This window comes from Burkholderia sp. MSMB1078WGS (assembly GCF_001528895.1).
Classification (GTDB): Bacteria; Pseudomonadota; Gammaproteobacteria; order Burkholderiales; family Burkholderiaceae; genus Burkholderia.
In genome coordinates this window covers 170589-226991 of record NZ_LPDI01000085.1, presented here as the reverse complement: position 1 = coordinate 226991, position 56403 = coordinate 170589, and the positions used below count along the sequence as shown (strand labels likewise).

Annotated in this window: 54 protein-coding genes (2 of these 54 running past the window's edge); 34 read left to right on the top strand and 20 right to left on the bottom strand. The window is 68.4% G+C overall.

Annotated features, from left to right (window positions below; translation table 11 throughout):
- Together WT24_RS21500 and WT24_RS21495 are read right to left on the bottom strand one after the other, a co-directional pair.
- Positions 1-47 carry the start of an OsmC family protein gene (locus WT24_RS21500; RefSeq protein WP_059501281.1) on the bottom strand. Its footprint begins 355 nt before the window's first position, so 47 of the gene's 402 nt are visible here — the first part of the coding sequence; it begins with the start codon at positions 45-47; its stop codon lies beyond the left edge, outside the window.
- Positions 48-143: 96 nt separating this feature from the next.
- On the bottom strand, positions 144-1067 hold the full coding sequence (locus tag WT24_RS21495; RefSeq protein ID WP_060035789.1) for a LysR family transcriptional regulator: 924 nt from the start codon (positions 1065-1067) through the stop codon (positions 144-146).
- 491 nt (positions 1068-1558) lie between these two features.
- Between WT24_RS21495 and WT24_RS21490 the strand changes: the two genes are divergently transcribed.
- The 6 genes from WT24_RS21490 (at position 1559) to WT24_RS21465 (ending at position 7599) form a co-directional block, all read left to right on the top strand.
- Entirely contained in the window at positions 1559-2620 is a 1062-nt protein-coding gene (locus WT24_RS21490) for a helix-turn-helix domain-containing protein (RefSeq protein WP_060035788.1), read from the top strand.
- On the top strand, positions 2569-3885 hold the full coding sequence (locus tag WT24_RS21485) for an Nramp family divalent metal transporter (protein ID WP_060035787.1): 1317 nt from the start codon (positions 2569-2571) through the stop codon (positions 3883-3885). The genes WT24_RS21490 and WT24_RS21485 overlap by 52 nt, the downstream gene beginning before the upstream one ends.
- Positions 3886-3965: 80 nt before the next feature.
- Positions 3966-4556 (top strand): phosphatase PAP2 family protein, encoded by a 591-nt coding sequence (locus WT24_RS21480; protein ID WP_059501274.1) that lies wholly within the window; start codon positions 3966-3968, stop codon positions 4554-4556.
- 491 nt (positions 4557-5047) lie between these two features.
- On the top strand, positions 5048-5836 hold the full coding sequence (locus WT24_RS21475) for an SDR family oxidoreductase (protein ID WP_060035786.1): 789 nt from the start codon (positions 5048-5050) through the stop codon (positions 5834-5836).
- 37 nt (positions 5837-5873) lie between these two features.
- Entirely contained in the window at positions 5874-6890 is a 1017-nt protein-coding gene (locus WT24_RS21470) for an NADP-dependent oxidoreductase (protein ID WP_060035813.1), read from the top strand.
- 196 nt (positions 6891-7086) lie between these two features.
- Complete coding sequence (locus WT24_RS21465) at positions 7087-7599, top strand: hypothetical protein (protein WP_060035785.1); 513 nt, start codon at positions 7087-7089, stop codon at positions 7597-7599.
- Positions 7600-7645: 46 nt separating this feature from the next.
- Here WT24_RS21465 and WT24_RS21460 read toward each other — a convergent pair whose 3' ends face one another.
- The 5 genes from WT24_RS21460 to WT24_RS21445 all read right to left on the bottom strand — a co-directional run bounded on the left by WT24_RS21460 (position 7646) and on the right by WT24_RS21445 (position 12126).
- Positions 7646-8698: an AI-2E family transporter gene (locus WT24_RS21460; protein WP_034205290.1), complete on the bottom strand. Its 1053-nt coding sequence runs from the start codon at positions 8696-8698 to the stop codon at positions 7646-7648.
- A 234-nt stretch (positions 8699-8932) separates the two neighbouring features.
- Positions 8933-9517 carry a YSC84-related protein gene (locus WT24_RS21455; protein ID WP_059501268.1) on the bottom strand — a complete coding sequence of 195 codons (585 nt, stop codon included), beginning with the start codon at positions 9515-9517 and terminating at the stop codon, positions 8933-8935.
- 65 nt (positions 9518-9582) lie between these two features.
- Entirely contained in the window at positions 9583-9969 is a 387-nt protein-coding gene (locus tag WT24_RS21450; RefSeq protein WP_059501266.1) for a YqjD family protein, read from the bottom strand.
- A gap of 5 nt (positions 9970-9974) precedes the next feature.
- Positions 9975-10280: a hypothetical protein gene (locus WT24_RS34540; RefSeq protein WP_156440270.1), complete on the bottom strand. Its 306-nt coding sequence runs from the start codon at positions 10278-10280 to the stop codon at positions 9975-9977.
- Positions 10255-12126, bottom strand: coding sequence for an ExeM/NucH family extracellular endonuclease (locus WT24_RS21445; RefSeq protein ID WP_060035784.1), 1872 nt, complete (start codon positions 12124-12126; stop codon positions 10255-10257). The genes WT24_RS34540 and WT24_RS21445 overlap by 26 nt, the downstream gene beginning before the upstream one ends.
- 207 nt (positions 12127-12333) lie before the next feature.
- On the opposite strand from WT24_RS21445, the gene WT24_RS21440 reads away from it, so the two are divergent.
- From WT24_RS21440 to WT24_RS21405, 8 genes are all read left to right on the top strand, one after another.
- Positions 12334-12687, top strand: a complete 354-nt coding sequence (locus tag WT24_RS21440; RefSeq protein ID WP_027782496.1) for a YciI family protein — start codon at positions 12334-12336, stop codon at positions 12685-12687.
- 125 nt (positions 12688-12812) lie between these two features.
- Complete coding sequence (locus tag WT24_RS21435) at positions 12813-13232, top strand: YciI family protein (protein ID WP_011548204.1); 420 nt, start codon at positions 12813-12815, stop codon at positions 13230-13232.
- Positions 13233-13258: 26 nt separating this feature from the next.
- Positions 13259-13675: a VOC family protein gene (locus tag WT24_RS21430; RefSeq protein WP_059501261.1), complete on the top strand. Its 417-nt coding sequence runs from the start codon at positions 13259-13261 to the stop codon at positions 13673-13675.
- Positions 13672-14940 carry an RNA polymerase sigma factor gene (locus WT24_RS21425; protein WP_060035783.1) on the top strand — a complete coding sequence of 423 codons (1269 nt, stop codon included), beginning with the start codon at positions 13672-13674 and terminating at the stop codon, positions 14938-14940. The genes WT24_RS21430 and WT24_RS21425 overlap by 4 nt, the downstream gene beginning before the upstream one ends.
- Positions 14941-15168: 228 nt before the next feature.
- Positions 15169-15591, top strand: coding sequence for a rubrerythrin family protein (locus WT24_RS21420; RefSeq protein WP_006497294.1), 423 nt, complete (start codon positions 15169-15171; stop codon positions 15589-15591).
- A gap of 111 nt (positions 15592-15702) precedes the next feature.
- Positions 15703-17040 (top strand): heterodisulfide reductase-related iron-sulfur binding cluster, encoded by a 1338-nt coding sequence (locus tag WT24_RS21415; RefSeq protein ID WP_060035782.1) that lies wholly within the window; start codon positions 15703-15705, stop codon positions 17038-17040.
- Positions 17041-17066: 26 nt separating this feature from the next.
- Positions 17067-17648, top strand: a complete 582-nt coding sequence (locus WT24_RS21410) for a DUF3501 family protein (protein ID WP_059501255.1) — start codon at positions 17067-17069, stop codon at positions 17646-17648.
- A 718-nt stretch (positions 17649-18366) separates the two neighbouring features.
- Positions 18367-19308: a transposase gene (locus WT24_RS21405; protein ID WP_060035781.1), complete on the top strand. Its 942-nt coding sequence runs from the start codon at positions 18367-18369 to the stop codon at positions 19306-19308.
- A gap of 141 nt (positions 19309-19449) precedes the next feature.
- On the opposite strand, the gene WT24_RS21400 is transcribed toward WT24_RS21405, so the two are convergent.
- Positions 19450-20985 carry a mannose-1-phosphate guanylyltransferase/mannose-6-phosphate isomerase gene (locus WT24_RS21400; protein ID WP_060035780.1) on the bottom strand — a complete coding sequence of 512 codons (1536 nt, stop codon included), beginning with the start codon at positions 20983-20985 and terminating at the stop codon, positions 19450-19452.
- Between the two features lie 431 nt (positions 20986-21416).
- Here WT24_RS21400 and WT24_RS21395 point away from each other — a divergent pair, with 431 nt between their 5' ends.
- From WT24_RS21395 to WT24_RS21350, 10 genes are all read left to right on the top strand, one after another.
- A complete protein-coding gene (locus WT24_RS21395; RefSeq protein ID WP_059793960.1) occupies positions 21417-22790 on the top strand; it encodes an undecaprenyl-phosphate glucose phosphotransferase in 1374 nt (457 codons plus the stop codon).
- 74 nt (positions 22791-22864) lie between these two features.
- The gene (locus WT24_RS21390) at positions 22865-24277 is read left to right on the top strand and encodes a UDP-glucose/GDP-mannose dehydrogenase family protein (protein WP_059501249.1); all 1413 of its coding nucleotides are present in this window, start codon (positions 22865-22867) and stop codon (positions 24275-24277) included.
- Between the two features lie 30 nt (positions 24278-24307).
- Positions 24308-24751 carry a low molecular weight protein-tyrosine-phosphatase gene (locus tag WT24_RS21385; RefSeq protein WP_059501246.1) on the top strand — a complete coding sequence of 148 codons (444 nt, stop codon included), beginning with the start codon at positions 24308-24310 and terminating at the stop codon, positions 24749-24751.
- Positions 24745-25923: a polysaccharide biosynthesis/export family protein gene (locus tag WT24_RS21380; protein ID WP_060035779.1), complete on the top strand. Its 1179-nt coding sequence runs from the start codon at positions 24745-24747 to the stop codon at positions 25921-25923. The genes WT24_RS21385 and WT24_RS21380 overlap by 7 nt, the downstream gene beginning before the upstream one ends.
- A gap of 50 nt (positions 25924-25973) precedes the next feature.
- A complete protein-coding gene (locus tag WT24_RS21375; protein WP_060035778.1) occupies positions 25974-28199 on the top strand; it encodes a polysaccharide biosynthesis tyrosine autokinase in 2226 nt (741 codons plus the stop codon).
- 62 nt (positions 28200-28261) lie between these two features.
- Positions 28262-29221 (top strand): glycosyltransferase family 2 protein, encoded by a 960-nt coding sequence (locus WT24_RS21370; RefSeq protein ID WP_059793847.1) that lies wholly within the window; start codon positions 28262-28264, stop codon positions 29219-29221.
- A 43-nt stretch (positions 29222-29264) separates the two neighbouring features.
- The gene (locus WT24_RS21365; RefSeq protein WP_059501240.1) at positions 29265-30410 is read left to right on the top strand and encodes a glycosyltransferase family 4 protein; all 1146 of its coding nucleotides are present in this window, start codon (positions 29265-29267) and stop codon (positions 30408-30410) included.
- Positions 30411-30420: 10 nt separating this feature from the next.
- Entirely contained in the window at positions 30421-31887 is a 1467-nt protein-coding gene (locus tag WT24_RS21360; RefSeq protein WP_059501239.1) for an O-antigen ligase, read from the top strand.
- A complete protein-coding gene (locus tag WT24_RS21355; protein WP_059793851.1) occupies positions 31884-33068 on the top strand; it encodes a glycosyltransferase family 4 protein in 1185 nt (394 codons plus the stop codon). The genes WT24_RS21360 and WT24_RS21355 overlap by 4 nt, the downstream gene beginning before the upstream one ends.
- Positions 33068-34234 carry a glycosyltransferase family 4 protein gene (locus tag WT24_RS21350; RefSeq protein WP_059501391.1) on the top strand — a complete coding sequence of 389 codons (1167 nt, stop codon included), beginning with the start codon at positions 33068-33070 and terminating at the stop codon, positions 34232-34234. The genes WT24_RS21355 and WT24_RS21350 overlap by 1 nt, the downstream gene beginning before the upstream one ends.
- Before the next feature lie 130 nt (positions 34235-34364).
- On the opposite strand, the gene WT24_RS21345 is transcribed toward WT24_RS21350, so the two are convergent.
- Complete coding sequence (locus tag WT24_RS21345) at positions 34365-35600, bottom strand: MFS transporter (protein WP_060035777.1); 1236 nt, start codon at positions 35598-35600, stop codon at positions 34365-34367.
- Positions 35601-35755: 155 nt separating this feature from the next.
- Here WT24_RS21345 and WT24_RS21340 point away from each other — a divergent pair, with 155 nt between their 5' ends.
- Entirely contained in the window at positions 35756-36226 is a 471-nt protein-coding gene (locus WT24_RS21340; RefSeq protein WP_060035776.1) for a helix-turn-helix domain-containing protein, read from the top strand.
- A 449-nt stretch (positions 36227-36675) separates the two neighbouring features.
- Here WT24_RS21340 and WT24_RS21335 read toward each other — a convergent pair whose 3' ends face one another.
- Both WT24_RS21335 and WT24_RS21330 read right to left on the bottom strand, forming a co-directional pair.
- On the bottom strand, positions 36676-37449 hold the full coding sequence (locus tag WT24_RS21335) for an AraC family transcriptional regulator (protein ID WP_060035775.1): 774 nt from the start codon (positions 37447-37449) through the stop codon (positions 36676-36678).
- Positions 37450-37475: 26 nt separating this feature from the next.
- Entirely contained in the window at positions 37476-37817 is a 342-nt protein-coding gene (locus WT24_RS21330; RefSeq protein ID WP_059501234.1) for an FKBP-type peptidyl-prolyl cis-trans isomerase, read from the bottom strand.
- A 581-nt stretch (positions 37818-38398) separates the two neighbouring features.
- Here WT24_RS21330 and WT24_RS21325 point away from each other — a divergent pair.
- The 3 genes from WT24_RS21325 (at position 38399) to WT24_RS33265 (ending at position 42243) form a co-directional block, all read left to right on the top strand.
- On the top strand, positions 38399-39316 hold the full coding sequence (locus WT24_RS21325) for a metal-dependent hydrolase (protein WP_060035774.1): 918 nt from the start codon (positions 38399-38401) through the stop codon (positions 39314-39316).
- Between the two features lie 464 nt (positions 39317-39780).
- Positions 39781-41253: a sigma-54 dependent transcriptional regulator gene (locus WT24_RS21320; RefSeq protein ID WP_060035812.1), complete on the top strand. Its 1473-nt coding sequence runs from the start codon at positions 39781-39783 to the stop codon at positions 41251-41253.
- Between the two features lie 741 nt (positions 41254-41994).
- Positions 41995-42243 carry a hypothetical protein gene (locus WT24_RS33265; RefSeq protein WP_080747670.1) on the top strand — a complete coding sequence of 83 codons (249 nt, stop codon included), beginning with the start codon at positions 41995-41997 and terminating at the stop codon, positions 42241-42243.
- A gap of 242 nt (positions 42244-42485) precedes the next feature.
- Here the strand turns inward: WT24_RS33265 and WT24_RS21315 are convergent, their stop codons facing one another.
- Entirely contained in the window at positions 42486-43268 is a 783-nt protein-coding gene (locus WT24_RS21315) for an ABC transporter substrate-binding protein (protein WP_059501389.1), read from the bottom strand.
- 235 nt (positions 43269-43503) lie between these two features.
- On the opposite strand from WT24_RS21315, the gene WT24_RS21310 reads away from it, so the two are divergent.
- Both WT24_RS21310 and WT24_RS21305 read left to right on the top strand, forming a co-directional pair.
- Positions 43504-43923, top strand: a complete 420-nt coding sequence (locus tag WT24_RS21310) for an MbcA/ParS/Xre antitoxin family protein (RefSeq protein ID WP_059501232.1) — start codon at positions 43504-43506, stop codon at positions 43921-43923.
- Positions 43920-44621, top strand: coding sequence for an RES family NAD+ phosphorylase (locus WT24_RS21305; protein ID WP_059501231.1), 702 nt, complete (start codon positions 43920-43922; stop codon positions 44619-44621). The genes WT24_RS21310 and WT24_RS21305 overlap by 4 nt, the downstream gene beginning before the upstream one ends.
- Positions 44622-44640: 19 nt before the next feature.
- On the opposite strand, the gene WT24_RS21300 is transcribed toward WT24_RS21305, so the two are convergent.
- Positions 44641-45372 carry a metallophosphoesterase gene (locus WT24_RS21300; protein WP_060035773.1) on the bottom strand — a complete coding sequence of 244 codons (732 nt, stop codon included), beginning with the start codon at positions 45370-45372 and terminating at the stop codon, positions 44641-44643.
- Positions 45373-45494: 122 nt separating this feature from the next.
- Here WT24_RS21300 and WT24_RS21295 point away from each other — a divergent pair, with 122 nt between their 5' ends.
- A complete protein-coding gene (locus tag WT24_RS21295) occupies positions 45495-46148 on the top strand; it encodes a DUF1345 domain-containing protein (protein WP_059501229.1) in 654 nt (217 codons plus the stop codon).
- 6 nt (positions 46149-46154) lie between these two features.
- On the opposite strand, the gene WT24_RS21290 is transcribed toward WT24_RS21295, so the two are convergent.
- The gene (locus WT24_RS21290) at positions 46155-46823 is read right to left on the bottom strand and encodes a glutathione S-transferase (protein ID WP_059501228.1); all 669 of its coding nucleotides are present in this window, start codon (positions 46821-46823) and stop codon (positions 46155-46157) included.
- A 98-nt stretch (positions 46824-46921) separates the two neighbouring features.
- Entirely contained in the window at positions 46922-47629 is a 708-nt protein-coding gene (locus WT24_RS21285; RefSeq protein ID WP_060035772.1) for a class I SAM-dependent methyltransferase, read from the bottom strand.
- 302 nt (positions 47630-47931) lie between these two features.
- Here WT24_RS21285 and WT24_RS21280 point away from each other — a divergent pair, with 302 nt between their 5' ends.
- Positions 47932-49584, top strand: coding sequence for a DUF3459 domain-containing protein (locus WT24_RS21280; RefSeq protein WP_060035811.1), 1653 nt, complete (start codon positions 47932-47934; stop codon positions 49582-49584).
- Between the two features lie 68 nt (positions 49585-49652).
- On the opposite strand, the gene WT24_RS21275 is transcribed toward WT24_RS21280, so the two are convergent.
- The 5 genes from WT24_RS21275 to WT24_RS21255 form a co-directional block, all read right to left on the bottom strand.
- Positions 49653-50237, bottom strand: coding sequence for a thiamine phosphate synthase (locus WT24_RS21275; protein ID WP_059501226.1), 585 nt, complete (start codon positions 50235-50237; stop codon positions 49653-49655).
- Positions 50238-50262: 25 nt separating this feature from the next.
- Entirely contained in the window at positions 50263-51606 is a 1344-nt protein-coding gene (locus WT24_RS21270; RefSeq protein WP_059501225.1) for a hemolysin family protein, read from the bottom strand.
- Positions 51607-51682: 76 nt separating this feature from the next.
- On the bottom strand, positions 51683-52462 hold the full coding sequence (locus tag WT24_RS21265; protein ID WP_060035771.1) for a sensor histidine kinase KdpD: 780 nt from the start codon (positions 52460-52462) through the stop codon (positions 51683-51685).
- A gap of 67 nt (positions 52463-52529) precedes the next feature.
- Positions 52530-53453, bottom strand: a complete 924-nt coding sequence (locus tag WT24_RS21260; RefSeq protein WP_060035810.1) for a DMT family transporter — start codon at positions 53451-53453, stop codon at positions 52530-52532.
- 42 nt (positions 53454-53495) lie between these two features.
- Complete coding sequence (locus WT24_RS21255; protein WP_059501223.1) at positions 53496-54353, bottom strand: LysR family transcriptional regulator; 858 nt, start codon at positions 54351-54353, stop codon at positions 53496-53498.
- Between the two features lie 113 nt (positions 54354-54466).
- On the opposite strand from WT24_RS21255, the gene WT24_RS21250 reads away from it, so the two are divergent.
- Positions 54467-54850 carry a tautomerase family protein gene (locus WT24_RS21250; RefSeq protein WP_034205254.1) on the top strand — a complete coding sequence of 128 codons (384 nt, stop codon included), beginning with the start codon at positions 54467-54469 and terminating at the stop codon, positions 54848-54850.
- 139 nt (positions 54851-54989) lie between these two features.
- A protein-coding gene (locus tag WT24_RS21245; protein WP_060035770.1) for a CHAD domain-containing protein crosses the window boundary here: on the top strand, positions 54990-56403 show its 5' portion. It continues 203 nt past the right edge of the window; the window shows 1414 of its 1617 coding nt (coding positions 1-1414); the start codon lies at positions 54990-54992; the stop codon falls past the right edge of the window.

Here is a 56403-nt window from a genome sequence, read left to right as displayed (position 1 = left end):
TCGGGCGCGTCGGCATCGAGGACGGCGGCGGCGTGGATGAGGGACATGGGAAGTCTCCGGTAGCGGATGAGGGGAGAGGGCGCCGTGTGGCGGCGCGCAGCCGCCAGCATACCGTCGCGGTCGCGCGCTTGCGTGCTGCGCCGCTACGTGTCGGCGCTGCCGGCGCTGCTGCGCACGAGCGCGGCGATGCGTTCGCGCACCCACCGATGCGCGCGGTCGGTGTCGCGCGACTCGTGCCAGTACGCGAGCAGCGGGAACGGCTTGAGCCGCAGCGGCAGCGGCCGCACGGCGATCGGCAGCAGCGCGGCCATGCGCCGCGCATAGGTGTGCGGCAGCGTGACGAGCAGATTGCCGGCCGCGGCGATCTGGCAGGCGGCGAAATAGTGCTGGCAGGTGAGCCGGATGTCGCGCAAGCGCCCGTCGTTGCCGAGCAGGACGTCGAGCGATTGCGGCGCGCCGAGCGACGACACGGCGATATGCTGCGCCGCGAAATAGTCGCCGCGTCGCAGCGGGTCGCGCGCCAGCGGATGATCGCGGCTCATCGCGACGACGAGCGAATCGTCGAGCAGGTGTTCGGTGGCGATGCGCGGGCCGGTCGGCACGCGGCGATCGACGACGAGATCGAGGTTGCCCGACGCCAGTTCGCGTTCGATGTCGGGCACCGCGATGCGGCGGCTGACGAGCCGCAAGCCCGGCGCTTCGTCGGCGAACGCGGCGACGATGCGCGGCAATGCGATGGATTCGAGCACGTCGCGAATGCCGACCGCGATGCTCAGGTCGAGCGTCGCGGGATCGAAGGCGGACGGATCGCGCGCGGTGCCTTGCAGGCCCTTCAGGTGCCGCTGCACGTCCGCGATGATCGACCGCGTGCGCTCGGTCGGCACGACGCGATTGCCCTGGCGCACGAACAGCGGATCGTCGAAATGCGCGCGCAGCCGGTTGAGCGCATGCGTGACGGCCGGTTGCGTCAGATGCAGCGCGCGGGCGGCCGCGCCAATGCCGCCATGCACGTAGACGGCGTCGAGCACGCGAAACAGGTTCAGGTCGAGACGGTGATCGGCGGGCACGGAGCGCGGGCGGCGTGGTGAAGGACGGATCGATTCTAAATCTAAAGGATGCGCAGACAACCGATGCGCGGGTCGGCATACGCGCCGATCGCACGCGTTCGATGCGTGTCGACGCCGTTCGCGCCGATACGCGAGCGCCCGCTCGACCGCTACGCAACGCCATCGAACACGCACGTCATGACGCATGACGGCCGCAATGGTCGGCCGCATCGCATACGCAATTCCATGCCGGCATACCGGCGGCGCACGGCAGCCTGTAGTAATCCGCCATCATGCTGTCCCCGTCGGCCATTTGGCGCCAAAGGCACTACCCGTTCGGCTAAGATGCCGTCGCTTCATATTTCGGGATAGCCGTCCTGTCGCACGCATTCAAACCAAATATAAGCCTGACAGTTCGACGGTATTAGAAGAAGTCGAACAAGTCGGGGGCTTGGCCAGTGAATGCAGCAGATCAGCGGTGGGTCGTTATCTATTTGAGTACGGGGTTTTCGTTGGCCCAGGCCGCGCGTCTCGGCGAAGCCTTCAACCTGGCGAATCGCCTGCATGGGTACGGCGCGGATTATCAGCTCAAGTACGTATCCGAAAGCGGGGGACTGTTGCAGTCGTCGTCCGGCGTGAGAATCGCGGCCGAGCCGCTCGGCGACGAACACAGCCGCCGTGCGCTCGCGTTCTTTCATCTTCATGGCGACCTGGTGGCCGTCAACTGGGACGACGCATTGCAACGGCGCCTGACCGACATTCGCCGGCATGCGCGCTGGATCGTCGACGCGATGGATCTGCCCGCGCTCGCCGCCACGCGGCGGTCGTCGTCGATCGACGTGCGGCCGGGCCGGGCGGGGCGCCGGGCCCCCACGACGATCGAATCGCGGGCCGGCGAAACCGACGTGTTTGCCGCCGCGCTCGACATGTTCCGCGCCGACCTCGGCGACAGCGCCGCGCAGGAGATCGCCAGCAACATGATGCGGCCGGTCGAGCAGCGCTATGTGCAGTCGATGTGGGCGTTCCGCGAACTCAGCGCGAGCCCGTCGATCCGGATGTCCGCGCAGCGGCTGCGCGCGCAGAGCGTGAACCGCGTCTCGATCGCGAACGCCGCGCAGGCGGCCGCGATGAGCGAGCGCAATTTCCTGCGGCGCTTCAAGAAGGAAATCGGCGTGACGCCGACCGAGTTCGTCCAGCACGTGCGGCTCGAACGTGCGTGCCACATGCTGATCCATACGACGCTGCCGGCCGACAAGGTCGCGCGGCGCACCGGGTTCGGCAGCGGCGAGCGGCTCGCGAAGCTGTTTCGCCAGCGCCTGTTGATGTCGCCGACCGAATTCCGCGTCGCCGGGCGGGAAAAAATCCTCGCGCACGGCGCGGCGTCGCCCGGTTCGGAAGACGGCCGCGCCGCCGCATGTTGCGACGGCGACGGGCTGGGTTGCGACGCGTGCGCGGCCGAGCGCGGGAAAACGGGCCGGATACCCGTAGAATCGTCGTGTCGCGATCTCGATTCCCGGTTTCCATGCCCTTCCTCCCCACTACCGCCACCGCCCCTTTCTGCCCGTCGGAAGTAAAGGGCAGCATCACGATCGACGCCGCCGCGCCGCGCTGGCGCAAGCTCAGGCGCTTTTTCGGCCCCGGCCTGCTGGTCGCGATCGGCTACATGGATCCCGGCAACTGGGCGACCGATATCCAGGCCGGCTCGCAGTTCGGCTATTCGTTGCTGTGGGTCGTCGCGTTCTCGAGCCTCGCGGCGATCTTCCTGCAGATGCTCGCGGCGCGGCTCGGCCTCGTCGCGGGCAAGGATCTCGCGCAAGCCAGCTACGACCGCTACGGGCGCTTCGGCCGCGTCGTGCAGTGGATCACCGCCGAAGTGTCGATCATCGCGTGCGACATCGCGGAAGTGCTCGGCTGCGCGCTCGCGTTCAAGCTGCTGCTCGGCGTGCCGCTCGCGTGGGGCGTCGTGCTGACCGCGCTCGACACGGTGATCGTGCTCGGCCTGCAGGGCAAGGGGTTCCGGCAGATCGAGGCGATCGTGCTCGGGTTGATCGCGACGATGGCGTTCTGCTTCGTCGCGCAGGTGGCGATCACGCCGCCCGACTGGCATGCGGTGGTCGGCGGGCTCGTGCCGGGCGATCCCGGCCACGACCGCAAGGACGCGATCGTGCTCGCGCTCGGCATCGTCGGCGCGACGATCATGCCGCACAACCTGTACCTGCATTCGTCGGTCGTGCAGACGCGGCACGTCGTCGGCGGCGCGCGCGGCGTGATCCGCGACACGCTCGCACTCGTGCGCATCGATACCTGCGTGTCGCTGTTCGTCGCGATGCTCGTCAATGCGGCGATCCTCGTCGTCGCGGGTGCGGCATTTCATGCGACCGGCCAGCACAACGTGACCGACATCGAGCAGGCGTACCGGCTGATCACGCCGATCGCGGGCGGCGCGGCCGCGCTGTTGTTCGGCATCGCGCTGCTCGCGTCGGGGCAGAGCTCGACGCTGACCGGCACGATCGCCGGCCAGGTCATCATGGACGGTTTCCTGCATACGAAGATTCCGTGCTACCAGCGCCGGCTGATCACGCGCGGGCTCGCGCTCGTGCCGGCGCTGATCGGCGTGCTGTGGCTCGGCGACGGCTCGGTCGGGCAACTGCTCGTATGGAGCCAGGTGCTGCTGAGCCTGCAGTTGCCGTTCGCGATGTGGCCGCTGATCCGCTCGGTCAGCGACCGCGGCACGATGGGCGAACATGCGATCGGCCGCGGGATGCAGGTGGCCGCATGGGCGCTGTTCGTCGTGATCACCGGCACGAACCTGCTGTTGCTTACCGGTGTCGCGGGCTGATACAGCCTGTCACAGGCTGACACAGGTGCGCTGCGCGCTTGCGGTAAACTGCGGCCTTTCGATCGTCCCCGAAGTCCGTTATGTGGAGTGAAATCAGCAACATCGGCGATGCCGCGCTGACCTTGCCGATCGCGCTGACCTGCGCGGCATGGCTCGCGCTGACCGACTGGCGCCTCGCCGCCCGCTGGGGTGTGCTGCTGGCCGCCGGCATGGGCGTCGTCGGCGCCACGAAAATCCTCTATGCCGGATGCGGCATCGAGCTGCCGCAATTCGACTTCCGCGTGATCAGCGGCCATACGATGCTGTCGACGTCCGTGTGGACGGTCGCGCTGTCGATGCTGTGGCAGGCGTTCCGGCCGGGCAAGGCGCCCGGTATCGCGGCCGGGCTGACCATCGGCGCGGTCACGGCCGTCGCGCGCGTGTTCGATCATTCGCACACCGTGCCGGAAGTCGTCGTCGGCTGGATGCTCGGCGCGCTGGTCGCGCTGGTGTTCCTGCGCGGCTACGACGGCGCGCGGCAGCGCGCGTTTTCGCCGCGCGTCGCGGCGGTTTGCCTGCTGCTCGTGTCGGGCATCGCGTACGGGCACCGTGCACCGTTCCAGCGGATGATCGACACGCACTCGCCGCAGCTCTGCGCGTTCGTGCGCGCGCCGTCGGGCGACGGATTCTGACGGTCGCCGATGGCGGGCGCTCCGGCGCCGCCTGCTTGACGCCTTCTTGCCGCCGGCGTTCGTCCGGCGTTTTCCGGCGGATTGCACGATGCCGCGCCGGATCGTCTTCCCGATTGCGTTCTCGTCCGTGCGGAACGCAACGCCCGTTCTCCCGATGATCGACTGCCGACGCAATCCATCCGAGCGGCTGCGCCGGGCTGTTCGCGCACGGGCGCCGGTACGTGCAAGTCATGAGCCATGCCTATGACCGGGTATAACGAATATTCATTTCATCGATCGGCAGCATTCGCGTACGCTGGCTGTCGTTTCATCGCAGGCAAGCTGCACGGCCGGTCCGGCGTGCGTCGCGGCCATCTCGATATACTCGCGGGAACCGTGCATTGCGTCGCCGTGTCGGCGCACCGGCGACCGGCACAGGTCGGCTGGACCATGCACGGAAACCCCGTCGCGGCAGCGTTCCGCGACGACGATTCACGACAGGAGGAGGTCACATGACAATCGTTGCTCCGCGCCTCGCCGGCAAGTGCGCATACATCACGGGCGCCGCGGGCGGCCTCGGCCGTGCGATCGCGCGCCGGATGGTCGAGCAGGGCGCGCGCGTGTTCCTGACCGACATCGCGGAAGCAGCGGTGCTCGATGCGTTCGCGCAGGAACTCAATGCGGGCCGTGCGGCGCCGGTCGCGTTCGCCGCAATCCAGGACGTGCGCGACGAAGCGCGCTGGCAGGCGCTGCTCGCGCAGGCGACCGATGCGATGGGCGGGCTGTCGGTGCTCGTCAACAACGCGGGCGTCGGCTCGATCGGCTCGCCCGCGCAAATCGAGCTGGACGAATGGCGGCGCGTGATGGCGATCAACGTCGAGAGCATCGTGCTCGGCTGCAAGCATGCACTGTCGTACCTGGCCGAGAGCCGTCCCGCGTCGATCATCAACATCTCGTCGGTCGCGGCGTTCAAGGTCGAGCCGGACTTCACCGCATACAACGCGTCGAAGGCGGCGGTCGCGTCGCTGACAAAGTCGGTCGCGATCGATTGCGCGCGCCGCGAGATCGACGTGCGCTGCAATTCGATTCACCCGGCGTTCATCCGCACAGGGATCGTCGAGCCACTGTTCCAGTCGCTCGGCGAACGCGACGCGACGCGCAAGCTCGCGCGCGGCATTCCGCTGCGCCGGCTCGGCGAGCCGGACGACGTCGCGCACGCGGCCGTGTATCTCGCATCCGACGAGAGCCGCTTCATGACGGCCGCCGAACTCGTGATCGACGGCGGCATGTGCGCGGTCTGACGCGCATCCCGAACCACGACGATTGGAGGAGAACATCATGTCGACACCCGTGAATCGCCAACTGCTGCTGAAGACGCGCCCGGAAGGGCGGGTCGGCCGTGAACACTTCTCGCTCGTCGAGATGCCGGTGCCGGCGCTCGCCGACGGCGAGGTGCTCGTGCGCGTGCTGTATCTGTCGATGGACCCGACCAACCGCGTGTGGATGAGCGACGTGCCGCAGTACCTGCCGCCCGTCGCGATCGGCGAGGTGATGCGCGCGCTCGGTATCGGCCGCGTGGTCGCGTCGCGCCATGCGGGGTTCGCGGAAGGCGAGCTCGTGCAGGGGCTCGTCGGCTGGCAGGACTATGCGGTCGTGCCGGCCGAGCAGGCCGCGCAGCTCGTGAAGCTGCCCGCGCAGTCCGGCCTGCCGCTGCCGACGCTGCTCGGCGCGTGCGGGATGAGCGGGCTGACCGCGTACTACGGGTTGACCGACATCGCGCCGGTGCAGCCGGGCGAAACGCTCGTCGTGTCGGCGGCGGCCGGCTCGGTCGGCTCGATCGCCGGGCAGATCGGCAAGATTCACGGCGCACGGGTGGTCGGCATCGCGGGCGGCGCGGACAAGTGCCGCTACCTGACCGAGACGCTCGGCTTCGACGCGGCCGTCGACTACAAGGCCGACGATTTCCGCCAGCAACTGAAGGCGGCGACGCCGGACGGCGTGCACGTGAACTTCGAGAACGTCGGCGGCGAGGTGATGCGCGCGGTGCTGTCGCGGATGGTGATCGGCGGGCGCGTCGCGTTGTGCGGCGTGATCTCGAACTACAACAGCGGCCGCGCGGCCGACGACGTCGGCGTGCTGATCTCGAAGCGGCTGACGATGCGCGGCTTCCTGATCCTCGATTACCGCAAGAGCCGCGAAGCCGTGCAGACGCTCGCGGGCTGGCTGCGCGACGGCCGGCTCAAGGCCGAGGAAACCGTGGCCGACGGTCTCGAAAATGCGCCCGACGTGCTGAACCGCCTGTTCGACGGCGACCATCGCGGCAAGCTCGTGCTGCGCGTCGATCCGGACGCGTGACGGGCGCGCGACACCGGTCGCATCGGGCTGCTGGGCCGTGTCGACTACGCTGAGTTCGATCAATCCGGCTGCAGTTTAGGACTTGTCCCATATATTGTCCGGGCCGCTCTCCTTACAGTGAATGCCAGCACACGGGCGGCGTGACCGACGCGTCACGCCGCCCGTTTTTCCGGTAACGCGGCAGAGGAGAGGGAACATGCGCAACAACGCGAAGCGATCGGCATCGGCGGCGGCAGCGGGCGCCGGCGTCGTGCGAACGATGGTGTTCGCGCTCGGTGTCGTACTCGCGACGTCGAATGCAATGCCGAACGCGATGGCGGCCGGACAGCCCGCGTCGGATGGCGTCGTGCGGTTCGTCGGGTCGCTCGTCGATCTCTACGACGTGACGCTCGATGCTCCGGCGGCCGTGCAGGTCGACGCGCGGGACGCGGCCGGCGGCGCGGCAACGGCCACGCTCCGGTTCGATGCGCATGGCCGGCGCCTGGCCGGTGCGCAGGTGGCGCTGGTCGGGCCCGACGGCGCGCCGTTCGCGTCGGACGGCGGCGCGGCGGTGCGGGTGACGTGGCGCGATGCGCGCGACGAACGAAGCGTGCCGCTGGCGCCGGGCCGGGTTCATCGCGTCGGCCCGTATGGCGGCGTGATGACGGTCGCGGCGGATGAAGCAACGGGCGCCGCGGCGCCCGTCTTGATCCATATCCGTCATCCGTGACCGGCGGTTTCCGCACGCGTGCGGCGCGCCGGCGGCCGCACGCGCGTCATTCGCCCTGTTCGGCGCGCGCGTAGATGTCCCAGCTCGCCATGAACAACGCGGCGACGAGCGGCCCGATCACGAAGCCGTTGATGCCGAACAACGCCATCCCGCCGAGCGTCGAGATCAGCACGACCCAGTCGGGCATCTTCGTGTCCTTGCCGACGAGGATCGGGCGCAGCAGGTTGTCGACGAGGCCGATCACGCCGACGCAGAACACGACGAGGATCACGCACTTCCAGACCGAGCCGATCATCAGCAGGTAGAGTGCGGCCGGCACCCACACGAGGCCTGCGCCGATCGCGGGCAGCAGCGACAGGAACGCCATCAGCGCACCCCACAGCACGACGCCCTCGATCCCGAGGATCCAGAAGATCAGGCCGCCGAGCGCGCCTTGCACGAGCGCGACCGCGATGTTGCCCTTCACGGTCGCACGCACGACCGTCGTGAATTTCGCGAGCAGCAGGTTCTTGTGCTCGTCGTCGAGCGGCAGCGCGCGGCGCACGCGGCGGCCGATCTCGCCGCCGTCGCGCAGCAGGAAGAACACCATGTACAGCATCACGCCGAAGCTCACGATGAACTGGAACGTGTTCTGGCCGATGCTGAGCGCCTGGGTCGCCGCGAACTGGCTGATCTGCGCGGCGCCATCGGTGAGCTTCTTCTGGATGCCCGGAATGTTGGTCAGCCCGTATTTCTGCAGCAGATGCTGGATCGACGACGGCAGTGCGTGAACGATGTCCTGGAAGTACTGCGAATAGTTCGGCTGCGCGGTCTTGATTTCCTGGTACACGTACGCGATTTCCTGCACGAGCGTGCCCGCCACGAACACGAGCGGCAGGATCACGATCAGGATGATCAACGACAACGTGACGAGCGCGGCCAGGTTGCGCCGCTTGCCGAAGCGCGCGGCCAGCCAGCGCTGCACGGGCTGGAACAGGATCGCGAGAATGGTGCCCCAGAACACGGCGCCGAAGAACGGCGCGAGGATCCAGCAGAGTCCGACGGTGACCGCGAACAGCAGGAAATAGAAGAATTTTTGGTGATCTTGTCCGCTATCCATGGGTGACATTCGCGCAGATTGATGCGTGGTTTGATTGAATTTCGTTGCCCTGTGCGCGATCGATTCGCGAACGTCGCGGTTCGCGGCGAAACGCGTTGCGGGGCGGCCCACGCGGAGTATGCCCGCAAAGATGCCGCCATCATAGCCGCTGCGTGAGAGACATGCGAAAACGCCGCGGCCGGGGCCGCGGCGCTGCCGGGAAGCGAACGCGGTGCGAGGCCGCGTGCCGCGTCGTCAGATGTGGAGCTTGGTGACCTTCGTGCCGTTCACCGACAGGTCGCCCATCAGGCCCGCGTTGGTCAGGACCAGCACTTCCACCGGGGCGGTGGCCGTGGTGGTGTCGACCGCGCCGTTCGCGCCGACCTTCACGACCGCGACCGACGCGTCGGCGCCGGCCGACCAGCCGTCCGACTTGCGGAACGAGTCGAGCGCATCCTGCGTCATGAACAGGAACACGACCGCCTTCGACTGCGCGCCGGCCTGCAGCCCGACCGACAGCGACGACGTGTTGTAGTAGCCGACGGTACTGCCGCCGACGCGCAGCGCGCCGTTGCCGGACTGGGCGCCGACGATGAAGCCGGCTTGCAGCACGTTCGGGAACACGAGGACGCCGCGTGCTTTCGAGACCAGATCGCGCGAGCCCGGCACCGTCGAATACAGGCGCGACAGCGTGGCATTCACGCTGGCGTCGATCGACTGGCGTTTCGACGCGCTGGCTGCCGCGCTATCGGGTTTGTCGGAGGTGGTCGTGCAGCCGGCGAGGGCGAGGCTGCCGAGCATCACGGCAGCGGCGGCTTTCATGGCGAGGGATTTCTGCATGGCGGTTTCTCCTTCGTTGTCTGATTGAGAGCGAACGGGGCGGGCGGGGGTGCGGGTGGCCCTGTTCAACGGCGGGAAAGGAGCAGCCCCGCGACGAATGCGAGACCCGCGACGACGCCGGCGGTCTGCCACGGATTGTCGTGTACGACCTGCGACATGCGTTCGGCCGAATCGCGCAGCCGGGCGGCCGCGCTGCCCGACGCGTAGTCGAGCGCGCCGCGTGCTTCGTCGATCCGGGACTGGATGCGTTTGCGCAGGGCGGCGATATCGCCATCGCCGTCGTTTTTCAGCAAATCTTCCAGTTCGTCGACCAGCCCGCGCAGATCGTCGCTCACGTCGGCGTGCAGGTCGCGGGCGGCGGAGCGGGTCGTACGGCCAACGCGTCGGCCGGTGCGGCGGATGTCGGACAGGCCGCGATCCAGCTTGTGTTCGATCGAGTCGGTAAGCGCCATGGTGTTTATCCTCCTTCGATTCCAGGGCTAATTTGAAGATAAGACGAATCCCAGCAACTAGTGTGATTCACCTGATCCGCTTGAGTTTCGAGACAAATTTTCAATTCGTCGGCGGGATCGCCCGAAAGCCCCGTCACGCGGGGCGGGGCGGCGGTTGAAAAAATTTCGCGTCTCGGCCGACGCAGCATGTCGAGCAGCGGATCGCAGTGAAAGCCCGGTAAATATGGCGTTGCCGGGCCATCGGGTAAATAGTGCCGTTGCAGGTCGCGTACTGATGCAATTGCACTAATCGACGACAGATCGAGGCGCATGATTCGTGCCCGGAGCCGATCGCCCGCCGCTGCCGTCCAGCGCGACGTCGATGACGACGGGATCGTGGTCCGACGAGCGGTACGCGTCGGGCGCGTAATAAGCCGACCGTCGCGCGGACGTTTTGTAATCGGGCACGGGTTGCAGGACGAGCGGTTCGTCCGCGTTGATGTGCCAGAACTGCACGGCCTTCACGCGTGCGGCGAGCGGCGGCGTGGCAAGCGCGTGATCGAGATTGCCGGCTTCGCCGCGAAATACGTAGCTGTACGCAGCATCGCCGACGAAGCGCGCAACCAGGTTCGCATAGCCGCGCGCTTCGAGCGTGCGAACCGGGTCTTCCTTCGCATAACTGTTCAGATCGCCGATCAACAGCACGCCGTCGGCCGCGACGCCCGTCGGCGAGGTGGCGAGCCAGTCGGCGACGCGCGCGGCCGCCTGGGTACGCGCCACATTCCAGCAACCCTGGCCGTCGGACTGATCGAGATCGGCGCCGCTCGCATGCGGGCAGTTCTTCGACTTCAGGTGATTGACCGCGACCGTGAACGCGCGCGTGCCGCCGATGCGCCGGAACGTCTGCGCGAGCGGCGGGCGGTGCCGGCCGCCGAGTGCGACGGTGGCGGCGCGCCCGACCGGCTCGACCGTGCGGCTGTCGTACAGCAGCGCGACCGCGATCGCGTCCCGGCCCAGCCGCGCGGTGCCGGGATCGACCGCGCGCCAGCCCGCGCCGAGTTGCGCGGCGAGACGCGTGACGGCGCTCGCGTCGCCGTGGCCGTTGTTCGCGATTTCCATCAGCCCGATCACGTCGGCGCGCAGCGCGCGCAACGCCGCGACGATCTTCGCTTCCTGCCGCGCGAACGCGGCAGGCGTTTTCGCGCCGCGGTCGGCCGGCGCGTCGAATCCGCCGCCACGGCCGTCGCCGTTGAAATAGTTGAAGACGTTGAACGATACGACGCGCACGTCGGCCTCGGGATGCCGGGCCGGTGCCGCGGTGCGCGGGTTCGCGGCGGCATCGAACACCGGTGCCGTGCCAGCCACCGGTTGCAGCCGCCATGCGCCGTGGCGCCACTCGAGCACGCCTTCGACGCCGCGTACCGTGTAGCCCGCGCGCAGCGTGTTGGCCGCGCTCAGCGCGGGCGGCGGATAGCGGACGGCCGCCGGGTCGCGGCGGCTTGAACCGTCGTCGAGCACGATGCGGTTCAGTGCGTTGGCTGCCGCCAGTGCGGCAGCATCGGCCGGCAATGCGACCTGGGTCGGTACGCGCAGCCGGCCGAGGCTCAGCACGAGGCTGCCGTAGCGGCCGAGTTCGTAGGTATCGCTGACCGTCAGCGTTTGCGGCAGGCGTACGCGCATGGCTTCGTGCGCGGCCAGCACGGCGGGCGACGCGACCGGCAGCACGAGCGTTGCCGGCGTGACCGTCTGGCCGCGCGCGCAGACGGTCACGCGGCCCGACAGGGTGAACTGCGTCCGGCCGTATTTTTCGTTGACCTTGCCGGTCAGATGCACGAGATCGCCGGGTTCGGCGCGCGCGTTCGGTGCATGGACGAACAGGCCTTCCGGAACGCCCGGCCGGCGCTGCCGCTGCGCGTCGGCCTGCTGGACGAAGAAGCCGCCCAGGCCGTCGGGGCCGCCGAACGCCGCGGTGACGACCGCTTCGATCGACGTCGTTTGCCCGGCGAACGGCGACGGGCGGCCGGCGCGGCGGATCTCGGCAATCGCCGTGACCGCACCGCCGCAGCCGCTGCTGACCGGCAGCGCGGCGACGGCCGGCCGGGCGAAGAGGGGCGCGCAGGGCACGACGGACAACGCCGCGAACAGCACAACGGCGAACAGGAGGAGCGGGCGTGACATGAGACGGTCCAAAGGATGAAAATCCGACAGTTCGGGACCGCATCCTGAAGGCAAACTGTCAGGCTGCGACCGAAATGGCCGTCCGGCCAGTGCCGGTTGGCCAACGATGCGGCAAGCCGTCCCGCGGCTGTTACGCTTTCGCATCGGCCGTCGCATGCCGCTCGCCCGGCGCATGCCGCGGCGCCCCGTCCCCCACAGGAGAAATTCATGTCTTACATGCTGTTGATTGTCGAACCGACCGAACAGCGCGCCGAGCGCACGCTCGACGAAGGTCAGGCGCTTTATGCGCGAATGGTCGATTTCGCCGAGTCGCTGAAGGCGCGCGGCGTGCTGCGCGGCGTCGAGTCGCTGGAGCGGTCCGAGCGCGGTACGCGCGTGCAGGTGCGCGACGGCGAGACGCGCCTGCTCGACGGCCCGTTCGCGGAGGCGAAGGAGATGATCGGAGGCTTCTTCCTCGTCGACGTCGACACGCGCGAGGAAGCGATCGAGATCGCGCGCCAGTGCCCGGCCGCGCAATGGTGCACGGTCGAGGTGCGCGCGGTCGGCCCGTGCTTCCTCTGAGCGTCGCGACTCGGTATTTACCCTGATTTGTCGTGGCGCGTGTCGATCCGGCCGTCTTCCGCCCGTCGTCCGGATAAGGCGCCGCGGAACGGGCGCCGCCTTCCACCGACGACAAGGAGTAAACGATGCGATTCATGATCATGATCCGGGCGAACGCCGTCAGCGAATCCGACGCGTTGCCGGATAACCGGCTGGTCGAGGCCATGACGGTCTATCACGAGGAACTGGCGAAGGCCGGCGTGCTGCTCGACGCCAACGGCCTGAGGCCGAGCGCCCATGGCTGGCGCGTGCGCTACACGGGCGGCAAGGGCACGGTGATCGACGGCCCGTTCGCCGAAACGAAGGAACTGATCGCCGGCTATACGCTGATCCAGGTGCGTTCGCGCGACGAAGCGCTCGAATGGACGCGCCGGTTCCCCGCGCCGTTCGGCGCCGAGCTCGATTGCGAGATCGAGGTGCGGCCGCTGTTCGAGCTCGACGACCTGACGCCGAGCGACGCGGTCGAGCGGTTCCGCGATCTCCACGTCGGCCGTAGCCACGCCTGAATCCAACCTCACCGGGAGCACCCGTCATGCACAAGATGGTTTTCATCAATCTGCCGGTAGCCGACTTGCCGCGCGCGAAGACGTTCTACCAGGCGCTCGGCTTCGAGGTCGTGCCGGCCTATACCAACGATCAGGCCGCCTGCATCCGGATCGGCGACGCGATCTTCGCGATGCTGCTCGTGCGGCCGTTTTTCCAGACCTTCACCGACAAGACCATCATCGATCCGGCGACGCACATTCAGGTGTTGTCGTGCCTGTCGTGCGACAGCCGTGCCGAAGTCGACGCGATCGTCGCGAAGGCGCTGGCGGCAGGCGGGGCCGCGCCGCAGGCGCCGCGCGAGTACCCGAACATGTACGGCCACGGGTTCACCGATCCGGACGGTCACACGTGGGAACTGATGGCCATGCCGCTGGATGCGTCCGCCCAGGGGCAGGCGTCGTGACGCATGAAGCGACTCATCGTGCGATCGAAGCGGTCTGGCGAATCGAGGCGCCGAAGATCATCGCGCGCGCCGCGCGCGTGGTGCGCGACGTCGGCGTGGCCGAGGAGCTGGCGCAGGACACGCTCGTCGCGGCGCTCGAGCATTGGCCCGTCGACGGCGTGCCCGACAACCCGGCCGCCTGGCTGATGACGGCCGTGAAGCGTCGCGCGCTCGACCGGGTCCGGCAGGAGTCGCTTCATGCGGCGAAGCGCGACCAGCTTGGTCACGAGATGGACGCGCTCGAAGCGCATGTCGTCCCCGATATCGCGGACGCACTCGCCGACGCGCGCGACGACGACATCGGCGACGACCTCCTCCGGCTGATCTTCACGTCGTGCCACCCGGTGCTGTCGACCGACGCGCGCGTCGCGCTGACGCTGCGGCTGCTCGGCGGGCTGACGACGGGCGAGATCGCGCGTGCGTTCCTGACGCCCGAGCCGACGATCGCGCAGCGGATCGTGCGCGCGAAGCGCACGCTCGCGGCGGCGCACGTGCCGTTCGAGGTGCCGGCCGCCGATGCGCGGCCCGCGCGGCTCGCATCGGTGCTCGAAGTGATCTATCTCGTGTTCAACGAAGGCCATGCGGCGACGGCAGGCGACGACTGGATGCGTCCGACGCTATGCGACGAGGCGTTGCGGCTCGGCCGCGTGCTCGCCGGGCTCGCGCCGGACGAAAGCGAAGTGCTCGGGCTCGTCGCGCTGATGGAGCTGCAGGCGTCGCGCATGCATGCACGCGTCGACGCGCAGGGCCGGCCCGTGCTGCTGCTCGACCAGGACCGCAGCCGCTGGGATCCGTTGCTGATCCGGCGCGGCCTCGCGGCGCTGGAGCGGGCGACGAAGCTCGGCGGCGTGCGCGGGCCGTATGCGCTGCAGGCGGCGCTCGCCGCGTGCCACGCGCGTGCGCGGCAGGCTTCGGACACCGACTGGGTGCAGATCGTCGCGCTGTACGACGCGCTCGCCGAAGTCGCGCCGTCGCCGGTCGTCGAGCTGAATCGCGCGGTCGCGGTGGGGATGGCGTTCGGGCCGGCTGCGGCGCTCGAACTCGTCGACGTGCTGCGCGACGATCCGGCGCTTGCGCGCTATCACTGGCTGCCGAGCGTGCGCGGCGATCTGCTCGCGAAGCTCGGCCGCGCCGACGAGGCCAAGCGGGAGTTCCGTCGCGCGGCGGAACTGACGCGCAACGAGCGTGAGCGCGAATTGCTGCTCAAGCGGGCGATGGATGCATGACGCATGGCGCACGACCCGCGCGGCGCGGCGTGCGTCTTCCCGGCCATGTGCTGCGTTCCGCACCCGACAACCCGACACTATCGCCCGCATTGAAAAAGCCTATTGGGGGATGCGAACGCGAGCGCCTAGATTGAAGAGCACGATGCGCGCCCGGCGCATGCATCGTTCCCCACATATCTGATCGGCCCGGCGTCGCACGCGGCCGCGCCGACTCGAACGGAGGCGCAAATGGCTCAACTCAAGGGCAGCAAAACCGAAGAGAACCTGAAGGCCGCATTCGCGGGCGAATCGCAGGCGAATCGGCGCTATCTGTATTTCGCTTCGAAGGCCGACGTCGAGGGGCAGAACGACGTCGCCGCGCTGTTCCGCTCGACGGCCGAAGGCGAAACCGGCCATGCGCACGGCCATCTGGAATATCTGGAAGCCGTCGGCGATCCGGCCACGGGTTTGCCGTTCGGTTCGTCGCGGCTGAATCTCGAATCGGCGATCGCCGGCGAAACGCACGAATACACCGACATGTATCCGGGCATGGCGAAGACCGCGCGCGACGAAGGGTTCGACGAAATCGCGAACTGGTTCGAGACGCTCGCGAAGGCCGAACGCAGCCACGCGAACCGCTACACGAAGGCGTTGGACAGTCTCGTCGACTGACGGGCCGCCGCAGGTCGCACGGCAGCGCCGCGCGGCCGGCGGTTCGTTCATCGCCGCCCGCACCGCGCGGGCGGTGCGCCTGCGCACACGTACGCCACGCGGGAGCGCCCCATGCCCCACAAGGAAGGCAGTCTCGAAGCCCCGACCCGGCATCCGCTCGACTGGCAGTCCGAAGCGTTCTACGACCAGGCCGAGATCGATGCGGAAATGACGCGCGTATTCGACATCTGCGCCGGATGCCGGCGCTGCGTGTCGCTGTGCGGCGCGTTTCCGGCGCTGTTCGACCTGGTCGACGGCACGCCGACGGGCGACATCGAGGAAGTGCCGAAGGCCGCATTCGGCAAGGTCGTCGACCAGTGCTATCTGTGCGACCTCTGCTACATGACGAAATGCCCGTACGTGCCGCCGCACGCTTGGAACGTCGATTTTCCGCACCTGATGCTGCGCGGCAAGGCTGCGCGTTACAAGCGCGGCGAAGCGCCGCTGCGCGACAAGGTGCTGTCGAATACCGATGCGCTCGGCCGTTTCGCGGGCATTCCGGTCGTCACGCAGACGGTCAACGCGGTGAACCGCACGCCGCCTGCGCGCCACGCGCTCGAAGCGGTGCTCGGCGTCGATCGCCATGCGTGGCTGCCGGAATTCGCGCCGCGCACGTTCCGGCGCGCCGCCAGGCGCTCGGACACGCCGCCCGTGCGCGACGGCGAACGCACGCCCGGCAAGGTCGCGATCTACGCGACGTGCTACGTGAATTTCAACGAGCCGGGGATCGGCCACGACCTGCTCGCGATTCTCGCGCACAACGAGATCCCGTACGAGCTCGTCACGCGCGAAGCGTGCTGCGGGATGCCGTTGCTCGAGCAGGGCAATCTCGAGGGCGTCGCCGCGAAGCAGGCGGTCAACATCCCCGTGCTCGAACGCTACGCGCGTGAAGGCTATGCGCTGATCGGCGCGATCCCGAGCTGCGTGCTGATGTACAAGAGCGAGCTGCCGCTGATGTTCCCCGCCGACGCGGCCGTGCGCGCGGTGGCCGACGCATTCTGGGATCCGTTCGAGTACGTGATCGCGCGACATCGCGACGGGCTGCTGAAGACCGATTTCAAAACCGGCCTCGGCACCGTGTCGTATCACGTGCCGTGCCATGCGCGCGTGCAGAACATCGGCCGCAAGACGGCCGATGCGCTGTCGCTCGTGCCCGATACGCGCGTGAACGTCGTCGAGCGCTGCTCCGGCCACGCGGGCACGTTCGGCGTGAAGAAGGCGTTCCATGCGGATGCGATGCGGATCGGCGCGCCCGTGTTCAAGGCGATGGCCGAGCCGCAGCCGGACGTCGTGTCGTCCGACTGCGCGCTCGCCGGTCATCACATCGTGCAGGGCATCGACGAGAAGGGGCTGCCGCAAGCGCCGCTCGCGCATCCGCTGACGTTGCTGCGCCGCGCGTATGGCATCTGAGCCGCCGGCCACCCACGAGGACATCCATGACGCTGACCCGGGACTCCCTGCTGACGCTCGAAGCGTACGCGAAGATCCGCAAGGCCGAACACGCGCGGCTCGTCGCGTACAAGCGCCGCCGCGCGGTGGCGCTCGGCAATCACCTGCGTTTCCTGTTCGAGGACGAGACGACGATCCGCTACCAGATCCACGAGATGCTGCACATCGAGAAGATCTTCGACGAAGCCGGCATCGCAGCGGAGCTCGACGCGTATCTGCCGCTGGTGCCCGACGGCACCAACCTGAAGGCGACGATGCAGATCGAGTACGAGCACGAGGTCGAACGGCGCGCGGCGCTCGCGCGGCTGATCGGGGTCGAGGATCGCGTGTACCTGCGGGTCGACGGGCACGCGAGCGTCTACGCGATCGCCGACGAGGATCTCGAGCGCGACAACGCCGAAAAAACGTCGGCCGTGCACTTCGTCCGCTTCGAGTTCGATGCGCCGATGCGCGCTGCGCTCAAGGGCGGGGCGGCGCTGTCGATCGGCTGCGATCACCCGGCCTATACGATGCCGCCGCAGCGTATCGACGCGGACGTGGCCGCGGCGCTGGCCGGCGATCTGCGCTGAGGGGCGCCTGCCGCGCCTGCCGGCTCCCGCCTTTCCGTTCCGACCCGAAACCGGCGCGCCGCACGCGCTGGGGGGCGGCTGCTCGCCTGTTTCCCCGAAAATGTAACAACCGTGACGGATTTGCATGCGGGGACATAGTGGGCGCGCTGCGTCAGCGTATTTTCATTACTCGCAGAGAAACAATAAAAAGATTGTGCATGGAGATAATTCGATTCTCCGAAAATCGAATGATTTACCGATTCGTGAATATCTTGTTACGAATTTTTCCCTGATTTACCGATCTCGGGAAGCCATTTCGGGGAGTGTCGCGCGTGGGGTCGGAGCAGGCCGCAGCGGCCCGTTTCACGGCATTCTTCAGACGCTGCGAAGCCCCGCCAGACGGGCCTTTGCAGCCGCCGGCATAAAGATCTCGCAAAAAAATTCAAGCGTAAATGGATTGCTCGCCCATGGCAGGTTGTTTCAGTGCGTAACATTAAGTCATTGTCATATTGAGATAAACCCTGAGGATGGTATGCTTCGTGCACAAAAATTCCCACATTGGAGTGAGACCGCGATTTGTGCGCCATTGCCGGGAATCGCGGCACCGTGAAAGTGCGGTGTCGCCCGGTATGCACAACGCCGGATAACCATAATGTGCAACCTGGCCGCCCCGCGACGCGATGTGTCGCGACGGCGCCGCCAATCGCAGCCCCGGCCTGGCTGCGTGGAGAGATCGACTATGTTCTTCGATGAGCTTAACGATGAAGAGTGGTTTCGCCTTTCAGCGCTGATCGCCGATGAACCCATCCGGCTGAACCGTCGCGGGCGTCCGCGCGCCGAACCGCGCGTCGTCGCCAACGCGGTGCTCTGGATCCTGACGACCGGGGAAGCCTGGTCAAAGCTGCCTGGTCGCTATCCATCCGGGCCGACGTGCCGCCGCCGCTACGAAGAGTGGCTTGCGAACGGCACGCTGCTGAAGATGATCGACGTGCTGACCCAGTTCAGCGGGCGCACGTTCGCGTATATTCCGCCGCCGCCCGTCGCGGTCGCGCCGGCCCGCCGCGCGGAGCCCGTGCCCGACAACGACCGTCTGCGCGGCGTGTTCTGGCAGAACCCCGAGTCGTGGCAATTGCCGGTTGCGCAGGCAAACGTTTGGCCGGGCGAGGGTGCGTCGCTCAGCACGATGCGGGACGACCAGGTGGACGGCCGCTCCGACGTGTCGTTCACGGTGCCCGGCGCGCCGGCCACGGAGTTGCGCCATGTGCGGGCGTCGGCGGCGAGCTTCGCCGCGGCCGAGCCGCAGGTCGACGAATATCGTGGCTACACGATCAGCGGGATCGCGCAGCCCGTGCAGAACCTGATGTATCGCGCATGGGCCGAGATCTCGCAGGACGACCGGCGCGTCGAGCGCTCGGGCCTGATCGGCCCGCGCTTCACCGACGCCGAGGAAGCCGAGCAGTACGCGCTCGACTGGGCGCGCCAGTGGATCGATCGCCACGGTGCGAGCGACGCGCCGGCGCGCGAGCCGCAGGGCGAAGTGCTGGCCGGCTTGTCGGCCCTGGCGCGCGCGGAGTCGGACATCAAGCGCTTCATCGCCGAGCGTCGCGCGGGCGCGTTGTCGGAGAGCCGCAACGATCCCGTGCAGTCGGAACGTCGCGAATACGAGTACCGCGTGGGCTGATCGCCGTTGCCGTGCAACGCGCGGGCCGTCGTGCGCCACGACGCCCGCGCGCAAGTCCGGTGTCTCCTTCGGTGTCTCCATGTCTGCCTTGCCCGGGCGCCGCTGTCGAGGCGGCGCCCTTTCGTGCATGACGGCGACGCGTTACTGTCTGCCGTAGGTATCGTCGAAGCGGACGATGTCGTCCTCGCCGAGATACGCACCCGACTGCACTTCGATCAGCTCGAGCGGCATCTTGCCCGGGTTCTCCAGGCGGTGCGATACGCCGAGCGGAATGTACGTCGATTCGTTTTCGGACAGCAGGAACGTTTCGTCGCCGCGCGTGATGCGCGCGGTGCCGCGCACGACGATCCAGTGCTCGGCGCGGTGGTGGTGCATCTGCAGCGACAGTTGTGCGCCCGGCTTCACGACGATGCGTTTCACCTGGAAGCGCTCGCCCATGTCGACCGAGTCGTAGTGGCCCCACGGACGATGCACCTTGCGGTGATCGGTCGCTTCGGAGCCTTGTCGCGCCTTGATGTGCCCGACGATCTTCTTCACGTCCTGCACGCGCGATTTATCCGCGACGAGCACGGCGTCGGGCGTTTCGACGACGACCAGGTTCTGCGTGCCGACGCACGCGACGAGCCGGCTTTCCGAATGCGCGAACGTCGATTCGGCGCCTTCGAACAGCACGTGGCCGCGGCCGACGTTGCCGGTTTCGTCCTTCGGCGAGATCTGCCAGATCGCATCCCACGAACCGACGTCCGACCAGCCCGCGTCGAGCGGCACGACGACGCTCTCGCACAGTTGCGGCAGGCTCGCGAGCGGTTCCATCACCGCGTAGTCGATCGAGTTCGACGGCGATGCGGCGAATGCGTCGCGATCGACGCGGAAGAAGTCGCCGTCCTCCTTGCCCTGCGCGACGGCCCGTTCGCAGGCCGCGTAGATCGCGGGTTCGAGCTGCCGGATCGCCTTCAGCCAGACCGATGCGCGCACGATGAAGATCCCGCTGTTCCACCAGTATTCGCCCGAAGCGACGTACTGCTGCGCGAGTTCGAGGTGCGGCTTCTCGACGAAACGGTCGAGGCGGCGCACGTCGAGGGGGCCGGTTCCGGCGTCGCCGAGCGGCGCGCCGACGCGGATGTAGCCGTAGCCGGTTTCCGCGTGCGTCGGCACGATGCCCATCGTCGCGATCTTGCCTTGCGCGGCGCAGTGCACGCCGGCCGCGACGGCCGCGTGAAAGCGCGGCACGTCCGCGACCGCATGGTCGGCCGGCATCACGGTCATCACCGCGTCGTTGCCGCCGGCGACGAGTCGCAGCGCGGCGAGCGTCAGCGCCGGTGCGGTGTCGCGACCGAGCGGTTCGAGCATGATCGTCGCGTGCTTGGCCGTCAGGCGCAGTTGCTCGGCGGTCGTGAAGCGGTGATCCTCCCCGCAGACGATCAGCACGTCGTCGTTGAGCGGATGATCGGCCGTCAGGCCGTCGAGGCGCAGCGCGGTGGACTGCAGCAGCGAGTGATCGCCGAGCAGGCCGATCAGCTGTTTCGGAAAACGCTCGCGCGACATCGGCCACAGGCGCGTGCCGGAACCGCCGGCGAGAATCACGGGCTGCACGGCGAGACGCGTGCCGGCAGCGGGTGCGGCGGGTGCGGCGGAAGTAGAAGGGCGCGTTTCGGCGACCACTGCCGGAGCATTCATGATGACACTCTCCACGGTTGAAGTCAGTGCCTGTCGTTGTAGCATGAAGTAAATCGACAATAAAACCGGACCCAATGCCGGATATCCGCCGCGCATTCGTCCGGGAGAATTTTCCGCGATAGCACCGGCCGGCAATAAAAAAATAAAAAATAATTCCGGGTGCCGGCCGGACACGACCGCCCGCAAAGGGCGACCGGGAAGCGTAACGATTCCGAAAAAATCCCCGTTCCCGACCGATTCGGGAAAACCTGCCGATTTAATTAAAAAAGATCGCGGCAAGAATTTCCGATTATTTTTCGAAATACTTGTGCGCTTGAGGAGGAATTTTCTTGTCGCTTCAATAGCGTCATGCAACGTTTGAATCGAATGTGCGGCATGGGCTGCGCAAGGCGCTGTTCGGCAAACGCCTGTTCAAAGAAGAGGAAACAGACATGTTGAGCGTGCTGGCGAGAGTCATCGATATCGCGATGGTCGTGACGGGTGCGCTGATCGCGGCCGCGTTGCACGACGGCAGCATCGGGCTCAGCGACCTGCAGCGCACGACGGTGCTGTTCGACTGCCTGCTGGTCGTCGTGTTCTTTCCGGCCGTCGGCATCTACCAGTCGTGGCGCGGCAAGCGTCTCGTCGGGCTGGTGGTCCGCGTTGCGTTCGCGTGGCTCGCCGTGGAGCTCGCGGGCATCCTGCTGAGTTTCAGCTTTCACCAGTCGGGCGACCTGTCGCGGCTGTGGCTGGGCTACTGGGCGCTCGCGACGATGGCGCTGCTCGCATGTTCGAAAGCCTGCGTGCACGTGGTGCTGCGGCAATTGCGCCGCGGCGGCTACAACCTGAAGGCGGTCGCGATCGTCGGCGGCACGCCGGCGGCACGGCGGCTGATCGCGCAGATGCGGGCGCGGCCGGAAGCCGGCTTCAACCCGGTGTGCGTGTACGACGAAAGCGAGGCGCCGGGCGAAGTCGCGCTCGACGACGTGCGTATCGAGCGGCAGTTCGAATCGCTGGTGTGGCTGGTGCGCAGCCGCGCGATCAGCGAGCTGTGGCTCACGCTGCCGATCACGGAGGAGCGTCGGATTCACGAGATCGTGACGGTGTTCCGGCACGACTTCGTGAACATCCGCTTCATTCCGGACGTGCGCACGCTGTCGTTCTTCAACCAGGAAGTGGTCGAGGTGCTCGGCGTGCCGGCGATCAACCTCGCGGCGTCGCCGATCACCGACGTGCGGATCCTGCCGAAGTTCGTGTTCGACCGGCTGTTCGCGCTGGCGGCGCTCACGGCGCTCGCACCGGTGATGGTGCTGATCGCGGTTCTGATCAAGCTGACCTCGCGCGGGCCGGTGTTCTTTCGGCAGAAGCGCAAGGGCATCGACGGGCACGAATTCGAGATCTACAAGTTTCGCTCGATGAAGGTGCATCAGGAAGTGGCCGGGCAGGTCACGCAGGCAACGAAGAACGACTCGCGCGTGACGCCGGTCGGCCGGTTCCTGCGGCGCACGAGCCTCGACGAGCTGCCGCAGTTCATCAACGTGCTGAAGGGCGAGATGTCGGTGGTGGGTCCGCGCCCGCATGCGCTCGCGCACGACGACATCTACAAGGATCTGGTCAAGGGCTACATGTTCCGCTACCGGATCAAGCCGGGCATCACCGGGTGGGCGCAGATCAACGGCTTTCGCGGCGAGACCGACCAGATCGAGAAGATGATGGGCCGCGTGAAGCTCGACCTGTACTACATGCAGAACTGGTCGTTCTGGCTCGACATCAAGATCGTCGTGCTGACGCTGTGGAAAGGCTTCACCGGCAGCAACGCGTACTGACACCGACGCGCTGCGTCACGCAGGCATTCCGGTTTTCCGAATTTCGAATCATTGGTCAAGGGGTCCGACACATCATGAATCTGACTATCATCGGCAGCGGTTACGTAGGGCTTGTCACCGGCGCCTGTCTCGCCGACATCGGGCACGACGTGTTCTGTCTCGACGTCGACCAGGCGAAGATCGACATCCTGAACGGCGGCGGCGTGCCGATTCACGAGCCGGGCCTGAAGGAAGTCATCGCGCGCAACCGCTCGGCCGGCCGCCTGCGCTTCTCGACCGACATCGAGGCCGCGGTCGCGCACGGCGACGTGCAGTTCATCGCGGTCGGCACGCCGCCCGACGAGGACGGTTCGGCCGACCTGCAATACGTGCTCGCGGCGGCGCGCAACATCGGCCGCTACATGACCGGCTTCAAGGTAATCGTCGACAAGTCGACGGTGCCGGTCGGCACGGCCGAGCGCGTGCGCGCGGCGGTCGCCGAGGAGCTTGCGAAGCGCGGCGGCGACCAGATGTTCTCTGTCGTGTCGAATCCGGAATTCCTGAAGGAAGGCGCGGCCGTCGACGATTTCACGCGGCCGGACCGTATCGTGATCGGCTGCGACGACGACGTGCCGGGCGAGCGCGCCCGCGAGCTGATGAAGAAGCTCTACGCGCCGTTCAACCGCAATCACGAGCGCACGCTGTACATGGACGTGCGTTCGGCCGAGTTCACGAAATACGCGGCGAACGCGATGCTCGCGACGCGCATCTCGTTCATGAACGAACTGGCGAACCTCGCCGACCGCTTCGGCGCGGACATCGAGGCCGTGCGCCGCGGGATCGGCTCCGATCCGCGCATCGGCTATCACTTCCTGTATGCCGGCTGCGGCTACGGCGGCTCGTGCTTCCCGAAGGACGTCGAGGCGCTGATCCGCACGGCCGACGAGCACGGCCAGTCGCTGCAGATCCTGAAGGCGGTGTCGTCGGTCAACGCGACGCAAAAGCGCGTGCTCGCCGACAAGATCGTCGCGCGCTTCGGCGAGGACCTGAGCGGCCGCACGTTCGCGCTGTGGGGCCTCGCGTTCAAGCCGAACACCGACGATATGCGCGAGGCGCCGAGCCGCGAGTTGATCGCCGAGCTGCTCTCGCGCGGCGCGCGCGTCGCCGCCTACGACCCGGTCGCGCAGCAGGAAGCGCGCCGCGTGATCGCGCTCGATCTCGCCGATCACCCGAGCTGGCTCGAGCGCCTGACCTTCGTCGACGACGAGGCACAGGCCGCGCGAGACGCCGACGCGCTCGTGATCGTCACCGAATGGAAGGCGTTCAAGAGCCCCGACTTCGTCGCGCTCGGCCGCCTGTGGAAGACGCCCGTGATCTTCGACGGCCGCAACCTGTACGAGCCGGAGACGATGAGCGAGCAGGGCATCGAGTACCACCCGATCGGCCGGCCGGGCTCGCGCCAGGCCGTCGCCGCCCGCGTGCCGGGCGCCGCGCGCGCCGGCGCGTAACCCGTTTTCCGTCACTCGTTACGAGACGCCATGTTCCGGAACATCCTGATCGTCTGCCACGCGAACGTCTGCCGCAGCCCGGCGGCGGAAATGCTGTTCAAGTCGCACGCCGCGTCGCGCGGCGGCCCCCGCCCGACGTTCCATTCGGCCGGCGTGCATGCGAACGACGGCGACGGCATCGATCCGGTGATGCGGCAACTGCTGGCCGAGCGGGGCGTCGATGCGACGACCCATCGCTCGCGGCGGCTGTCGCGCCGGATCGTGCGCGACGCCGACCTGATTCTCGTCAGCGAGCGCGATCAGATCAAGGCCGTCGAATCGGTCGATCCGTTCGCGCGCGGCAAGGTCCACCTGCTGGGCAAGTGGGAGGACGCCGAGATCGCGGATCCGCATGGCGGCCCCGAGGCCGACTATCGCGAGAGCTACTCATTGATCGAACGTCTGGTTCAAGGATGGCTGCAAAAACTATGCTGAAACGTCCCATGCGCCCGCTGGCGCTCGCCGTCGCGCTGACGACATTCCTGTCGGCGTGTGCGACCGCGCCCGGCAACTACCTCGACTCGTCGAACCTGAAGGACGACGGCCGGCAGGAAGCGGCCGAGACCTATCCGGTTCATTACATCGACGCCAAAGTGGTGATGGATCAGCTGCAGAAAGCGCAGGTCGAACATCCGCTGCCGCCCGGGCGCTTTACCGATCCGTCGCAGTACACGTATCGCGTCGGCCCGCAGGACATTCTCGGCGTCACCGTGTGGGACCACCCGGAGCTGACGACGCCGCAGGGCCAGTCGTTCTCGAGCGGCGGCAACACGACGCAATCGGTCGCGGGCGCGCTGCAGCAGCCGTATACGACCGCGCTGCCGGGTCAGGCCGACCCGTACGGCCAGACCGTGGCGGCCGACGGCACGATCTTCTTCCCGTTCGTCGGCCGCATTCGCGTGGCGGGCAAGACGGTCGCGCAGATCCGCGACGAGATGGCGTCCAGCCTGTCGCGCTACGTGAAGAACCCGCAGCTCGACGTGCGCGTGCTGTCGTTCCGCAGCCAGAAGGTGCAGGTGACGGGCGAGGTGAAGCAGCCGGGCCCGCTCGCGGTGAGCGACGTGCCGCTCACGCTGGTCGACGCGATCTCGCGCTCGGGCGGCTCGACCGCCGAGGCCGACCTGCAGCGCGTGCGGCTCACGCGCGACGGCAAGCTGTACACGCTCGATGCGAACGGCGTGCTCGATCGCGGCGAGGTGAAGCAGAACGTGATGCTGCAGCCGGGCGACATCGTCAACGTGCCGGACCGCAGCGACAGCCGCGTGTTCATCATGGGCGAGGTCAAGACGCCGGTCACGGTGCCGATGCTCAAGGGCAAGCTGACCATCGCCGACGCGCTGACGGCCGGCGGCGGGATTCTCGACACCGACGCGAACCCGCGCAAGATCTACGTGATGCGCGGGATGCGCGACAACCCGACGAAGCCCGAAGTGTTCCGTCTCGACATGACGCAGCCCGATGCGCTGATGCTGTCGAGCCGCTTCCCGCTTCAACCGCTCGACGTCGTCTACGTCAGCACGGCCGGCTCGGTGCAGTTCAACCGTGTGCTGCAGCAGGTGCTGCCGACGATCCAGACGATCTTCTACATGCGGCAAATCACGCGCTGATAGCCCGCCGGGGTGGCGTCCGCCCCCCGGCACCACTCAAGCGGGAACGAATGGTGAACACGCAAGCGAAACACTCCTACGCGGACCTGACCGCGAAAACCGAGGAAGAGGACGTCGTTCTCGGCCAGTTGCTCCAGGTCATCCTGGACGACATCTGGCTGCTGCTCGGTATCGCGGTGATGGTCGTGGCGCTCGCCGGCCTCTATTGCTTCATCGCGAAGCCGGTCTACCAGGCGGACGTGCACGTGCGGGTCGAGGGCAACGACAACACGTCGCAGGCGCTCACGCAGACGCAGACGGGCGCGTCGATCAACAGCGGCCCGCAGCAGGCGCCGACCGATGCGGAAATCGAGATCATCAAGAGCCGCGGCGTCGTCACGCCGGTCGTCGAGCAGTTCAAGCTGAACTTCTCGGTCGCGCCGAAGACGCTGCCGGTGCTCGGCAGCCTCGCCGCGCGCCTCGCGACGCCGGGCCAGCCGTCGCGGCCGTGGCTCGGCCTGAAGTCGTATGCGTGGGGCGGCGAACTCGCCGACGTCGACTCGATCAGCGTCGTGCCGGCGCTCGAAGGCAAGAAGCTGACGCTGACGGCCGGCCCGAACGGCACCTATTCGCTGGTCGACGCGAACGGCACGCGGCTGCTGGCGGGCCGCGTCGGGGAATCGGCGCAGGGCGGCGGCGTGACGCTGCTCGTGCAGAAGCTCGTCGCGCGTCCCGGCACGCAGTTCACGGTGGTCCGCTACAACGATCTCGACGCGATCACCGGTTTCCAGTCGGGCATCCAGGTGACCGAGCAGGGCAAGCAGACGGGCGTCGTGCAGATCTCGCTCGAAGGCAAGGACCCGGACCAGACCGCCGCGATCGCGAACGCGCTCGCGCAGTCGTACCTGAACCAGCACGTGATCGCGAAGCAGGCGGAAGCGACCAAGATGCTCGACTTCCTGAAGGGCGAGGAGCCGCGCCTGAAGGCCGATCTCGAACGTGCGGAAGCCGCGTTGACGCAGTACCAGCGCACCTCGGGGTCGATCAACGCGAGCGACGAGGCGAAGGTCTACCTCGAAGGCAGCGTGCAGTACGAACAGCAGATCGCCGCGCAGCGCCTGCAGCTCGCGTCGCTCGCGCAGCGCTTCACCGATTCGCACCCGATGGTGATCGCCGCGAAGCAGCAGCTCGCGGAGCTGCAGGGCGAGAAGGACAAGTTCAGCAACCGCTTCCGCAGCCTGCCGGCGACCGAGGTGAAGGCGGTCCAGCTCCAGCGCGACGCGAAGGTCGCCGAGGACATCTACGTGCTGCTGCTGAACCGCGTGCAGGAGCTGTCGGTGCAGAAGGCCGGCACGGGCGGCAACATCCACCTCGTCGATTCGGCGCTGCGCCCGGGCGATCCGATCAAGCCGAAGAAGGCGCTGATCCTGTCGGCCGCCGTGTTCCTGGGGCTGATCCTCGGCACCGGCGTCGTGTTCCTGCGCCGCAACCTGTTCCAGGGCATCGAGGATCCGGACCGCGTCGAGCGGACGTTCAACCTGCCGCTGTACGGGCTCGTCCCGCAGAGCGCCGAGCAGGTGAAGCTCGATGCCGCGGCCGAGAAGGGCGGCGGTCGTGCACGGCCGATCCTCGCGAGCCTGCGTCCGAAGGACCTGAGCGTCGAAAGCATGCGCAGCCTGCGCACCGCGTTGCAGTTCGCGATGATGGACGCGAAGAACCGCGTGATCGTGCTGACCGGCCCGACGCCGGGCATCGGCAAGAGCTTCCTGACGGTCAACCTCGCGGTGCTGCTCGCGCATTCGGGCAAGCGCGTGCTGCTGATCGACGCCGACATGCGCCGCGGGATGCTCGACCGCTATTTCGGCCTCACCTCGCAGCCGGGGTTGTCGGAGCTGTTGAGCGACCAGTCCTCGCTCGAGGACGCGATCCGCGAGACGCCGGTGCAGGGCCTGTCGTTCATCGCGGCCGGCACGCGCCCGCCGAACCCGTCGGAGCTGCTGATGTCGACGCGCCTGCCGCAATACCTCGAAGGCCTCGGCAAGCGCTACGACGTCGTGCTGATCGATTCGCCGCCGGTGCTCGCGGTGACCGACGCGACCATCATCGGTCGCATGGCCGGCGCCACCTTCCTGGTGCTGCGCTCGGGCATGCATACGGAAGGCGAGATCGCCGACGCGATCAAGCGCTTGCGTACCGCGGGCGTCGATCTGGAAGGCGGGATCTTCAATGGCGTGCCGCCGAAGGCGCGCGGCTACGGCCGCGGCTATGCGGCCGTGCACGAATACCTGAGCGCTTGATCGCATTGCACGACACCGGGCCGGCGCGCGCCGCAACGGCCTGGCTGAATGGAGAACCCTCGATGAAAATTTCCGTGCTCGTTCCGACCTACCGGCGTCCCGCCGACCTCGCGCGCTGCCTGCTGGCGCTGCAGCGGCAGCAGCGGCTGCCCGACGAGGTGATCGTCGTCGCGCGCCCGGAGGACGACGCCACGCACGAACGGCTCGCCGATCCGGCGGTCGGCGGCGCGCTGCCGCTGCGCATCGTGCCGGTCGACGTGGCGGGGCAGGTCGCCGCGCTGAACAAGGGGCTCGACGCGTCGACCGGCGACATCGTCGCGATCACCGACGACGATGCGGCGCCGCACCCCGACTGGCTCGCACGCATCGAAGCCGCGTTCCTGTCCGACCCGCGCGTGGGCGCGGTCGGCGGCCGCGACTGGGTGCACGAGAAGGGCCGCCTGCTCGACGAATCGCGAGAGCAGGTCGGCCGGCTCACGCTGTCGGGCAAGATCATCGGCAATCATCACCTTGGCGTCGGCGGCGCGCGCACAGTCGACATGCTGAAAGGCGCGAACATGAGCTACCGCCGCGCGGCGATCGAACGGCTGCGCTTCGACACGCGGCTGCGCGGCGCCGGCGCGCAGGTGCACAACGACATGGCGTTCAGCATGGAAGTGCAGCGCGCGGGCTGGACGCTGCTGTATGACCCGGCGATCGCCGTCGATCATTTTCCGGCCGAGCGCTTCGACGACGACCGTCGCGATGCGGCCTCGCTGAACGCGATCAGCAACGGCGCGTACAACCTGCAGCTGACGCTGCGCGAGCATCTGCCGCCGGTACGGCGCGAGATCGCGTGGTGGTGGTGGACGCTGATCGGCACGCGCGTCTATCCGGGCTTCGCGCACGTGCTGTTGTCGCTGCCCACCGCGCGGCGCGCCCGCGTGCTCGCGCACTGGCGCGCGGTGCGCCGCGGCGCACGCGATGCGCGTCGCACGAATCTCGCCCCCCATCGTGCGGCGATGCCGCCGGTGACGTCTTGAACGGCCTGCGCACAATGCGCGCGGCCACGCCCGGAGGGCTCGCATGACCACGAAGGATGCAACGAAAGTTCACGTCCATTTGTTCTATGGCGCCGATCCGCGTACCTACCGGAAAGGCGACAACATCGGCTGCCTGTACGGCTATCACCACGCCGAATCCGACGAATTCCGGCTGACCTATTCGCAGGACGGCGGCGAGAACCGCGTCGTGAGCGTCGCGCGCCGTGCGCTGAAGGCGGCGCTCGGCTTCGACGTCGTGCATGCGTGGCGCAACCGCGCGGCGCTGCTCGATACCGACGTGATCTGGACCCACACCGAGCAGGAGCATCTGGCCGCCGCGCTGATCCTGAAGCTCGCCGGCGCGCAGGGCAAGCGCCCGCTGCTGCTCGCGCAGAGCGTGTGGCTGTTCGACAAATGGAACAGCTTCGGCGGCCCGCGCCGCTGGCTCTACCGCAAGCTGCTCGCGCGCGCCGACGTGCTGACCACGCTGGCTCGCGACAACGCCGACCTGTGCCGACGCTACCTCGGGCGCGAAGCCGAGTTCGTCTATTACGGGCTGAACACGCAGGATTTCCCGCCGGTCGAGCCGCAGCAATGGAAGCCGAACCGGCCGCTGCGGATCGCGGCGATCGGCAACGACCGCGACCGCGACTGGCGCACGTTCCTCGCCGCGTTCGGCGGCGACGAACGCTACGACGTGCGGCTCGCGACGCGCCGTCGCGTGCCGCGCGAGTGGCACGCGCCGAACGTGAAGATCGGCCCGGCGGCGGGGCTCGCGAAGCAGCACGAACTGTACGCGTGGGCCGACGTGATCGTCGTGCCGCTGCGGCCGAATTTCCACGCGTCGGGCATCACGGTGATGCTCGAGGCGGCGGCCGTCGGCAAGCCGATGATCGTGTCCGACGTGGGCGGCCTGAGCGACTACTTTCCGCACGATACGGCCGCCTATGTGCCGGCGTTCGACGCGCAGGCGATGCGCCAGGCCGCCGATCGCTTCGTCGCCGATCCGGTGGCGGCGCTCGACTGCGCGCGTGCGGCCGCCGCGTGCCTGCGCGAGCGCGACCTGACCACGCAGGCGTTCGCCGAGCAGCACGTGCGGATCACGCGCGACATGCTGCGCCGGCGCCGCACACCCGCGGCGGCTGGCGTGGCGATGCCGCTCGCCGATTCGCGTCCTTCGTCGCAGTGAGCGCGCATCGATGAGTACGATTGCCGCCGAACGCGCGCCGTCGCGCACCCGCAGCCGGTTCGCCGAGCCGAAGCACTGGGCCGGGCAGGCCGGGCTGTGGACGTTCACCGCCGCGCTGATCGCCGTCCACCAGGGCAAGGTGCTGACGCTCGCGTTCCCGGTGCTGGCCATCGGGGTGGGCGTCTGGCTGTATTTCAAGAGCCCGGCGCGCTATGTCGGCTTCATGTGGTGGGTGTGGTTCCTGAGCCCGGAAGTGCGACGCCTGGCCGACTGGTCGAAGGGCGCGTTCACGCCGACGAGTTTGATCCAGGTCGCGCCGCTCGCGGTGACGATGATCGCCGGCTTCGGGCTGCTCAGGCATTACCGCGTGCTCGCGCAGCGACGCGGGATTCCGGTGCTGCTGATCCTGTTCGGGCTCGTGTATGCGTATCTCGTCGGGATCGTGTCGAGCGGCGTGATGGCCGCGACCTACGACCTCGCGAACTGGCTGTACCCGATCCTGATCGGCTTTCACATCATGGTGAACGCGCGCAACTATCCGGAGTACCGCGACGTGCTGCTCTCCACCTTCATGTGGGGCATGCTCGTGATGGGCGTGTACGGCGTCGTGCAGTATTTCGTGATGCCGCAGTGGGACGTGCTGTGGATGGTCGGCTCGCAGATGGGTTCGCAGGGCGAGCCGGTGCCGTACGGCGTGCGCGTGTTCAGCACGATGAATTCGTCCGGACCGTTCGCGTTCGCGATGATGGGCGCGCTGGTGTTCGTGCTGGTCGCGCCGCAGAAGATCCGCTGGTTCGCGGGCGCGGCGGGCTTCGTGTCGTTCGCGCTGTGTCTCGTGCGCTCGACCTGGGGCGGCTGGGTGATCGCCCTCGCGATCCAGCTCGTGCAATCGAGCAACCGCGTGCGGATGCGGATCCTGATCAGCGGCGTCGTGCTGGTCGGGCTGTGCGTGCCGCTCCTGACCGTCGGGCCGGTGGCCGACCGGCTCGGCCAGCGCCTGCAGTCGATCGCGAACCTGAAGGACGACCGCAGCTACGACGACCGCAACAAGTTCTACGCGACCTTCGCGCAGACGGCATTCACCGACGTCGCCGGCGAAGGGATGGGCGCGACCGGCGCGTCCACGAAGCTGTCGAGCGACAGCGGCGAGCTCGGCAAGTACGGCAGCTTCGACAGCGGCGTGATGAACGTGCCGTTCGTGCTCGGCTGGCCCGGCACGCTGCTGTATCTCGCGGGCGTCGTGATGCTGTTCGGCCGCACGCTGCGCGCGGCGTTCAAGCTGCGCAAGGACAAGTTCGTCGGCGCGTGCCTGAGCCTGTGCCTGTCGACCTTCGCGATGCTCGTGTTCACGAACTCGCTGATCGGCACCGGCGGCCTGCTGATGTTCACGGCCATTTTTTCGATACTTGCCGCGGCGCACTGGCAGAAGGCGCAACGCCTGCTGGCCGCCGCGCGTTCACGGGGAGGCGACCATTGAGAATCGCGATCGTCACGCACGTCGTGCGACATAACGACGGGCAGGGCCGCGTCAATTACGAAATCGCGCGCGCGGCGCTGGCCGAAAACTACGAGGTCACGCTGGTCGCGTCGCATGTCGCGCCCGAGCTGCTGGCCGACCCGCGCGTGCGCTGGGTGCCGGTGAAGGTCGGCGGCTTCTGGCCGTCGAATCTCGTCAAGCAGCAGGTGTTCGCGCTGAAAAGCGCGGCATGGCTGCGCGCGCACCGCGGCGAATACGACGTGCTGCACGTGAACGGCTTCATTTCATGGATCAAGGCCGACGTGAATACCGCGCACTTCGTGCACGGCGGCTGGTTCAAGAGTCCGTACTATCCGTTCGGGCTGACGAAGGGGATGTGGTCGGCCTACCAGTACGTCTATACGCGCGTGAACACCGCGCTCGAGCGCTGGGCCTACCGGCGCTCGCGCGCGATCACGGCCGTGTCGCAGAAGGTGGCCGACGAAATCGCCGGGCTCGGCATCGACAGCCGCAAGATCAGCGTGATCTACAACGGCGTCGACGGCAGCGCATTCGCCGGCGCGCAGGCCGACCGTGCGGCGTTCAAGCTGCCGGACGACGCGTTCCTGCTGCTGTTCGTCGGCGACCTGCGCACGCCGCGCAAGAACCTCGGCACGGTGCTGAAGGCGCTGACGAAGCTGCCGCCCAACGTTCATCTCGCGGTGGCCGGCTACTTGCCCGGCAGCCCGTATCCCGACGAAGCGCGCGCGCTCGGCATCGATTCGCGCGTGCATTTCCTCGGTCTCGTGAAGAACATGCCGACGCTGATGCGCTCGGTCGACGCATATGTCTTTCCGTCGCGCTACGAAGCGATGAGCCTGTCGCTGCTGGAGGCGATGGCGGCCGGGCTGCCGGTCGTCACCGCGCGCACGGCGGGCGGCGCGGAAATCATCACGCGCGAATGCGGAATCGTGCTGGAGGATCCGGACGATCCGGCCGCGCTCGCGCAGGCGATCGGCTCGCTCGCGGCGTCGCGCGACACCTGTCGCGCGATGGGCGATGCGGCCCGCGAACTGATGACCCGTTTCGGCTGGGCGCACATGGGCGCCCAGTACGTCGCGCTTTACCGGCGCATCGGCCAACCCACGCAGCCGTCCGCCTTCGAGCGGGCCGAGCATGCGATCACGCAGGAGCAACCGTGATGTCCCAATCTTCCCGGCCGATCAAATCGTTGCAGATCGGCATGCACTGGTTCCCCGAACGCGCGGGCGGCCTCGACCGGATGTACTACTCGCTCGTCGGCGCGCTGCCCGGCGCGGGCGTCGAGGTGCGCGGGCTCGTCGCCGGCTCGCCGAAGGTCGCCGACGACACGGGCGGGGCGATCCAGGGCTTCGGGCCTGCGTCGCAGCCGCTCGCGCGCCGGATGCTCGCCGCGCGGCGCGCGCTGCGCGACGAGATCCGCAGCGAGCGGCCGGACGTGATTTCGTCGCACTTCGCGCTGTACACGTTTCCGGGCCTCGACGTGACGCGCGGGATTCCGCAGGTCTCGCACTTCCAGGGGCCGTGGGCCGACGAAAGCCAGGTCGAGGGCGCCGCGTCGCTCGGGCAGCGCGCGAAGCGCTATCTCGAACAGGCCGTCTATACGCGCTCGTCGCGGCTGATCGTGCTGTCGCAGGCGTTCGGCCAGATCCTGACGAACCGCTACGGGATCGATCCGTCGCGCGTGCGCGTGATTCCCGGCTGCGTCGATACCGCACAGTTCGACACGCCGCTCACGCCGGCCGAGGCGCGGCACAAGCTGCAACTGCCGCAGGACCGGCCGATCGTGCTGGCCGTGCGCCGGCTCGTGCGGCGCATGGGACTGGAGGACCTGATCGACGCGATCGGCCTCGTCAAGCGCCGTCACCCGGACATCCTGTTGCTGATCGCCGGCAAGGGCAAGATCGGCGAGGAACTGCAGCAGCGCATCGACGCAGCCGGGCTGCAGGACAACGTGAAGCTGCTCGGCTTCGTGCCCGACCACCATCTCGCGGCGCTGTACCGCGCGGCGACGGTCAGCGTCGTGCCGACGGTCGCGCTGGAGGGCTTCGGCTTGATCACCGTCGAATCGCTGGCATCCGGCACGCCGGTGCTGGTTACGCCGGTCGGCGGGCTGCCGGAGGCGGTCGCCGGGCTGTCGAACGATCTCGTGCTGCCGTCGACGGGCGCGGATGCGATCGCCGAAGGGCTCGGCGGTGCACTGTCGGGTGCGATCGCGCTGCCCGACGAGGCCGCGTGCAAGCGCTATGCGCGCGATCATTTCGACAACGCGGTGATCGCGCGGCGCGTGGCCGGCGTCTACGAAGAGGCGATCCGGGCGGCGGGCTGAACGTCTGCGGCGCGCCCCGCGCGCGCCGAACCGCAAGCCCGACGGGCGCGCGTGCGCGGCCGGTTCGCGTGCCGGACGCCCGCCGAGGGCGCGCCGGCTTTTCCCGTTCGATCCCCATGACCCGCGCGCGTCACGCGCGCCGCAGCGTCGCGGCCCATACGCCGAGCGCGGCCATGCTCACCACTGCACCGAGCCCGCAGACGCCGGTCCATCCGGCGCGCGCATACATCATCGTCGCCGCAATCGCACCGAGCCCGCTGCCGGCCGAATAGAACAGCATGTAGCAGCCGACGAGCCGCGCATGCGCGTCGGGCCGCGCGCCGAGAATCATGCTCTGATTGACGACGTGCACAGCCTGTCCGCCGACGTCGAGCAGCACGATGCCGACGATCAGCAGCGCAATCGACGTATTGCCGAACGCGAGCGGCAGCCATGAGCAGGCGAGCAGCGCGAGTGCGGCGCCGGTCGTCGCTTCGCCGCGCCCGCGATCCGCGAGCCGGCCCGCGCGGGCGGCGGCCGCCGCACCCAGTGCGCCGACGAGGCCGAATGCGCCGATCTGCGTGTGCGACATCGCGTGCGGCGGCGCGCTCAGCGGCAGCACGAGCGCGCTCCAGAAGATGCTGAACGCGGCGAACATCAGCAGCGCGATCGCGCCGCGCACGCGCAGCACGCGTTCGTCGCGCAGCAGCGACACCATCGAGCGCAGCAGCGCCGCATAACCGATGCGTTCGCGCGGTTCGTGCCGGTCCGGCAGCAGCCGCGACAGCACGACCAGCATCGCGATCGCGAGCCCGCCCGACACGAGATAGACCGCCCGCCATCCCGCGATGTCGGTGACGACGCCCGCCAGCGAGCGCGCGGCCAGCAACCCGACCACGACGCCGCCCTGCGCGGCGCCCACCACGCGCCCGCGTTCGCCTGCGCCGGCGAGGGTGGCCGAGCAGGCGATCAGCCCTTGCGTCATCGCGGTGCCGAGCAACCCGACCGCGACCATCCCGGCCAGCAGCGCGACGCGTGTCGACGCCACGGCCACGCCGATGCAGGCGGCGCTCAGCAGTACAAGCTGCACGGCGATCAGACGCTTGCGGTTCAGCAGGTCGCCGAGCGGCACGACGAACAGCAGCGCGAGCGCGCAGCCGAGCTGCGTCGCGGTGATGACGCCGCCGACCGCGGCTTGCGACACGCCGAAATCCCGCGCGATCGAATCGAGCAGCGGCTGCGCGTAGTAGACGTTCGCAACGCTCGCCGCGCAGCAGACGGCCAGGAGCGCGACGCGCGCCGACGACAGGCGGCCGCCCTCGGCCGGATGGCTCGCATCGGTTGGCGCGTTCGACGCAACGGTGCCGGAATGGCAGGACGATTCCATGGGTTTCCTCATGCAATGTAGTTGCAATTTGAAACTGGTTTGGAGTGTAGGGAAAGTAGTTTTAAAATGCAACCTGTTTGACGGCGGGCGTGGGGCCCGTGCACGGATGGTCGGCCGGCCCGCGAAGGCGGGCCGGCGCGATTGCGGAGAGGAACATGGCCAGGCAGAAAAGTCTTGCGGATTCGCCGTGCCCGGTGGCGCGCGCGACCGATATCGTCGGCGATCGCTGGGCGTTGCTGATCGTGCGCGACGCGTTCGACGGCGTGCGCCGCTTCGGCGATTTCCGCGCGAGCCTCGGCGTCGCGAGCAACATCCTGTCCGACCGGCTGAAGATGCTGGTGGACGCGGGCGTGTTCGACGTCGTGCCGGCCTCCGACGGCACCGCGTATCAGGAGTACGTGCTGACCAGGAAAGGCGAAGGGCTGTTTCCGGTCATCGTGATGCTGCGGCAGTGGGGCGAGGCCAACCTGTTCGCGCGCGGCGAGCCGCATTCGGTGCTGATCGACCGCGGCACCGGGCGCGCGATTCGCAAGCTCGCGCTGCGGCACGACGACGGCCGGCCTTTGAAGGCGGCCGAGACCGTCGTGAAGAAGATCGGTGACGAAGCGGGCACGGTGCGTCGGTGAGCGTCATGCGCGCCGGTTGCGCCGTCGGATGGCATTCGGCGTGGAAGCACGAGCGCGGTCCGGCCGGCTACGCGAGTCGATTCACGAAGATCTTCTTTCGTTGGCGTTACCCGATCCGACCTCGCCCCGGCGACGCATGGCCGCACGCGCGCGATCGGCCGGCGGCGTCGCACGAGTTGCCGGGGACGCGCCGCGACGCGCAGCGGCCCGCACACGGGTCGCGAGCAGCAGCATGACCGACACGGCGGTTTCGATCCGCAACGATGTTGACGGTGGCGACGACGCGCGCCAGCGCGGGCGGGAAAGCGGGGGATGGTGCGGTCGTATCCATGCGCCCATCGTAGGCGGCGACGGACAGGCGATGTTTCAGCGGGACGCGAAGCGTCGATACGGATGCCGCGCGTGCCGCCGGCTACGTGCGTCGATGCGTATTCAGCGCGCCACTGCGCTCAATGCCGTTCGCCGCGCCAGCGTCCGGGCGCCACGCCGAAGCGCTTCGTGAACGCATGCGTGAACGTGCTTTGATCCGAGAAGCCCACGCTACCCGCGATGTCGACGAGCGAATGCCGGCCGTCGGCGAGCAGCACGACCGCGGCGTCGAGCCGAAGCCGCTGCAGGTAGCGATGCGGCGTTTCGCCGAACGCGTCGACGAACAGTTGATGAAACCGGCGCATCCCGTAGCCGCAGTGCGCGGCGAGATCGGCGATGCGCAGCGGTTCGGCGAGCCGCGCGCGCAGCCAGCGGTCGATGCGCGCGAAATCGAGGCCCGACGCCGGCGCGGCGATGCCCGCATCGTCGAGCAGCGCGTCGCACAGGCGCGCGGCGGCCTGCCATTGAAAGCGGTGCGCGGCGGCCTGCCGTGCGTCGCCGGCCGGAGCATCGTGCTGTACGGCGGCCGCCGCGATCTGCGCGACGAGCGACGTGAGCGCGGGGTCGATCGACACGGCGCGCGCATGGTCGAACAGCCGCTGCGGTACCGCGAGCGACGCGGCGGGCAGGTCGATCACGAGCTGGCGATTCTCGCCGAGGCCCGCGTAGTCGTGGCGCGCGCCGGCCGGAATCAGCCAGGCCGCGTGCCGGTCGATGCGCCGGCCGATGCCGTCCACCGCCATCACCATCGCGCCATCGACGCCGAGCACGACCTGGTGGAAGTCGTGCACGTCCGACGCTTCGCACGTGGCGTAGCGGCGCAGCGCGATGGCAGGTGAGGCGATGCGTTCCATCGGGAGGGAAACGGCCGGAGGCGGGGTCAGACGTCGAGCAGTTCGACTTCGAACACGAGCGTCGCATTCGGCGGAATCACGCCGCCTGCGCCGCGCGGGCCGTAGCCGAGTTGCGGCGGGATCGTCAGGCGACGCACGCCGCCGACCTTCATGCCCTGCACGCCTTCGTCCCAGCCCTTGATGACCATGCCGCCGCCGAGCACGAACGCGAACGGGTCGTTGCGATCCTTGCTCGAATCGAATTTCTGACCGTCGGTCAGCCAGCCGGTGTAATGGACGCTGACGGTCTTGCCGGCTTGCGCTTGCGCGCCGGTGCCTTCGGTCAGGTCTTCGTACTTGAGGCCCGATTCGGTCGTGATGACGGACATGATTTCTCCTGAAAGAGCGTTGCGTGAAACCGCTATTGTAGGCGAGCGCGCAGCGGCCCGGCGCGCGTGGATTTCGTGCCGTCGTACGCGTGTCGGCGAGCGCGGCGGGCGCCGCGCGCGCGATCAACCGATCCGCAATTGGAACGCGCGTTTGAATTTTCCGCGAGCCGCGGGGCCGAGGTTGCACCACGGCAGTGCGCCACGCGTATGAATCGACGCTCCCGGCATGTGTTGCCGCATGCCGGGCGACCGTTGCCGGACGCGGCGAGATGCCCGGCGCACGGGGCTGGCGGGCCGATGGTGGGGCGCTGCGCCGCACGCGCCACCTCGCCCGTTCGCGCGCCGGCGCGTTCGAATCGCCAGCCGGCCGAGCGTCGTTCGAGCGCCGTTTTTTCCGCCTTTCCGACCGTGCCCTGTTTGGAAGCGCGCATCTACCGCGCGGCTTGCGTGCACCGGCGCGCGCGGCCTATCGTTACATTTGTCGATGTCAGGATTTTGGCGGCGCGCGACGCGTCGCCCGGGCTTGCGCCGGCCGCGTCCGACGATGCGCCGGGCCGCTCGGCAACAGGAGAACGATACACATGAAGTCAGCCGCTTCCGTCACCGCAGCCGGGATCATGCCGGTGCGCCGCGACCTGCGCTTCGACCTGCCGGTCGAACGCGCGAAGGACTGGCATGGCCTGGGGTCGCACGTGACCCATTTCTTCAACGCGCTGTCGCTGCTGTTTCCGGCCGGCGAGCGCTTCTTCATGGATTCGGTGCGCAACTACCGCGACCGGATCGACGATCCCGTGCTGAAGCAGCAGGTGCTGGGCTTCATCGGCCAGGAGGCGATGCACACGCGCGAGCACGTCGAATACAACGAGCTGATGCAGGCGAACCGGCTGCCCGCGCGCAAGCTCGACCGGCGCGTGTGGGCCGTGCTCGGCTACATGAAGCGCACGCTGCCGCATTCGGTGCAGCTCGCGCACACGGTGGCGGCCGAGCACTACACGGCGATGCTCGCCGACTGGCTGCTGCGCGACCCGACGCGCCTCGACGGCTCGGTCGAAGGCTACCGGCAGATGTGGATCTGGCATGCGCTGGAGGAAACCGAGCACAAGGCCGTGTCGTTCGACGTGTGGAACGCCGCGATGAAGCCGGGACTGCGCCGCTACATGATCCGCATCGGCGTGTATCTGCTGACGACGCTGACGTTCTGGCCGACCGTGTTCCTGATGCATGCGACGCTGCTGTGGCGCGATCGCGGCGCCGGCCATCACGTGCGCGGCCTGCTGCGGACGATCGCGTTCCTGTATGGGCCGCGCCGAGGGCTGTTCCCGCGCATCGCCGGCGAATGGCTGAGTTTTTTCCGGCCGGGCTTCCACCCGTGGGATCACGACAATCGCCACCATCTCGCGCGGGTCGACGCACTGGCCGCCACCTACGGCGAACACGGCGGCACGCCGGCCGGCCGCGGCCGCGCGAACGCGCCGGCGCCGCTCGCGTCGGGTCGCTGATCCGGGCCGCCCGCCGGCCGCCGCCCGCCGCTCGTCGCGCGGCGGGGCGCCGCGCATGTTGCGTTCGTGCATCGGCCGGCTTGTTCCGACGATTGACGAAAATCAACCGGAACCGGTTGCTTCGCGTTCGCATGCCCGGCACACCGGTTGCACGCGCATGCGCCAGTGCGCCGAACGGGCGTGCGCCCGTCCCACACCCATGCCTCGCGCCAGCACCGGCGCGGCTTTGCGCGCGCGGCACCGGTCCTTTCCGGCCGCGTGCGGCGCCCGCCACAGGGATAACACCCATCTAGCCGGAGGCCGGCCGCATCGATATACCGTTCATGACGACGTCGACGCCGGCGCGATTCATGCGCAGGGGGATTTTATTCGGACGGAAATACGCCCAATATGTCGATTCGATCGTGTCCGTCGTACGCGGCCGTGAGCCGGCGCGCGATACCAACGCCAAGCGGGGAACAACGATGGTTGCAAGGTCACCCGACGCAAACGGGCACGCGGCGCCCGAGATGACGGACGTGTCCGTCACCGCTCCCGAGGCCGGCCGCAAGCTGTTCGTGATCATGCGCACGCCCGACGAGCCGTTGCTGGCGCAACTGCGCGGGCTCGGCTGGGAGATCGCGGTCGCGAAGACGGCTGGCGCCGCGCAGAACATGACTTCCGGCGTGAGCGTGGCCGCCGGGCTGGTCGATTTCACCGGATTCACGTCGCGCGACTATCCCGCGCTGAAGATGTGTCTGAGCCAGCCGGCGATCGGCTGGATTTCCATCGCGCAGGCCGGCATCATGATCGGCCCCGCCGTGCGCGAACTGATCCGCAGCTATTGTTTCGATTACGTGACGCTGCCGCTGCCGTCCGAATGGATATCGCACGTATTGGGCCATGCGCGCGGGATGGCAGCGCTCGATCGCGTCGACGGCGCCGCCTATGCGGCGTCGATCGGCGAACACGGGATGATCGGCAACTGCGAGGCGATGCAGCAACTGTTCAGCACGATCCGCAAGGTCGCGAAGACCGACGCGAGCGTGTTCATCTCGGGCGAGTCGGGCACGGGCAAGGAGCTGACCGCGCTCGCGATTCACGAGCGCTCCAGCCGCGGCAAGGGGCCGTTCGTCGCGATCAATTGCGGAGCGATTCCGCATCACCTGCTGCAGTCCGAGCTGTTCGGCTATGAACGCGGCGCGTTCACCGGCGCGAACCAGCGGCGCGCGGGCCGGATCGAATCGGCGAACGGCGGCACGCTGTTTCTCGACGAGATCGGCGACATGCCGGTCGAAAGCCAGGCAAGCCTGCTGCGCTTCCTGCAGGAAGGCAAGATCGAGCGGCTCGGCGGGCACGAATCGATCGCGGTCGACGTGCGGATCATCTCGGCCACGCACGTCGATCTCGACGGCGCGGTCGAGGCCGGGCGCTTCCGCGCGGATCTCTATCACCGGCTGTGCGTGCTGCGCATCCACGAGCCGCCGCTGCGCGCACGCGGCAAGGACATCGAGATCCTCGCGCACTACGTGCTGCAGAAATTCAAGGCCGACAGCGGCCGCAAGATCAGCGGCTTCACGTCGGCCGCGCTCGACGCGATGCGGCGCTACGAGTGGCCCGGCAACGTGCGGGAGCTGATCAACCGCGTGCGGCGCGCGATCGTGATGGCCGAGAGCCGGTTGCTGACGCCGCACGATCTCGGGCTCGACACGCCCGGCGAAACCGAACCGGTGACGCTCGAACAGGCGCGGGCGCTGGCCGAGCGCACCGCAATCGAGAACGCGCTGCTGCGCAACGACCACCGGATCAACAAGGCAGCCGCCGAACTCGGCATTTCACGCGTGACGCTCTATCGGATGATGATCGAGCACGGGCTGAACGATCGCGACCACAACGGCGACAACGGCGGCAACGACGGCGCGCCGTCGGACGACGCCGGGCATCAGCGGGTCGGCTGAGCGGCGAGCGGTTCACAGACGGTGCGGCCCGAACGTGACGGGCGGCACGCACGGCACGACCGCGACGACGCTCCACGCGCTGGCGAGCCCTGGGCCGGCACGCCGAAGCGGATCGGCCCGGCGCGCTAGGCCGATCGTCGTGGGTGGGTCGCGCGGGCAGCGTGAGGGCGTGTGAAGCGGTGCCGCAGTATGGCCATGCGATCGGCCGCCGCGTCCGGCGTCCAGCCGCGACGTGCGGTGCGTCTCGCCGCCGGCGGCATGTAAAGCGCATGAAACGTTTCGCGTCGGCCGCCAGGCGGATTTCCGCGGCGAATCGGGCCGACCGGCCGGTCCGTCGCCGGTAAAAATTCCGTGCTCCATTGTTCAGCCTTATTCCGCAAGGCCCTGCCGTGACACGGCCGACGCGTGCCGCGACCCCGATGTTTCAGTTTCGTAACTTCCGGTACGTTACGCCCGCTGCGGCCGCGAGCCGGCCTGGTCGCCCCCTTGTCCGGCCGGGCTCGCGCAGCGCTGGCCCGGTCCTTGCGAAGAAGGGCATGCGAGAGTCGACGACGCGAGGTCCGTCCGGTCAGGCAACCAAAGCTTCCAGTACCGGCCAGGACGCAGTCCGCGGGGATGCGGCGGCCGCGCGCGGTGCAGCGGCCGCGTCGCGGCGAGCACGGCGCGTCGTCGTCTGATCGCCGAGGCATCGGCATCGGCCGGTTGCCGGAACAAACATCAGACAGCAAACGGGGTAGAAAAATGATCGATCGTCACACGCCGCGGCCCGCAGGCCGCGATCGCCGTGATTCGGGACATCGCCGCTCGAACGTCGCGCTTGCGGCCGACAGGCATGCCTCGACAGGCCATCTCTCCGCGCCCGGCGCGAGGCGGATCCGGCTGGTTGCCGGTCATCCGCGCCGGGTCGGTACTTTCCTGCACGCGAATCCGATCCGCATGGGCATGTGTACACGCGCGCCGGTACCGCGACGTCCGGTCTTCGCCTATTGATTCGAACGGTACGGCGTCCGCTCGCGTTGCCCGTTGTTGCCTCACGCGATTGATCGGGAATTCGAACGATCGACGAAGCGTCGTGCCGCGGGCCGCGTACGACGAACACGACAAACGACGCAACATGACGCGCATTCGATGCAACGGCGCACCACTCGACGTCGTTGGCATCCGGTTGAAGGGGAGGGGCGGTCGGACGCGCGCGACGGAAGCGGTCATCCGTACGCGCGCGACGCCGTTTTTCAGCCGCCGTAGATGTCGAAGTCGAAGTACTTCGATGCGAGCCGTTTGTAGGTGCCGTCCTTGACCATGTCGACGATCGCGCGGTCGATCTTCGCCTTCAGGTCGGTGTCCTCCTGGCGCAAGCCGATGCCGGCGCCGATGCCGAGCACCTTTTCGTCGACGAGTTCGGGCCCGACGAACGTATAGTTCGCGCCGCGCGGCGATTTCAGGAATCCGATCGCGGCCTGCACTTCATCCTGGAGCGCCGCGTCGAGGCGACCGGCGATCAGGTCGGCGTACACGCCGTCCTGGTTCTGGTACGACACGACGTTCGCGCCTTGCTTGCCCCAGTAGGCCTTCGCATACGTCTCCTGCGTCGTGCCCTGCTCGACGCCGATCGATTTGCCCTTCAGCGATTCGGCGGTCGGCAGCAGCGACGAGCCTTTCTTCACGACGAGCCGCGTCGGCTGGTTGTAGATCTTCGTCGTGAAGCCGATCTGCTGCGCGCGCTGCGGGGTGATCGACATCGACGACAGCACCGCATCGAACTTCTTCGCCTTCAGCGCGGGAATCATCCCGTCGAAGTCGTTCTCGAGCCACACGCATTTCGCCTTCAGGCGCGCGCAGATCTCGTTGCCGAGGTCGATGTCGAAGCCGACGAGCTTGCCGTCGGGCGCCTTCGACTCGAACGGCGCATAGCTGGCGTCGGTGCCGAAGCGGATCGTGGTCCAGTCCTTCGCGACGGCGGGGCCTGCGGATACCGCGAGCAGGGCGATCGAAACGGCGGCAATCAGTCTCTTCATGGTGCGTTCCTTGGCGTGGTGCATCCGGTTTCTGTGCGGCACGGTCTCCACGGACACGATCCGCGCCGTGACGCGGTGTCCGCACGGCCATTAACGCAGAAAATAAAATACGAGTCCAGAATGGACAAAAAATATCGATTTGCCGGATGCATGCACGCGATCGATGGGTGCGACCCTTGCAAAAATACGAGAATGGACTAATCTTGTTAGTGAATTCGTTTCGAGACTAACGATCATGTCACAGCCCGCGTACCATTCGCATCCCGCCGTGCCGCACGCTTCGGTCGCGCAGATGTCGGCGGCCGGCCTGCGCGCGTTTTTCAACATCGCGCGCGATTGGGAACTGACGATCGACGAGCAGATCGTGCTGCTCGGGTCGCCGGGCCGCTCGACGTTCTTCAAATGGAAGGCCGCGCCCGAATCGGCGCGCCTGCCGCGCGATACGCTCGAGCGGCTGTCGCTGCTACTCGGCATCTACAAGGGGTTGCAGATCCTGCTGCCGCAACCCGCCGCGGCCGATGCATGGGTCAAGCGGCCGAACGATGCGGCGCCGTTCGGCGGCAAGCGCGCACTCGACCGAATGCTGGCCGGCAACGTCGGCGATCTGGTGGCGGTCCGGCAATATCTCGACGCGATGCGGGGTGGCTGGGCGTGACGACACCGATCGAAGTCGGCCGGTGGCCCACGACCACCGTCGATTGGGCGCCCGCCTATCGCGTGATTCCCACCCGTTTTCCGGCCATCAACCTGTTCGACCGCGTCGCGTCGGCGGACGACTTCGACGCGCTCTACGCGCTCGAATCGCTGACCAACGACCGCATTCGCAACGAAGTCGGCACCCTCGATCTCGTGCCGCCCGCCGAGCGCCGCTACGGGCAGGGCTGGGGGCCGATCATGGCGGCGTTCACGCATCTGAATCCGCTGGGCAGCCGCTTTTCGGACGGCAGCTACGGCGTGTTCTACTGCACGCGCGCGCGCGACACGGCGATCGCCGAAACGCGCTATCACAGCGGGCTATTCCTCGCCGCGACGAAGGAGCCGCCGATGCGTCAGCAGATGCGGCTCTATACCGTGTTCGCGCACGGCGACGTCGCCGACGTGCGTACGTGGCCGCAGCGCGATCCCGCGTTGCTGGACCCGGTCGACTACAGCGCGGGACAGGCATTCGGCCGTGCGGTGCGCCGTGCAGGTGGCGCGGGGATCGTCTATCCGTCGGTGCGCGACCCGCGCGGCGAGTGTCTCGCTGCGTTCCGAACGACGCTGCTGCGCGACTGCCAGCATGCGGCCTATCTCGAGTACAACTGGAACGGTTCGGCCGTCGATGCGGTGTTCGAACTGAACCAGGTCGGCTAGCGTTCGCCTGGCCGGCGCGTCAGGGCAGCGGCCAGTCGCCCGCGTGGCGTTCGCGCGCTTCGGCCTGCGTCATCGACCACGTGCAGCCGGTGCGCGGCTCGGCGAGCGTGAGCCGGCCGGCGGGCGCGAACGCACCCGTATCGATGAACCATTGCGCGCCGATCCGTTGCGGCGCACGCACCGGCGTGTGTCCGGTGCAGGTCAGCGACAATCCGGCCTGCCGCGCCGGATCCGCGAGCCCCTGGACGAGGTCGCGGCCCCACATCAGCCGCTCGCGTACGTCGTGCGAATAATTGCCCGTATCGAGATCCGCGTCCGAGCCGAAGAATTCCGCATGCAGCACGTTGAAGCGCGTCGGGCCGTCGCCGATCACGCGCACGAGCGGCAGTGCGTCGACGCGCGCCGCATACGCGCGCAGTCGTTCCGGCGGCAGGTCGGCGCCCCAGTCGCCGCCGATGCCGCGCCACGCGTCTGGCGGCAGCTTGCCGCGCGCGACGAGGCTCAGCACTTCCTCGTGATTGCCGCGCACGACGTGGCACCACGGCCGGTCGAGCAGGTCGAGCGCGGTGTCGGAGGCCGGGCCGCGATCGACGAGATCGCCGACCGAGAACAGCCGGTCGCGGGCTGGATCGAAGCGGACGTCGTGCAGCAGCGCGCGCAGGACGTCGACGCAGCCGTGCAGGTCGCCGACGACGAAGTCGCGGCCGGTCGTATTCGCGGGATGGCGGCAGAGCAGGGCGGTGGCGGTCATCCCCTTATCTTAGGCGCTCCCGCCCATCGCCACGCCGCGACGGAATGGCGATAATCGGGGCGCGTTGCCCGCCGATGCCGTGCACCGGCCGAACCCTTTCCATCTGCTTTCGGAATCACACGATGACGTTTTATCCGCAGGTATTACGCAACCGGCCGCGCATGGTCGCGGCGTTCGTCGCCGGCGTGCTGTGCGCGGTGCTGCTGCCGTTTCCGCTGCGCCCGACCGCGCGGGCGCTGATCGGCTGGGATTGCGCGGTCTGGCTGTATCTGGTGCTGATGTGGGTGCGTATGGTCACCGCGCATCATCACAAGGTGCGCGAAGTCGCGATCCGCGAGGATGAAAACGCGACGACCGTGCTGACCGTCGTGTGCCTCGCGACTGTCGCGAGCGTGGCCGCGATCGCGATCGAACTCGCGACCGCGAAGAGCGTCGGCTTCAGCGCGGGACTCAGCCACTACGCGATCACGGGCGCGACGCTGTTCGGCGCGTGGTTCCTGATTCCGACGATCTTCACGCTGCACTATGCGCGGCTCTACTACGGCTCGCCGAGCAGCGATCGCGCGCTCCGTTTCCCGGACCGGAACCCGGAGCCCGATTACTGGGATTTCCTGTATTTCGCGTTCACGCTCGCGGTCGCGTCGCAGACGGCCGACGTGTCGCTCGCGAACCGCTCCGCGCGGCGCTCGGTGCTCGCGCAGTCGGTCCTGTCGTTCTACTTCAACATGGCCGTGCTCGGCTTGTCGATCAACGTCGCGGCGGGGTTGCTGAACTGACGCCGGTTACTTGAGCAGGTCGTACCGGCCGCCGCGTTCCAGCGCCCGCCGGTAGGCCGGCCGGGCATGGATCGTGTCGAGAAAGCGCGCGATCGCGGGATACCGGCTGCCGCCGCCGCGCGCGGTCGCGGCTTCGAGCGGAAAGCTCATCTGGATGTCGGCCGCGCTGAAGCCGTCGCCGACGAACCAGCCGGTGCGTGCCAGCGCGCCGTCGACATGGCCGAGATGCAGCGCGATCTGCGGATCGACGAAGCCCGACTGCAGCGTCGCGGCGATCTTGCGTGCGATCGGCCGCGCGAAGAACGGCATCGGCGCTTGCGCGATCCGCTGCGCGACGAGCTTGAGCAGCAGCGGCGGCATCGCGGACCCTTCCGCATAGTGAAGCCAGTACGTGTAGTCGTGCCGCTCGGGCGAGCCGGGCGGCGGCGCGAGGCGCCCGTCGGCGTAGCGTTCGACCAGGTATTCGACGATCGCGCCCGATTCGGCGAACGTGCGGCCGTCGTCGGTCACGACGGGCGACTTGCCGAGCGGATGGATCGCGCGCAATTCGGCCGGCGCGAGCATCGTCTTCGGATCGCGTTCGTAGCGCACGATCTCGTACGGCACATCCAGTTCTTCGAGCAGCCAGAGCACGCGCTGCGAACGCGAGTTGTTCAGATGATGGACGGTGAGCATGTCGAGGCCGAAAAGGGAGCGGGAACGACATCATACCGAGCGCATGCGTCGCGTTCGCGAATCGCACGGCGCGTGCCGTTGCGCGCCGCATCGAACCGTCATGCGCGCCGCACCGCGATCCACGCCCCCCAGAACAGGCTCGCGAAAAAACGCAGCGGCGCATCGAAGCCCGCTTCGCGCAGCAGCGCGAACACGGCGTCCTCGGACGCGGGCGGATCGGCGCCCTGCAGGATCTTCGCGAGCTGCGCGCGCACGGCGTCCGGCGTGGCGCCTTTCATGCGCCAGCGCTGCTGCCAGGCGTCGAGCAGGCGCGGGTGGTCCGCATAGCGTCGATGGTTGCCGGCGAGCACGAGCGGCGCGCCGGGCTTCAGGCGTCGTGCGATCGCGTGCAGCAGCGCGGCTTTCGCGTCGTCGCCCGGCACGTGATGCAGCACGCCGATCAGCGTCGCGCCGTCGAACGCGGGCGCGTCGGGCAACGCGTTGACGCCGGCCTCGACGAACGTCGTACGCGCGCCGAAACCCGCGGCTTCGACGTTAGAGCGCGCGAGCGCGAGCATCGGTGCGGACGGGTCGACGGCCGTGAACTGCCAGCCCGGTTCGAGCGCGGCCGCGACGCAGATTTCCTGTCCCGTGCCGCCCGCGCCTGCGACGAGCATCCGTGCATCGGGCACGCCGATCGCCGACGCGAGCATGCATGCGGCGAGTTCGTGGCAGGCATCGTAGCCGGCGAGCGCGATGCGCGATTGCTCGGCGTATTCGTGCGCGCGCGACGGATCGAATTTCGCGGCGCTGGCGGGAAGCGACATGGCGGAGTTCCTCGGGTCGGAAGCGGACGACGTGTCCGCGGGCATGACGCAGAGCGTAGGGGCGCGCGGCCGGCGCAACAAGGCGAGCAATCATTCCGGTATGCCGACTACCCGACTCGTCTGCCCGCACCGGCCGGTTTCCCGGGGTCGATTCGCATTTAAAAATGTCTGATCACGATGCATCGCGATGGCGAATCCGGCGCATACTCGTTTCTCTCTCCCGCCTGGCCGTCGCATGCCGGGCCCCGATGCGCTGCGCCATCGGCGCGGCCATGCCGCTCGGTACGCACGAGGAGCGCATGATGTCCGATTGTCCGCACGATCCGTACGCGCAGCACTACATCCATTGTTTGCCGTTTGGCGCGCAGCCTTGCGGCGCGCTCAGCACGACGCCGCGCACGCATTTCCGCGTATGGGCGCCCGGCAGCACCCACGTCCAGCTCGAACTCGATACCGGCTACGGCCCGACGCTCGTCCCGATGACGAGCGCCGGCCCGAACTGGTTCGAAGTCTTCGTCGACTGCGGCGCGGGTGCACGTTACCGCTATCGTCTCGACGATACGGTGTCGATTCCCGATCCCGCGTCACGCTCGCAACCCGAGGGGCTCAACGGCCCGAGCGAGGTCATCGATCCGCGTGCGTTCAAATGGCGCAATACGTTCTGGCACGGGCGCGCGTGGGAAGACATCGCGCTCTATGCGATCCGCCCGCACGCGGTGGGCGGCTTCGACGGCGTGCGCCGCCGCCTGCCGCAGCTCGCGCGCCTCGGCGTGACCGCGCTGGAGTTGCTCGCGTCGCCGCACGACAGCCTGCCGTTCGCGCCGCTCGCGGCCGAAGGCGGCCCCGACGCGCTGAAGGCGCTGATCGACGACGCGCACGGCCACGGTCTCGCGGTGCTGCTGGAGCTCGACTACGCGCGCTTCGGCAGCGGCACCGATGCGCTGCGCCACTACGCGGGGCCATTCTTCCACACGCGCGACGATCCGTTGCAGGCCGCGCCGCTCGCGCTCGACCATCCGGAAGTCTGCGATTTCTTCTGCGACAACGCGCTGTACTGGATCGACGAATACCGCTGCGACGGGCTGCGCCTGCGCGAAGCCGACCGGATCGGCGTGTCGTGGCTGCGCGAGATCGCGGATCGCGTGCGCGCCGCCGTGCCGGCCGACCGGCTGATCCATCTCGTACTCGGCAGCGAGCGGCATCCGGCCCATCTGGCCGATACCCATTTCGACGCACAGTGGAACGGCTGCGGCGAACGCGCGCTGCACCGGCTCACGGGGCGCGACACGTCGGCGCATGAAGGCATTTCCATGCACCAGTCGATTCACACGCTCGCCCGCGCGCTGACCGCGGCCGGCGCGGCGTACCGGCCGGCCGCGCCGGCTGACGGGATGGCCGCCGACGGCGGCCTGTCGCTGACGTCGCTCGTCCTGTCCGATGGCGCATGGCGCGACGGCGCCCCGGGCGATCGCGGGCAGGCGGCCGGTCTGGCCGGGCTGGCGCTGTCGCTGCTCACGCCGCAGATCCCGCTGATCTTCGACGAAACCGCGCGCGACATCGACCGCGCGCATTTCGTGCAGTCGGCGCTCGCGGTGCGCGCGAAGCTGATCGCGCCAAGGCTGTCCGATTGCCGGCCGCAGGACGCACGTGCGCTGAAAGCGGACGGCGACGGCGATGCCGACGCGCTGTGCGCATCGTGGCGGCTTGCCGACGACGAAACGTTGACGATCGCGTTGAACCTGTCGCCCGAGGCGGTGCCGTTCGACGCACCGCGAGGGCGCGTGGTGTTCGAGACGCCGGCGCGTGCGCGCGACCGGGTCGATGAAGGGGAGTTGCCGCCGTATTCGCTCGTCGCGTGGCTGACGGGCGACGTCAATCGCTACGCGCTGACGCACGATGTGCGTCGCATCGACGACGGTTCGTGGCGCGGGATGCGTCCGAACCTGAACGCGTGACGCGATGAACGCGTGACGCGCCGGAGCCGGGCGCGGTCCGGCCCGGCAGCGCTGCCGAAGGCGCAGAATTACCAGAACCCGCGGATGCCCGCGATGCCGTATGCGCCGTGACGGCGCGCCTCGTCGAGATGCGCGCGCGTCATGCCGCCGAGTGCGAACACGGGCATCGTGGCCTCGGCGGCCAGCGTGTCGAATTGCGCCCAGCCGAGCGTCGGCGCGCCGGGGTGGCTGAGCGTCGGCAGCACCGGCGACAGCGTGACGAAATCCGCGCCCGCGCGCGCGGCCAGCAGCAGATCGTCGCGCGAGTGGCACGCGGCGGACACGCGGCGGCCGGCCGGCAGCGGCCGTTGCGCGACGGCGCGCAAGGCGGCGCCGTCGAGATGCCAGCCGGCGCCGTCGAGCCGCATTACGCCGGCTGCATCGATCGGGCCGTTCAGCATCAGAGACGCGCCGGCTGCGTCGCAGCGCGCGAGCGCCGCGGCGGCCAGCGACGCGAACGCGGCCGCGTCGAGCGATTTCACACGCAGTTGCACGAGCGTTTCGCCGCGCGCGAGCACGGCCGACAGCCGGTCGAGAAACGCGGCCCGATCGGCCGCCGACGCGGACGCCGGTTCCGGCGTGATCACGCAGCAGCGCGGCAGCGGCGCGTTCATCGCGCGACGACGCGACGCGCGGCCGTCATTCGTCGGCCTCTTTCGCGATCTTCGGATAGACGCGCACGAGCACGATGCGCGGCCCGTTCATCTTCTTCACGACGACGTCGAAGCGGTCGAACGACACGCGCTGCCCTTCGGTCGGCAGGTCGCTGAGCGCCTGGATCACGAGGCCGCCGACCGATTCCGCGCGGCCTTCGTCGATGTCGATGCCGAGTGCCTGTTCGAGCGACACGACGGGCAGGCTGCCCTTGCCCATCAACGTGCCGTCGTCGAGGCGGCTCCAGTCGGCATCGCCCTGGCGGAACTCGTCGTGGATCTGGCCGACCAGCGCGCCGAGCAGGTTGTCGAGCGTCAGGAAGCCGATCGGCTTCTCGCCCTTGTTGCCCACCAGCGCGAAGTGCGGGGCGCCCTTGCGGAAGCGGCGGAACAGCTCGAGCGCCGGCGTGTCGGGCTTCACGTACTGGACCGGGCGCACGTAATCGGACAGGTCCTCGAGCGCGGCGCCCGCGTGACGTGCGAGCAACAGGTCCTTCAGGTGGATCAGCCCGCTCACCTGTTCGCGCGACGCATCCTCGAACAGCGGATAGCGGCTGAAGCGGTGCCGCGCGACGATCTCCATGTTGTCGGGCAGCGGCAGGTCGCGCCGCAGGCCGATCATTTCATGGGCCGGCCGCATCAGGTCCGACACCGTCATCGACGAAAAATCGAGCGAGTGCGCGAGCGTGTTCCACTCGTCGTTGCTGTACGTGCCGCGCGCCGGCTGGGCCGCATTGCCGGCCGCGCTGCGGCGGCTGCGCAGGATCAGCTTCAGCTCGTCGGTCGAATAGTGCGCATCGCCGCCGTGGTCGGCCGACAGCCCCGCAAGCCGCAGTACCGCGTTGGCGCTGGTATTGAGCACCCAGATCGCCGGGTACATCGCCCAGTAGAACGCGTAGAGCGGCAGCGCGACCCACAGGCCGACCTTCTCCGACTGGCGGATCGCCATCGATTTCGGCGCCAGTTCGCCGACGACGATGTGCAGGAACGAGATCAGCGAGAACGCGAACACGAGCGAGATCAGGTGCACGACGCGTTCGGAGTGGACGCCGATCAGGTCGAGCAGCGGGCCGATCAGTTGCGCGAACGCCGGTTCGCCGACCCAGCCGAGGCCGAGCGACGCGAGCGTGATGCCGAGCTGGCACGCGGAAAGATACGCATCGAGCCGGCCATGCACGATGCCGAGGATGCGCCCGCGCAGGCCGCGCTTGCGGGCGAGGGTCTTGACGCGCGTCGCGCGGAGTTTGACGAGGCCGAATTCGGCCGCAACGAAGAACCCGTTCAGGGCCACCAGGAACAACGCGCCGATGAGCGCGAAGATCTGTAACAAAGAATCGCTCCGGTTATGACAGGCCCATCAGTATAGAGCCGGAAAGGAATTTGTAATGTGTCGGCTGGCCGCTGGCTTACACCGGCGCCTCGCAGGGAATCGAGAACGTGAGGGTGGCGGCGGCGCCATCGGCGAACACGTCGTGAGCGAACGTGCCGCCATGCGCGAGTGCGACGCGCTGGCACAGCGCGAGCGTCCACGCGCTGCGTTTTGTATCGCGCTCGCGCAGCATCTCGCGCCGGGCGAACGATTCGAACGCGTGCGGCTGCGCGGGATCGACGAGCACGCCGGCGTCCACGGTGCAGGTGGCGCGCGCGGTGAATTGCGCGCCGTCGCGCGTGCAGGCGAACGCGACGCGGCTGCCCGCGGCACTGGCCTCGACGGCCGTCGTCAGCATGGTCCAGAGCGCCTGCGCGACGCGTTCGCGATCGACGGCGAGCGACGGTTCGCCGTCCGGCAGCGTCGTGTCGAGCGCGACCTGCCGTGCGTCGGCGAGCGCGAACCGCACGAGCGCGATCGTCTCGTCGAGCAGCGCGCGCAGCGCGAACGGCCGCGGCGCGAGCGTGAGCATGCGCGTTTCCGCGCGCGGCGCGTCGAGCACGCCGTCGATCAGCGCGACCTGCTGGTCGATGCCCGTGCGGATGCCCGCGAGCGCGCGCTGCAGGTTCGGATCGGCATTGGCGAGCTGGCGCTCGAGCACGTAGGCCCAGCTGTGCATCGCATTCAGCGGGCTGCGCAGGTCGTGCGACGCGATGGAGAGCGCCTGGTCGCGCAGGAACAGCGCCGCCTGGGCGGCGTAGTGCGCTGCGCGTTCGCGCAGCAGGTCGGCGGCGGGATCGGCGGAAGTGGACGTCACGGAGCAGGCCTGTCGGAAGCGGTTGGCGTGGAAGTCACGCGAATCGCCATTATAGGGACGGTGGGTGTCACGCCGGCAGCGCGTCCTCGTCCTTTTTCCGTGCGTCGCCGTTCGGCAGCAACTGGCACGCGAGCAGGCCGGCCAGCATCAGCGCGCAGCCGACGAGCGCGCGCAGCGTCAGCGTTTCGCCGAGCGCGGCCCAGCCGGCGATCGCCGCGAACACGCCTTCCATGCTGAAGATCACGGCCGCGTGTGCGGGCGCCGCGTCGCGTTGCGCGACGACCTGCAGCGTATAGCCGACCCCGACCGACAGCAGCCCGCCGTACAGCAGCGTCGGCAGCGCGCCGCGCAGCATCGCGACGCTGACAGGTTCGACCGCCAGGCCGACCGTGAGACACGCGATGCCGCACACGGCGAATTGCAGGAACGCGAGCACGAGCGGATCGTGGCGTTTCGCGAGATGGCCGACCGCCATCACGTGCGCGGCGATGATGACGGCGCCCGCGAGCTGGAACCAGTCGCCGTCGAGCACCGCGAAGTGTTCGTCGATGCTGAGGAAATACAGGCCGATCGCGGCCAGCAACGCGCCGAACCACGTGCCCGCGCCGATCCGGTGGCGCGCGAACACGCCCATCAGCGGCACGATCACGACGTACAGCGAGCTGATGAAGCCGGCGTTGGCGATCCGCGTGTATTGCAGGCCGAACTGCTGCAGCGAGATCGACACGGCGAGCAGACCGCCGAGCGCGAGGCCCGGCAGCAGCAGGGCCGGTTCGCGCCGGATGGCCGCGAGCTGCGCGCGCGACGCCGCATTCACCGTCAGCAGCGGCACCAGCACGAGCGCGCCGAGCAGGAAGCGCAGTCCGGTGAACAGGAACGGCCCGATCACGTCGAGGCTCAGGCGTTGCGCGACGAAAGCGGAACCCCAGATCGCGGCTGCGGCGAGCATCAGCAGATTGGCGCGGAGGTGCTTGCGGGCGTCGGGCTTCATCGGCATTCGTCTGGAGATTGCGGGGCGGCGAAGCCCGCTAGTTTACGCCGAGATTGCAAGGCTGTCGGCAAACCTGCGCAGCGCGGCGGCGGCCCGGGCGTCGCGTACGCGCGAATACAGCACGACCTGCGATTGCGGCAGCGGCGGCAGCCCGAATTTCGTGCCGACGTCGACCAGCGTGCGCGGGGCGACGCGGCGCGCGAGCGGGCAGACGGCAAGCCCCGCCGCGGCCGCCGCCGTGACCGCCGCGACCCCGCCGCCCGTGAAGCGCTCGCGCCATGGCAGCCCCGCGCGGTCGAGCGCGCGCAGCGCGGCGGCCCGCACGCCGCAGGGGCCGGCCAGCACCGCGAGCGGCAGCGGCTCGCCGGCGCGCGGCGTCCAGTCGGGCGCGGCGAGCCAGGCCAGCGGCTCGGTGAACAGCGGGGTGCCGTCGTCGCGCGGCGGATCCTCGCCCGGCTCGTGACGGACGATCACCGCGTCGAACCGCCGTTCGTCGTATTGCGGGAGCAGGCTCGTCGACGCGCCGAGATGCATTTCCAGCGACAGCCCCGGATCCTGCCGGTGCAGGCTCGTGAGCACGGCCGGCAGGTCGGGCACCGCGACGTGCTCGCTGACGCCGAGCGACAGGCGGACCGTGCCGGTCGAGATCGCGCCGAGCGCATGCTCGTGCGCGTCGAGCAGCGCGCGGGCGGCCGGCAGGAAATTTTCGCCGTCGGCGGCCAGCTTGACGACGCGCGGCGTGCGCGCCAGCAGCGGCTTGCCGAGATGGGCTTCCAGCCGCTTCAGCTTCAGGCTGACGGCCGATTGCGTGGTGCCGAGCGCATCGGCGGCGCGCGTGAAGCTGGCGAGGTCGGCGACCAGCACGAATGCGCGGACGGCATCGAGATCGAGTACTTTCATTTCAAATGAAAATGAATGAAATATTCATCAATGACTGTTCATTATAGATTGGCGCGCCTAACCTGACGCTGTGTTTTCGTTCTTCAACGTCACTTACCGACAGGAGCAAGACCATGCCATTCACCCGTATCGCCGTACGCGAAGGCAAACCGGCCGCCTACCGCAGGGCCCTCGTCGACGGCGTGCACCGCGCGCTGATGCAGACGTTCAACGTACCCGAGGACGACATCTTCATGGTCGTGACCGAGCATGCGGCCGAGAATTTCGTGTTCGGCCGTCATTACTACGATATCGAGCGCAGCGACGATCTCGTGATGATCCAGATCACCGCGAACAACACACGCACGCTCGAGCAGAAGCGGGCGCTGTACCGGACGATCGTCGAGAACCTCGCGCAGCAGCCCGGCGTGCGGCGGGAAGACGTATTCATCAGTCTCGTCGAGGTGCTGAAGGAGAACTGGTCGTTCGGCAACGGCATCGCGCAATACGCCGTTTGACGTGCCGGCTTGACCGGCCGCAGGGAGACAGGGCCGGATCGTCGCCTGCGCCGTTTTGGGCCGTGTACTATGGAAGCTGCTTCACGAGCGACGCCGGCGCGGTCGATGCGCCGGCGATCCTTCATGTGCAGGAGCCTCCATGTCGCGTGTGCTGGAAATCGTGTTGTCGTTGTCGCTGGAAGGCTGGCCGGTCAAGGGCGCAAGCCGCGCCCGGGGCGCGCAGCGCGACTTCGGCGCCGAACTCGTGCGTGCGTGGCGGATCTGCCCGCAGGTCCGGATGCGACGCGGCCACGAGCGCGTGACGATCGCACCGTGCCAGATCGAGGAGGCCGAGCGGAGTCCCGGCGCGAACTGGTGGACGTGGGTCGAATCGAACGCGCATGGCACGCGGGTCGTCGCCTCGCGCACCGCGACGTTCGCCCCCGGCGTCACGCAGCGCGAACTGTTCGACGCGGAGCACGCGGGGATCGCGGTCGCCACGCCGCTGCTGATACCCACGCCGAGTGCCGCAGCCGGTGCCGACGCACCGGCCGCCGTCGGCGGCGTTGCACCGGACACCGACGAAGCGCGGTCCCAGGCGTCGGCGCTGCGCCTCGTCAGCGAACGGCGGCGCGGGCGCTGGGCCGACGACAGCGGCGTCGTGGTCGAAATGACGCTCGACGACATCACGCTGCACGGCGGCGGCGAGCCGCCGCGCCGCCACGTCGAGCTGCGCCTGGCCGCGCCCGACTGGGAAACCGTGGCCGCGCGCACGGCCGCGCTGCGCGCGTTGTTTGCCGCGGCGCGCGAACTGAGCGGCGCGTGGCCCGCCTTCGTGCAACTGACGAGCGTGATCGACCGCGCCTGTGCGGGCGGCCCGCTGGCTCCCGCGCTGGTCAAGGCGCAATCCGTCGACCTGACCGGCATCCGCACCCAGCGCGCCGCGCTGTTCGCGCTGTCCGGCGACATCACCGCGCAATGGCTCGGCAACGAATGCGGCGTGCTCGATCGCGACGATCCCGAATTCGTGCACCAGATGCGCGTCGCGCTGCGCCGCCTGCGCACGCTGATGCGCTTCTTCCCGCGCTTCACCGACCGTCAATGGAAGGACACGCTCGGCGTCGACCTGCGCTGGCTCGCCGCGCTGCTCGGCACGGTGCGCGACTGGGACGTGTTCGCGACCGAGAGCCTGCCCGCGCTGATCGCGGCCGACGGCGGCGGCAGCGACTGGGGCGGCACGCTCGACGCCGCCCGCGCGCAGTCGATGGCCGCGCGGGTCGAACTGCGGCAGGCGCTGCATTCGGCCCGCTATGCGCGGCTGACGCTCGGCTGGCTCGAATGGCTGAGCGCGCTCGCGCTGCCGGCGGCCGATGGCGACGACGCGCCGTCGCTGCGGCGTCACGCGACCAAGCGTGTGCGGCGGCTGTTCGGTCATCTCTACGCATCGCCGTCGCTCACGTCGCTCGACACCGCGGCACGCCATCGGGTGCGGATCGATGCGAAGCGGCTGCGCTATGCCCTCGAATTCTTCGCGTCGCTCGCGTCGCGCCGCACGCGCAACGAGACGGTCAAGA

Coding starts and splice junctions, on each gene's coding strand:
- WT24_RS21385 (WP_059501246.1), top strand. CDS start 24,308: ATGTTCCGGAACATCCTGATCGTCTGCCACGCGAACGTCTGCCGCAGC.
- WT24_RS21310 (WP_059501232.1), top strand. CDS start 43,504: ATGTCACAGCCCGCGTACCATTCGCATCCCGCCGTGCCGCACGCTTCG.
- WT24_RS21435 (WP_011548204.1), top strand. CDS start 12,813: ATGCGATTCATGATCATGATCCGGGCGAACGCCGTCAGCGAATCCGAC.
- WT24_RS21290 (WP_059501228.1), bottom strand. CDS start 46,823: ATGCTCACCGTCCATCATCTGAACAACTCGCGTTCGCAGCGCGTGCTC.
- WT24_RS21480 (WP_059501274.1), top strand. CDS start 3,966: ATGTGGAGTGAAATCAGCAACATCGGCGATGCCGCGCTGACCTTGCCG.
- WT24_RS21345 (WP_060035777.1), bottom strand. CDS start 35,600: ATGGAATCGTCCTGCCATTCCGGCACCGTTGCGTCGAACGCGCCAACC.
- WT24_RS21410 (WP_059501255.1), top strand. CDS start 17,067: ATGACGCTGACCCGGGACTCCCTGCTGACGCTCGAAGCGTACGCGAAG.
- WT24_RS21455 (WP_059501268.1), bottom strand. CDS start 9,517: ATGCAGAAATCCCTCGCCATGAAAGCCGCCGCTGCCGTGATGCTCGGC.
- WT24_RS21370 (WP_059793847.1), top strand. CDS start 28,262: ATGAAAATTTCCGTGCTCGTTCCGACCTACCGGCGTCCCGCCGACCTC.
- WT24_RS21420 (WP_006497294.1), top strand. CDS start 15,169: ATGGCTCAACTCAAGGGCAGCAAAACCGAAGAGAACCTGAAGGCCGCA.
- WT24_RS21360 (WP_059501239.1), top strand. CDS start 30,421: ATGAGTACGATTGCCGCCGAACGCGCGCCGTCGCGCACCCGCAGCCGG.
- WT24_RS21445 (WP_060035784.1), bottom strand. CDS start 12,126: ATGTCACGCCCGCTCCTCCTGTTCGCCGTTGTGCTGTTCGCGGCGTTG.
- WT24_RS21300 (WP_060035773.1), bottom strand. CDS start 45,372: ATGACCGCCACCGCCCTGCTCTGCCGCCATCCCGCGAATACGACCGGC.
- WT24_RS21365 (WP_059501240.1), top strand. CDS start 29,265: ATGACCACGAAGGATGCAACGAAAGTTCACGTCCATTTGTTCTATGGC.
- WT24_RS21405 (WP_060035781.1), top strand. CDS start 18,367: ATGTTCTTCGATGAGCTTAACGATGAAGAGTGGTTTCGCCTTTCAGCG.
- WT24_RS21440 (WP_027782496.1), top strand. CDS start 12,334: ATGTCTTACATGCTGTTGATTGTCGAACCGACCGAACAGCGCGCCGAG.
- WT24_RS21465 (WP_060035785.1), top strand. CDS start 7,087: ATGCGCAACAACGCGAAGCGATCGGCATCGGCGGCGGCAGCGGGCGCC.
- WT24_RS21450 (WP_059501266.1), bottom strand. CDS start 9,969: ATGGCGCTTACCGACTCGATCGAACACAAGCTGGATCGCGGCCTGTCC.
- WT24_RS21485 (WP_060035787.1), top strand. CDS start 2,569: ATGCCCTTCCTCCCCACTACCGCCACCGCCCCTTTCTGCCCGTCGGAA.
- WT24_RS21395 (WP_059793960.1), top strand. CDS start 21,417: ATGTTGAGCGTGCTGGCGAGAGTCATCGATATCGCGATGGTCGTGACG.
- WT24_RS21340 (WP_060035776.1), top strand. CDS start 35,756: ATGGCCAGGCAGAAAAGTCTTGCGGATTCGCCGTGCCCGGTGGCGCGC.
- WT24_RS21260 (WP_060035810.1), bottom strand. CDS start 53,453: ATGAAGCCCGACGCCCGCAAGCACCTCCGCGCCAATCTGCTGATGCTC.
- WT24_RS21320 (WP_060035812.1), top strand. CDS start 39,781: ATGGTTGCAAGGTCACCCGACGCAAACGGGCACGCGGCGCCCGAGATG.
- WT24_RS34540 (WP_156440270.1), bottom strand. CDS start 10,280: ATGCGCCTCGATCTGTCGTCGATTAGTGCAATTGCATCAGTACGCGAC.
- WT24_RS21470 (WP_060035813.1), top strand. CDS start 5,874: ATGTCGACACCCGTGAATCGCCAACTGCTGCTGAAGACGCGCCCGGAA.
- WT24_RS21275 (WP_059501226.1), bottom strand. CDS start 50,237: ATGAACGCGCCGCTGCCGCGCTGCTGCGTGATCACGCCGGAACCGGCG.
- WT24_RS21325 (WP_060035774.1), top strand. CDS start 38,399: ATGAAGTCAGCCGCTTCCGTCACCGCAGCCGGGATCATGCCGGTGCGC.
- WT24_RS21415 (WP_060035782.1), top strand. CDS start 15,703: ATGCCCCACAAGGAAGGCAGTCTCGAAGCCCCGACCCGGCATCCGCTC.
- WT24_RS21285 (WP_060035772.1), bottom strand. CDS start 47,629: ATGTCGCTTCCCGCCAGCGCCGCGAAATTCGATCCGTCGCGCGCGCAC.
- WT24_RS21335 (WP_060035775.1), bottom strand. CDS start 37,449: ATGGAACGCATCGCCTCACCTGCCATCGCGCTGCGCCGCTACGCCACG.
- WT24_RS21250 (WP_034205254.1), top strand. CDS start 54,467: ATGCCATTCACCCGTATCGCCGTACGCGAAGGCAAACCGGCCGCCTAC.
- WT24_RS21430 (WP_059501261.1), top strand. CDS start 13,259: ATGCACAAGATGGTTTTCATCAATCTGCCGGTAGCCGACTTGCCGCGC.
- WT24_RS21350 (WP_059501391.1), top strand. CDS start 33,068: ATGTCCCAATCTTCCCGGCCGATCAAATCGTTGCAGATCGGCATGCAC.
- WT24_RS21380 (WP_060035779.1), top strand. CDS start 24,745: ATGCTGAAACGTCCCATGCGCCCGCTGGCGCTCGCCGTCGCGCTGACG.
- WT24_RS21315 (WP_059501389.1), bottom strand. CDS start 43,268: ATGAAGAGACTGATTGCCGCCGTTTCGATCGCCCTGCTCGCGGTATCC.
- WT24_RS21255 (WP_059501223.1), bottom strand. CDS start 54,353: ATGAAAGTACTCGATCTCGATGCCGTCCGCGCATTCGTGCTGGTCGCC.
- WT24_RS21400 (WP_060035780.1), bottom strand. CDS start 20,985: ATGAATGCTCCGGCAGTGGTCGCCGAAACGCGCCCTTCTACTTCCGCC.
- WT24_RS21280 (WP_060035811.1), top strand. CDS start 47,932: ATGTCCGATTGTCCGCACGATCCGTACGCGCAGCACTACATCCATTGT.
- WT24_RS21375 (WP_060035778.1), top strand. CDS start 25,974: ATGGTGAACACGCAAGCGAAACACTCCTACGCGGACCTGACCGCGAAA.
- WT24_RS21460 (WP_034205290.1), bottom strand. CDS start 8,698: ATGGATAGCGGACAAGATCACCAAAAATTCTTCTATTTCCTGCTGTTC.
- WT24_RS21295 (WP_059501229.1), top strand. CDS start 45,495: ATGACGTTTTATCCGCAGGTATTACGCAACCGGCCGCGCATGGTCGCG.
- WT24_RS33265 (WP_080747670.1), top strand. CDS start 41,995: ATGATCGATCGTCACACGCCGCGGCCCGCAGGCCGCGATCGCCGTGAT.
- WT24_RS21390 (WP_059501249.1), top strand. CDS start 22,865: ATGAATCTGACTATCATCGGCAGCGGTTACGTAGGGCTTGTCACCGGC.
- WT24_RS21475 (WP_060035786.1), top strand. CDS start 5,048: ATGACAATCGTTGCTCCGCGCCTCGCCGGCAAGTGCGCATACATCACG.
- WT24_RS21330 (WP_059501234.1), bottom strand. CDS start 37,817: ATGTCCGTCATCACGACCGAATCGGGCCTCAAGTACGAAGACCTGACC.